The sequence below is a fragment of the Bradyrhizobium sp. UFLA05-109 genome, from assembly GCF_054185165.1.
Genome location: NZ_JBBIAR010000029.1, coordinates 1 through 56,979, shown reverse-complemented (window position 1 = coordinate 56,979; position 56,979 = coordinate 1). Strand labels below are relative to the sequence as shown.

Below are 56,979 nucleotides of genomic sequence, written 5' to 3'. Positions count from 1 at the left end.
AAGCTTCAAGGAAAGCTTCAAGGAAAGCTTCAAGGAAAGCTTCAAGGAAAGCTTCAAGGAAAGCTTCAAGGAAAGCTTCAAGGAAAGCTTGCAGGGAGTTTTGGAAGGAGCCTGATGACAGGACGTCTGGACCAGATGCGACGGAGATACGAATACCTGCTGCGGCGTGTCTTCCACTCCTACTTCCTGCTTGCCCGCGGCATGACGCTCGGCGTCCGCGCCGTGGTGCTCGATCGGGACAATCGCGTCTTCCTGGTCAGGCACAGCTATGTCAATGGCTGGTATCTGCCGGGCGGCGGTGTCGATCTCGGCGAAACAATGGAAGCTGCGATGCGGCGCGAATTGAAGGAGGAGGGCGATATCGACCTCACCGGAGAGCCGATGCTGCACGGCATTTTCCTCAACGGTCACGTCTCGCGCCGCGACCATGTCGCGGTCTATGTGGTCAGGGAGTTCAGGCAGGACCGCCTGCCGAAGCCCAACCGCGAGATCGTCGAATGCGGATTCTTCGCAAGCTCGGCCCTGCCCGAGGGCACCACGCCCGGCACGCGGCTGCGGATTGCGGAGGTGCTGGAGGGCCGTCCGCAGATTGCGACGTGGCGATGAGGTGCGGCTATGCTAGTAGGGCGGCGCGTCCCGCCAGGGCGCTGTTGCGTCCTTAAGCGCGTCATGGACAACGGATGAAGAGCCTCAAAATTACCTTCGGCCTGATCTGCCTTGCGATCCTCGCCAGCAACATCGTGACGATGTCGCGCTGGAACGAGGCGCGCGGTGTCTATGACGATGTCTGCTATCTGCGTCAGGCCCATCTGTTCCAGCGCTTCGGCATCGGTGGACTCAACACGAATGCTGCGCTGGACTACGATCATTATTTCCGGGGCAAGCTGCAGGAGATCGCCTACGCCGAATGGCAGGAGCCAGCGCGCTGGCCCTGCCATACGCCGATGCCGGGTGACAAATTCGTGCTGCAATATCCGCCCGGCACGGGCGCACTGCTGGCGCTGTTTCCGGAAGGACATCAGGTGGTGCCGCTCTATGTCAGCGCGAGTCTGATCGTCTGTGCCCTTGCGCTGCTCGGCATCTTCTCGGCGCGTACGCTGCCGTTGACTGCGGGTGCCGGCCTGTTCGGCGCGCTCGCCGTCTATCTCATGATAAACCCGGCCAAGGCGAGCTATTCGATCGCACCGACCATGGCGGTCTGCGCTGCCGCGGGATTCTTGACCGCATGGTGGCTGGTCAGGGCGCGGCAGAGCCTGTGGCCCGCCGTGCTGATCGGGCTCCTGTTAGGGCTCTCGGTCAATTTCCGCTTGCCCAATGCGCTACTTGCGGCCGGCTATTTCCTGTTCCTCGGTATTCCCTTCGTGTGGTCGCGCAAGTTCATCACCTTTGCACAGGGCCTCGGCTTCGGCATTGCTGTTCTGGCCGGTATGTCGCCGACCCTGGTGGCCCAGGCCGTCAACGCCGGCAGTCCGCTCGCCACCACCTATGGCAGCGCCGACGTCGTCGCGCCGGCCTTCAGCGTTGCTGTGCTCGGCCAGTATCTGCACGACATGCAGTTCGTTCTGATCGTGCTTGCGATCGGCGCGACCGCCTGGCTGCTGCGGACGGGCGAGGGCGGCGTACGCCAAGTCGCGCTCGTTGCTGCCGGCAATCTCCTGGTTAATCTCGTGTTCTTCCTGAGCCACCCGGTCTTCACGCCCTACTACGTCGTGCCGATCGCGATGCTGACGTTGTGGAGCACGTCCTTTGCCGCGTTGATGCAGCCGGTGGAAGCCTCTGAAGAGGTGCCGCTCCGTCATGGGGCCGCAAGCGCTGGAGCGCTGTCGCGATGACATCGACTGACCTTCGCATCGCCGTGCTGGTGCCCTGCTACAACGAGGAGGCGGCCGTGGCCACCGTCGTCGCCGATTTCCGCAAGGCGCTGCCCTCGGCCGAGATCTATGTCTACGACAACAATTCGCGCGACCGCACCGCAAGCGTCGCGCGCGACGCCGGTGCGATCGTGCGCAGCGAGCGGCGGCAGGGCAAGGGCCACGTGGTGCGCCGCATGTTCGCCGACGTCGAAGCCGACGTCTATGTGCTGGTCGACGGCGATGCGACCTATGATGCGCCGAGCTCATCGCGCATGATCGACAAGCTTCTCGACGAGCATCTCGACATGGTGGTCGGCCTTCGTATCGATCAGGCACAGGCCGCCTACCGGCTCGGCCATCGCACCGGTAACCGCATGCTGACCGGCTTCCTGTCGTCGACCTTCGGCCAGGCCTTCAAGGACATCCTGTCCGGCTACCGCGTGTTCTCGCGCCGCTTCGTCAAGTCCTTCCCCGTGCTCTCCGACGGCTTCGAGATCGAGACCGAGCTTGCGGTCTATGCGCTCGAGCTGTCGCTGCCGGTCGCCGAGGTCGAGACGCCCTATTACGCGCGCCCCGAAGGCTCGTTCTCGAAGCTCAACACCTGGCGCGACGGTTTTCGCATCCTCGGTACCATGCTCAAGCTCTACCGCTCCGAGCGGCCGCTGCGCTTCTTCACGATGATCGGAATCCTGCTGGCGCTGATGTCGATCATCCTGGCGATCCCGATTGTGATCACCTTCATCGAGACCGGCCTCGTGCCGCGCCTGCCGACCGCCGTGCTGTCGATGGGCCTGATGATCATGGCACTCTTGTCGGTGTCTTCGGGCCTCGTGCTGGACACGGTGACGCGGGGACGGCGGGAAATGAAGATGCTCGCTTACCTGTCCCGGCCGGCGCTGAAAAGGAACTGAAGTTGAGTGCCGCGCCGGTGGACCTCCGTGCTCCCAGATGCTAACCCGCTCCTTGTATTGACGCGTTTTCTTAACGCGAACCGGTGCCCACTTCGCTCGAAAACGCTGTGCTCAGATGAACGATCTCTCCGTCACCATCCTTCCCGAGGCCGTCGGCGATGCGCAGGCGATCGAGCGGCTGCACGAGCGCACCTTCGGACCCGGCCGCTTCGTGCTCAGCGCCTACCGCATCCGCGAGCATGTCGACCATTTGCTCGAGCTCTCCTTCACCGCCCGCATCGGCACGCTGATGGTGGGCTCGGTGCGCCAACTGCCGATCACGATCGGCGACACCAAGGCGCTGCTGCTCGGCCCGCTCACGGTCGAGCCGCCGTTCCGCGGCCGCGGCGTCGGCCGTCTCCTGCTCGAGCGCGCGCTGGAGGATGCGAAGGCGCACGGCCATGCCATCGTGCTGCTGATCGGCGACGAGCCCTATTACGAGCGCGTCGGCTTCAAGCCGGTGCCGAAGGGCCGCATCACCATGCCCGGCCCGGTCGACGCCAGCCGCATTCTCGTCTTCGAGCTCGTCGATGGCGCGTTCGAAGGCGTGTCGGGCCCGGTCGGCCCCGACTGGAGCAAGGCGCGGGGGTAGAGGAGGGCGTGAGCTCATCCAACGCCGATTGATCGATCCCGAATGCCGGACGCTATACTGTCGATGCGGTTTGTGCCAAAAGCCGCGGGCGCGAACGTGACGAAAGGACGTGTGAAGTTTGGCCGCATCCAAAAAGGGCGCCGAGCCCGCGGAACGCCAGAACGGGATTGATCGGACCATCGATCTCCTGGAAGCGCTGCTGCATTTGCGCGCGCCCTCCAGGCTCAGCGACCTCGCGAAGCAAATGGGCGCGCCGCGGTCGACGGTCTATGCCATCGCCAACCGCCTGATCGAGGCGGACTTGCTGGAGAGCGTTGGCGAGGGCGGTCAGGTCTATTTCGGCAAGGCGGTGCATCTCTACGGCCAGGCCTATGCGGAAGCCAATCCCCTGCATCGCCGGTGCCGCGAAGCCCTCGACCGGCTGGCGACCCAGCATAGCGCGACCGCGCAACTCTGCGCGCTACGTGGTCGCAAATACGTGGTGGTCGATACAAGGGACGGGTCGGGCCTGTTCCGGATCACGACGGATGTCGGCATCGAGGTGCCGCTGCCGTGGACCGCATCCGGCAGGTTGCTGCTGGATCACATGAGCCCTTCGGAGATTCGCGCGTTCGTTCCGAAAGAGGATTTTCGTCTTCCGGACGGACGCCTGCTCGATGTCGGTGATTTCATCAAGGATGTCGCGCGCGCGAGGCGCGAGGGCAGATGCGTGACGACGGCACTTTCCGATCGGTTTACGTCGTGTCTGGCCGCGCCCATCCGTGACAAGAAGGGGGTCGCGGTCGCGACGCTTTGCTTCGTCGTTCCCGCGGACTCGCTGAAGGAACGCAGGACTGCGCTGCTCGACGACCTGGTCGCCACCGCAACCGAACTCTCAGATCGCAACTGAGCCGAGTCGCCAGGCAGCACAACCCACGATGCATCCGCATCGTGTCGTGCACTGTCCTCGCGCGGTCATTGCCGCGTGCGCGACGCATTCAGGTGAGGCAGTCTGGAATGTCTGGACTTGACATCACGGCTCGGGAATATCTAGCATGACGCTATAAGGTAACGTTGTCCACTATAAGAGACAATGCAATAACTGGCGCGGCGAAAGCTCTTTCGGTCCCGTGTTTCGACGAGACGAAAGACAGGATTCGGCGGTCTAGAGAGGATTCAAAATGGCGAACGCAAGCCGACAGGTACCCGGGCGACGATGGCTGATCGGTTGTCTCCTCGGCGTCGGAATTCTCATCAACTACATCGATCGCGTCGGACTCTCCGCCGCGACGCCCGAGCTCACCAGGGAGCTTGGCCTCACCGCCACCGACATCGGCCTGCTCGGCAGCGCGTTCTTCTGGACCTATTCGCTGCTGCAGGTTCCCGGCGGCATGGTGCTCGACCGCTTTGGCGTCACCAAGGTCGGCCGGGCCTCGAGCTTCCTGTGGGCGGTCGCCGCCACCATCACCGCGCTCGCCAGCGGACTTTACGGTATCTTCGGCGCGCGCTTGTTGCTCGGGGTCGCCGAAGCGCCGGCGTTTCCGGCAAGTCAGAAGGCGACTGGCCACTGGTTTCCGCTCGACGAGCGCGCGCGTTCGACCGCGATCTTCGATTCCGCCGCCAAATTCTCCAACGTGATCGGCGTGCCGCTGGTTGCCTATGTGATCTTTCTCTACGGCTGGCGCTGGGGCTTCGGTGTCACGGCGCTGCTGAGCTTTTTGTATTTCGTCGCCTATTACGTCATCTATCGAAATCCGAGCGAGGATCCGAAACTCTCCAAGGCCGAGCATGACTATATCGTCGCCGGCGGCGGCACGCCGGAAGGCCCCGCGACGGCCGGGCAGAGCCGCATGCTCGGCTACCTCTTGCGCAACCGCAAGGTCTGGGGGCTGACCATCGGGTTCTCAGCCTATGGCTACACCTTCTATCTCTTCCTCACCTGGCTCCCGGGCTATCTCGCCCAGACCATGCATATGAACCTGATGTCGGCCGCGGGCTATTCGACGATCCCCTGGATCTTCGCGACGTTGTCGGACCTTCTGATCGGCGGGTTCCTGGTGGATCATTTGATCGCGCGTGGCTACGACAGCACGAGGGTGCGCCAGTCGGTGATCATCGTCGGCATGCTGATGGGGCTCGCCGTGATCGGCGCCGCGTTCACCGTGAAGCCGGGCTGGGCGCTGCTGTGGCTGTCGATCGCGATCTCGGGGCTGTCCGCCGCGGCGCCGGTCGGGTCCTCGATCGTGTCGCTGATCGCGCCCAAGGGCGGCGCGGGAACGGTCGGCGGCATTCTCAATTTCACCAACAACATGATGGGCGTGCTCGCGCCGATCGTGACCGGAATCGTGGTCGACTGGACTCAATCCTTTGCCGGCGCTTTCATGATCGCCGGCGTCGTGCTGCTGATCGGCATCTTCTTCTATGTCGTGGTGCTGGGACGGATCGAATCGATTCCCGATTTCGCCGAGGAAGTGCCGCGAGACGTCGTGGCCGTCCACTAAGGAGGGGAGCATGCCCCAAGGTTCGAACCAAGGTAGGGATACCCTGATCCGCAATGCCCGCCTGATCGACGGCACCGGCGCGCCGTGGTTCGAGGCCGACCTGCGCATCAGCGGCAGCCGCATCGCGGCGATCGGCGCTGCCTTGCCCGCGGACGGGGCCGAAGTCGTCGACGCGCGCGGATGCTACCTTGCGCCGGGCTTCATCGACGCCCACTGCCATGACGACCTGATCTGCCTGCGCGAGCCTGACAGGCCCGAGAAGGCGCTGCAAGGCGTGACCACGCTCGTAGTGGGCAATTGCTGCTTCTCGCTCTATCCGGCGACCGCAGGCTCCGCCGAGATGCTGCGTCTCCACTTCTCGGGGCTCGCGGGTGAAACCCGGGCGAACGAAGTTTTCGACAGTTTCGCCGGCTACCGGCTCGCCCTGGAAGGGCCGGGCGTGGCGCTCAACCTCGTCTCCCTGGTCGGGCATGCCGCGATCCGGCTCGCCGTGCTCGGTTACGAACGGCGGGCGGCCACGGACCAGGAGGTCGCGGCCATGCAGGCTTTACTCGCAGAGCAGCTCAGCCAGGGCGCGGCCGGCCTGTCTCTCGGCCTCGTCTATCCGCCGAGCGCCTATGCCGATACCAATGAACTGCGCGCGCTGGCAGCGACCGTGCGCGCTCATGGCAAGCTGCTTACCGCGCACATCCGCAGCTACGAAGCGGGCCTGCTGAAATCGATCGACGAATTCATCGCGATCCTGCGCGCCTCCGGCGCCGCGGGTCTGCTGTCGCATCTGCAGTCGGCAGGAAAGCCGAACTGGGGCGCCATCCCTAAGGCGCTCGACCGGCTCGAGGCCGCGCGAGCGGAGGGGATCGATATCTCCTTCGACATGTATCCGTATCCGGCTGGCAGTTCCTACATGCTGCAATTGCTGCCGCCGGCCGCGCTCGAGGGCGGCATCGACGCGCTGCGCGCGCGGCTGCGCGATCCAGGCAAGCGCGAGGCGCTTCGCGTGCTGGTGGAGGAAGGCGATCCCGATCCGCATGCCGCGCAGTCCAAGATCGTGCTGATCGGCTGGCACAATGTGCGCATTTCCGGCACTGGCAATCCCGCGCTGAAGCCGCTCGAGGGCAAGTCGATGGTCGACGCCGCGCGCGAACTCGGCATCTCGCCGTTCGATCTCATGGTTCGGTGTATCGAAGAAGACCAGGGCCAGACCGGCATCATCATGTTCCAGCTCGATGAGGCCGACCTGCGCGCGGCCTTCACCCACCGCCTGCACATGGTCGGCTCCGACGGCATTCCGCGCCCGGGCACCAAGCCGCACCCGCGCGCCTATGGCAGTTTCCCGCGCGTCGCCGGCCGGTTGACGCGCGAGCAAGGCTGGCTGACTTTGGAGGATGCCGTCCGGCGAATGACCGCGATGCCTGCCCAGCGCTTCGGCCTGTCCGACCGCGGCATTCTGCGGCCGGGCATGATCGCGGATCTGACCCTGTTCGACGACACCATCATGGACAAGGCGACATTCGAGACGCCGACGGAAATGCCCGCGGGCATCCGCTCGGTATTCGTCGCAGGCGAGGCCGTGGTCGCAGACGGACGCAGTACCTTCGCGCGTCCGGGCCGGGCCCTGGTCACCGGATGACGGCGTCGCCGCCAATGGCCCTCAATGCTGCGACAGAATCTCGCCCAGAAACTTCCTGGTGCGCTCATGCTGGGGAGTCCTGAAGAAGGTCTCCGGTTCCGCCTCCTCGACGATCCGTCCCTCCGCCATGAAGATCACGCGGTCGGCGACCTGCCGGGCGAATCCCATTTCATGGGTGACGCAGATCATGGTCATGCCGTCCGTTGCGAGGCCGATCATGGTGTCGAGCACCTCCTTGACCATTTCAGGGTCGAGCGCCGAGGTTGGCTCGTCGAACAGCATCACTTTCGGCTCCATGCAAAGCGCACGCGCGATCGCCGCGCGCTGCTGCTGGCCGCCGGACAATTGCGCCGGGTATTTGTCCGCCTGATTGAGGATTTTTACACGGTCGAGCAGCCGTCGCGCGGTCTCCTCGGCCTGGGAGCGCGGTATTCCGCGCGAGCGGATCGGCGCCAGCGTGCAGTTCTCCAGCACCGTCATGTGGGGAAACAGGTTGAATTGCTGGAACACCATGCCGACCTCGCGGCGCACGGCATCGATGGCCTTGCCCTGCCCGCCCAGATGGGCGCCGTCGACGACGATCTCGCCCTTCTGATAGGTCTCCAGCGCGTTGATGCAACGGATCAGGGTGGATTTGCCCGATCCGGACGGCCCGCACAGAACGATCTTCTCGCTCGCGCGGACCGCCAGATTGATGTCGGTGAGCACCTGGTACGTGCCATACCATTTGTTGACGCCGCGCATTGCGATCATCGGCTCCGCCGTGGTTGCGACCGACATGGCGCTCTCCGTCAGCTGGCGGTGAAGGGGATGCCGGGAATGCTGTCGGGAAAGGCCGGCAGCGGGTTGTTCATCCACTTCGGATAGATCTTGCCCCATTCGCCGCTGGCGATGATCTTGTCGATGAAGGCGTTCACAAAGGCGTTGATGTCCTTCTCGCCGAGCCGCGTGCAGGCGCCGTTATAGAGTTTTGTGAATTCGAGCTTGTTCTCGTAATAGCCGGGTTTCGATTCATTCAGGCGCGGAACGTAGAAGATGTTGCCGCCGACCGCCTGGACCTGACCGGACAACAGCGCCTGCATGGTCGGTGCATCGCCGTCGAAACGGCGGATGGTGGTGCCGGGAGGCGCCGCCTTGGTCACGTCGGTGTCCTGCACGCTGCCGCGCGCGACACCGATGACATATTTGCCCATATCCGCCGGCGATTTGATCTCCATCTCCTTCGGCGCGATGAAGGTGATGATGTTGGCGCCGTATGGCTTTGAGAATTGCACCGCCTTGGCCCGCTCCGGCAGCATCGCCATGGTCGCAAACAGGATATCGACGCGTCCGGAGGTCAGCGCCGGGATGCGATTGGCAACGGCCAATGGCGTAAATTCGACGGATACGCCGAGCTCCTTCGCAAACAGCTCGGAGAGGTCGGCGTCAAGACCTTCCTGCTTGCCTGACGAATTGACGAATCCCCAGGGCGGATTATCGCCCTGAATTCCGATCAGCACCTTGCCGCGGGCCTTGATCTCCGCCGGCGTCACGGCAAAGGCCGGCCGGGACAGCACGAATGGCGAAGCCATGGCGCCCGCTCCGAGCGCCAGGATTTGGCGGCGATTGAGTTGCGTTGTCCTGCTCCTGGTCATCATTCCCTCCTTGGTTTGTGTTGAATTGTTCACCGCGCCGCAGTGACGAGGCGCCGCTCGAGCCAGGTGCCGTAAATCGACAGCGGCCAGCACAGCGCGAAGTAGAGCGCGCAGACGAGACCCAGCACGAGCAGCGGCTTGAAGTTCTGGTTGGAGACGATGGTTCCGGCGCGCATCAGCTCGGTGAAGCCGATGATGGCGGCGAGCGAGGTGCCCTTGATCAGCTGCACCAGGAAACCGATCGTCGCCGGCAGCGAGATTCGGATCGCCTGCGGCAGCACGACATCCCGCGTCCGGTCGAAGTAATTGAGGCTGAGCGCCTTGGCGGCCTCGACCTGTCCGCGCGGTACAGCCTCGATCGAGCCCCGCCAGATTTCACCGAGGAAGGCGCTGGCATGCAGGGTGAAGCCGATCGAGACCGAGACCCAGGGATCGAGCTTCAGCCCGGCGAGGGCGAGCCCGTAATAGACCACGAAGAGCTGCATCAACAGCGGCGTGCCCTGGAACAGTGCGATGTAGCCGGCGGTGGCGCGCTCGAGCCAGCGAATGCCTGAGGTACGCGCGAGCGCAACGCCGAGGCCTGCGACCGAGCCGAGCACGAAGCCGATTGCGGACAGGGCGAGCGTCCATTTGAGGCCGCCGAGCAGGAACAGGAGCTGGTTATTGTCCATGGCCGCCCTCACTTCAGGGGATAGCTGAGGAAGCGCGCGTTGATCTGCGCGAACATCTGCATCAGCATCCACGACATCGCGAGATAGAGCAGCGTGACGACGCCATAGACCTCGAAGCTGCGGAACGTGTTGGTCTCGATCGCCTGTCCGACCGAGGTCAGCTCATAGGCCGAAATCGCGGATGCGATGCTCGTCGTCAGCGTCAGCATGATGAACTGGCTGGTCAGCGATGGAAAAATCGCGCGCAAGGCCGGCTTCAGGACGATCAGGCGGAAGATCAGGGGCCGGCTCAGGCCGAGCGCCAGTCCAGCCTCGATCTGCCCCTTGTTGATCGACTGTACGCCGCCGCGGATGATCTCGATCGCATAGGCGCCGCCGTTGACTCCGAGCGCGATGATCGCGGTCAGCGTAGGATCGAGGCGGATGCCCACCATCGGCAGCGCGAAGAAGACGAAGTAGATCTGGCCGAGGAACGGCGTGTTGCGGATCACCTCGACAAACGCGCTGACCAGCCAGCGCAGCGCCGCGAGGCGGGAATCGCGCAGCACCACGCCGCCGATCCCGATGATGAGCGCCAGCACCATGCCGGACAGCGCAAGGCCGAGAGTGCCGGCGCAGCCCCAGAGCAGGTCCGGCAGACCGTCGAGCACGGGCCCGAAATCGAACTGATAGTTCATCTTGCTCCTCCCTCCAGGCGGCCCTCTTGGCGTGGCTTCACCCGTTCCTGTCCGTCGGACGACGGCGAGAATCTCGCGCTATGAAGTCGAGAGCGCCCCGTAGCGCTCACGCAGATCAATCCGCCGTCCCGACGTCGCGGCTTCGGCGATGGCGAGCGTCACCAACAGGCTGCGCGCGCCGTCCTCGACCGGTTGCAGCGATGGCGTCACGTCGCGAATGACATCGCGGAAATGATCGAGCTGGGCGACGTAGGGATCGACTGAAGCCGCATGGTTGGCCTGAGCCTGGATCGGCTTGTTCCAGTCCTGCGCGTCGCCTTCCTGCGTCCATTGATCGAGGCTCGGAAACTCGATCGCCCCGCGACGGCCCATCACGCGGTAGCTGCTTTGCCCGCTGAACGGAAACTCCGGCGCCTCGCCGAGTCCCTGCTCCGTCGTCCAGGGGGTCGCCGCGCAGTCGCTGAGAAAGAATGTGCCGAGTGCGCCGCTCTCGAACTCGATCAGCGCGGCGGCGGTATCCTCGACCGCGAAGCCGCGCTGGCGGTTCGCCGTGATTGCCTCAACGGCGTTGATCTCGCCGATCGTAAACCGCAGGAAGTCGATCTCGTGGATGAGGTTGATCAGGATCGGCCCACCACCGGCCTGCGACCGCCAGGGCGCGATTTTGAAATACTCCGCCGGCTTGTGCGTCGCCCAGATCGCCGAGACGCCGACGACATCGCCGATACGGCCCTCGGCAAGCAGCGCCCTCAACGTCTTCACCTGCTCATGATGGCGGCGGTGATGGCCGACCAGCGACTTGATGCCGGCCTTCCGGACCTCGGCGGTCAGATCGGCAGAGGTTTGCAGCGTATCGGTGACCGGCTTCTCGATCAGGATGTGGATGCCGCGCCTCGCGCAAGCGATGCCGTTCTCGGCGTGAAGCTGATTGGGGGAGGCGATGATCACGGCTTGCGGCCGCGCCTCGTCGAGCAGCTCGCGATAATCGGCGAACACGCGTGCGCCGGGCTGCTCGGCTGCGACCTGCTTGGCATTCACGTCGGCGATGCCAACGAGCTCATAGTCGCTATGATCGGCGAGCTTGCGCAGATGCTTGCGCCCGATCAATCCGGCGCCGATCACGCCAATCCTGATTCTCGTCATGTCATGCGTTCCGTTGGTTAGGCCCAGCCGCAACAGCCGCGGCGTCGGGCGCCGCGGAGCCGGCCTTCGAGCAAGTGCCTGGTTGCGTTGAATGCCGTGGCGATCCGCTCCCTTGCGTCCAGCGCCGGCAACGGCATTTCGACGCTGAGGCTGGTGTCGGCGGGCAGGGCGTCCAGCAACGCGCCGAGCGGCAGGGCGCCTTCGCCCGGCGGTAGCCGTCCCTCGCGGGCCTCGGCGATGATTGCAGTATCCGTCTTCGGCATGGTCGCGCCGGCGTCGCAGAGCTGTGCGGCACGCAGCCACTGATCCGGAATCGAAATCAAATCTCCGGCCGCGCCGCCCGAGCGCGAAAGATGCAAGGCGTCGACCAGGATAGCGCCGTTTCGTTGGCCGGCCTCGCGCACGACCGCTTCGGCCTGCTTCAGATTGCCGATCACCCGCCAACGCATGAATTCGAGGTCGACGCGCAGGCCAAACGACGCGGCAAGCCGGCACAGCTCGGCGAAATGTGCGGTGAGACGAGAGCGATCGGGATCGTCGCCCGAGGCGGTGACCGCGGTGGCACCGAGATCGGCGCCGGCTTCGAGCACGCCGGCAAATGTGGCGACATCGATGTCGGGCGTGAGCTGAACGAACTCGATGTCGTTCAGCCGTACCCCCTCGTCCGCCAGCAGCTGCCTGAGGGCGCGGTGCGTCTCGGTGCCGACCCGCGTCGCATAGGCCGGTCCGTCCGGTGTCGCGGCGATGAAGCGCAGGCCGACGGAGGCAAAACCAGCGCGCGCGGCCTCGGTGACCAGGGCCGTCGGGGCGAGGTCCAGGGCCGTGAGATGGGCGAGGCCGAGGGCGGTCATGCGGACCATCCCTTCTCGGCCGAACTCTGCGGCTCATGCGAGCCCATCCGCCTCTCCCTTAATTAATCCATAGGTTAATTACTAATTAATCCATAGGATAATTAATGTCAAGAGGCGGCAATTGGGCTATTGATGAGCGGCGAACCCGCTTGCGGGTGGTTGAGGGATCGAACCGTCAGATGCCAAGTGTGAAGAAACAGCCCGCGCGGGCCGCAAAAGCAGCGCCGATCAAGCGGCGCGACCGCGAGCGGACGCGGCAGGAGATTCTCGACATCGCCTTCGAGGAGTTTGCCGAGAATGGCCTCTCCGGCGGCAACACCGACGCCATCGCCGCGCGCGCCGACGTGACCAAGCGGCTGATCTTCTACTATTTCAACTCCAAGGAAGAGCTGTTCATCGCGGTGCTCGAGATGGCGTATGCCGGGATGCGCGCCGCGGAGGAGGACCTTCACCTCGAAGCGCTGGCGCCGGAAGCTGCGATCCGCGCCCTCGCCGAATTCACCTTTGACTACCACCAGGCCCATCCGCAGTTCGTCCGCCTGGTGTCGATCGAGAACATCCACCGCGGACGGCACATCGCCGTCAGCCGCAAGCTCAAGGAGATGACGCAGCCGAGCATCAGCCAGATCGCCAAGCTGCTGGAGCGCGGCGTCGCTGGCGGCGTGATCCGCCCCGGCATCGATCCGATCGAGCTGCACATGACGCTGAACGCGCTGAGCTTCTTCGCGGTCGCCAACCGTCACACCTTCGAGGCGCAATTCGCCTGGGACATGTCGTCACCAAAAGCGAGAGCCCAGCGCCGCGTCGAGATCGCCGATCTGCTCTGGCGCTACGTCCGAAAGGATTGATGATCTCGGAAACGGAGGAGGCGGCATCGGTTGTCCTTTGCGCGATGATCGCATCTTGGCGCCGATCTGACCGACGCGTGATGGCTGGTGAGCCAGTTCACACTGGAACTCCCGTACAGGTAGTAATCTTCAAACGGGGTGGCCAGTGGAGCGGAGGGAGAGATGCCCAAGAAGGCCAGCCGATCAAAAAAATTGAGCGGGATCGTCGAGCGCGTACGTCCGCATAGCCAACCCAGAGCGGGCGATGAGCAGTTTTCCGCAGACTATACGGTGACCAGCACGACCGACGGCGGCGGGAACGTTCTCACGAATGTCGAGGTGATTCTGGTCTTCTGGGGCAGCTTCTGGACCACGACACCCGCTCCGTCTCCTTCCAGCGACGAGTACAAGCAAGCGATCATCGGCATTCTGACGGGCCCCTACATGGGCGGCCTGCGCCAGTATCGCGGCGTCGCGCAAGGCACGCTGATCTTCACCGATCTCAACGACACCACGAGCCCGGCAGATCAGTACACGGATGACGACGTCAAGACGATGCTCAAGGATCGACTCGACCATACGAGCATGCCGCCTCCGGCATCCGGCCACAATCGGTTCTATGCCGTGATCGTTCCACCGGGCATCAACAACAAGCTGACGACGACCAACGACTTCGTGGGGCAGCACCAGAGCTTCACCTACAAGGGCGTCACAGGATATTACGCGTGGGTTGACAATACGGGCTCGCTCACGGGGCACAATTGCGTCACGAAGGTCTTTTCCCACGAACTGATCGAGGCGTGCACCAACCCCGACGTCGATACCTCGAACAACAGCATCCTGGTCAACGGCACCAATGCCGACGGAACGCCGGTCACCAACGACGAGATCGGCGACACCTGCAACAACCAGTTCGCGACGATTGACGTCAACGGCGTCAATTGCTCCGTCCAGGCATACTGGAGCAAGGCGGACAACGCCTGCATCCTTCCAACCGGGACTGTGACATTCCTGGTGGACAAGGACACCTTCGGCAAGGATGAAGTGCAGGATGTGATCAACACGAGCGGCGGGATTTTCGAGCAGGCGTTCTGGCTCGTCGTCGACGGATTCAGCAAGAACACGTTCAGCTCTCTCAACGTCACGGTCCCGGTGCCGACCGGAGCGTTTGCCAACCTGAACGGCGTCACGATTGCCCAGAACCCGAACATCGATTTCGAGAACGGTGCAGATCCCGGAGCGCAGCAGAGAATTCGCGTTCCATTCGACATCACGTTCACGAATGCGGCGCTCGCGGACTTCCCGGCGTCCGGCAGCCAGACCTTTGAACTCGATGCCTTCCTTGCGACCGACGGCAACCAGGTGCCGGGTACGAACGCTTCGACGCTGTTTGAATTGGTGGCGGGCGCCGATCCCTACTTCACCAATGTCGATCCGACCCAGAACAATGTCTTCTATCTGAGCCAGGACCTCAGGGTCTTCACCGCGACGCCAGGTTTGTCCCGGCATCCGGTCGCCGGTGCGCCCGCGTTCGCGAGTGACAGCGTCAACGGCGCGTTCACCTATATCCAGGACCTGCTCACGTTCCTGAACAACAATTTCAGCGACCCGGCGGGAGTCGATCCCTTCAACTCGATTCTCCCGAGCCAGGGGGCGGCGTTGCAGGCCGATTCCTCCGTAACTCCATTCACGCTCCAGTTCACCACGTTTCCGCCGACGTTCAAGATCTTCAACAACTACAACTTCGCGGTGGCGCGAGTCCGCATGCGCGGCACCGCGGGACCGGCCGGCGAGGCCAGCAATGCACGCGTGTTCTTCAGGCTGTTCGTGACGCAGAGCCCGGATACGGATTATCAAACGGGCACGACCTACCCCTTCAATCCGGACGCGGCGGGCTTGCCTGGTTCACCCCAGGTCGGCGCCGGTCACGTCACGCTCCCCTTCTTCGCGACGGGAAATCTCGGCAGCAACACCGATTACGATAATGGCGGCGTCAACAACCGCGATATCGAGATCGCGAGCGGGAAGGACAGCATCTGGGCCTATTACGGGTGCTTCCTGAACCTCTATGACTCCGCCAACGTGATCGACGGGCAGCAGGCTCTGGCATGGCTTGCCGGAACTCACCACTGTCTGGTGGCACAGATCGCGTTCGATGATGCTCCGGTCTTCATCGGAGCGCGTCCCGAGGCGTCGGACAAGCTCGCCCAGCGCAATCTCCAGGTGACGGTCTCGGACAATCCCGGGCCCGCCTCGACGCACCGGATCCCGCAAACGTTCGATATCCGGCCGAGCACCATGGTCAGCCGAAAGACGCTCGTCGACGAGCTGATGATCGACTGGGGCAGGATTCCACACGGGAGCGTCGCCTCGATCTATTGGCCGCAGGCTCAGGCCTCCGACGTGCTTGCGCTTGCGTCGCAGCTTTATCCCGCGCACTCCCTGACGGCAGGAGACGCGAATACGATCCAGTGCAAGATCACGGGTGGCGTCACCTACGTGCCGATTCCGATGAATGCGGGTGAAAACTTCGCAGGTCTCCTTACGGTGGACCTTCCCTCCACCGTCGTCACCGGCGAGGAATTCAACGTGATCGTCAGGCGCGTGGGGCGGCAAGTCTCGAAACGCGATGTTTCGATCCAGAGGCCAACGCACGGGAGGAGTGCCAATCCGGACGTCGCTGTTCCGCGCCAACCGTTTTCCTGGCGATATGTCATCGGGACGTTTCAGATCAAGATTCCGGTCTCGACGTCCGCCGTGATGCTGCGCCCCGAGGAAGACACGCTGGCGATCATGAAATGGCGATTGCAGCAGACTGCGCCGTCAAACCGGTGGTTTGCCGTGCTGCAGCGGTATGTCGCATTCCTGGCGGATCGCGTCGCCGGGCTTGGGGGCGACCCCAATGCCATCCCGCCTTCACCCAACGGTGCGCCGGTTGAAGTCCCAAGTCCCTGCCTCGACGTCGTCGAATATACGGGCAAGGTTGCCGAGATCATCTTCGATTGCTTCGGCGAGCTCGAGGGCTTTGCGCTGGCCGACTGTTGCACGACGCATTCCTTCAAGACACGCGAGCGGCAGCTCGGCGAGCTGCTCATGAGGGCGTGCAGAGATCGGTTGCTTATATCCGTTTTCGCGCTGAAGCATGATCGTTCGAAGATTCATCGAATGGTCATTTGGGGCTGAACGATGCAGCAAACCAGCACCACAAGAGGGAGGGGAAGCGCCCCTCCCTCGCGACAACGCGGAACGCGTTTGCGCGGAGATCATGCTCAAACAACGACCTGATGCGCGATGACGATTCATCCCAATGCCACCCGCTCTATCGCAGGGAGGACATCGCCCCATCGAAGATGTCCAAGGCATGGTCGAGCTCGGCGCGGGAAATCGTGAGCGGTGGGCACAAGGTGACCACGTTGCCGCCTCCCAGCTTGAAGCTCAGGCCGTCCTCCAGGCAGCGATAGAGCAGGCGCTCGGCTAGCTCATCCGCCTCGTGCTCTCCGCGTCGACCGATCTCGACGCCGAGATAGAGACCCATGCCGCGCACCCCAGATATTCCGGGCTCCCGGCGTGCCATCAATTCCAGCCGTTCGAGCGCATGGGCGCCGAGTTCGCGGGCCGCGGCGAGCAACCCTTCATCCTCGATCACATCGAGCGTGGCAAGGGCCGCAGCGCAGCCGACCGAACTCTTCTCGTGCGTGTAATGGCCCAGCGCACCATCCGGCACCACGTCGAGATCGGCTCGCGCCACCATGGCCGCCATCGGCATGATGCCGCCGCCCAGTCCCTTGCCGAGGACGAGAATGTCGGGCGCAGCTCCGACCTGCTCGCATACGAACATGGTGCCGGTGCGGCCCAGACAGCTCGGCACCTCATCGAAGATCAGGAGGGTCCCGTGCCGGTCGCAACTTGCCCGCACCTTTGGCCAGAAGCTCGGCGGCGGCGGCTCGACCGTGGTCCATCGCATGGGCTCGGCGATTACGGCCGCGACGTCGCCCTGGATCTCGAGGACGTAGTCGATATAGTCCGCGAGCCGCTCATGCCCGCGACCGTCCTGCCCGAAGAAGCGCTCGGCCAGCCCGGGCGGCGGGACATGCTCGGTGCCCGGCAGCAGCGGCCCGACGTCGCGCCGGAAAAGGGCTTCGCCGCCGACCGAGATCGCATCGAGATTGGCGCCGTGAAACGCATCCCACATGGACAGCGTCTTGTGCCGACCGGTGGCGTAGCGGGCGAGTTTGAGCGCCATGCCGATTGCAGCCGAGCCGCTGGGGGCCAGAAGGACCTTCTCCAGATGACCCGGCGCCAGCTGGGCCAGACGGCGGGCGAGGTCGATGGCGCTCTTGTTGGTGTAGCGGCGCGGGCAAAAAGGCAAGGTGTCGAGTTGCGACTTGATCGCGGCCACCACGCGAGGGTGGCCGTAGCCGACCTGGTGCACGCTGTTGCCATGAAAATCGAGAATGCGCCGGTCTTGCAGGTCGACGATGTGGCAGCCCTCCGCGCGCGTTGCCACGTTGAGGCACGGCGTGGACAGCGATTGCCGCAGAAACCAGCGCTCATCCTCGTCGAGCAGTTCGCGTGTCATTGAATCGAGATGTCGCGCCCGCCAGGCCTGCCGTTCTCCCGAGAGGTTTCCATCGCCCTCTGCCTCGTTCACGGCCGCTCACCCCTGGTAAGGCGCTCTTCTATCGCTTCGATTACCGGGAAGATGTCAGCGACACTGTCAATCACGTAGTGAGCGCCGGCGCCCTCGAGGCGGTTCGCGGCCGCCGTACGCCGTGCGGCAAAGGCCTGCGATGACAATGCGGCGGTGTCGGCAAGTGACAGCCCGAACACGTTGCCAGTGACGGCCACGCCCACGGTCCAGCAGCCGCCATTGAGGCCTTCGGCGATCCCGACCTCTGTGTCGTCGACTTTGACACAGGCCCATGCCGGCCACACCGCGAGCTCAAGAAAGGCCTTGTAAAGCATGAACGGAGTCGGGCGCCCGTCGGGCGTGTCGCCGGTGCAGATGATACAGTCGGGCGAATAGCCCTGGGCGGCTGCAATCGGGATGACTTTGGCCATGATGTCGCGCGTGTAGCCGGTGCTCGAACCGATCTTCACGCCGCGCTGCCGCAGCTCTGCGACGGCCTCGGCCGCCCCCGGGATCACGTCGGCGTGGAGCCCCGCGACCTCGACGTTCATCGGGACGAACACCTCGTAGACTGCATCGATGTCGGCTTCGGTAGGCTCGCGCCCGTGCTTGTCGCGCCAGGCGGCGGCCACCCGTGGCAGCCGCATCAGCGTGGCGATGTGGGGGCGTTTCGCCATGCCCATAGGCGCGCGCGCCTCGTCGATCGTGATTTCGACTCCGAAGCGCGCGAATGCCGTCACAAACACACCCATGGGCGCCAGCGACCCGTGGTCCACGATCGTCCCGGCCCAGTCGAACACGACGGCCCGAACGCGCTCGAATTTCTCCGTCATGCGGGTTGGCTCCTTGTCGTCAGCTCGTCGATCACTTCCTCAGCGATTGCGAAAGCGGTGCTGGCACCGGTGCCGCTGGTGATCACCACGACACGCACGGCATCCAAGGGGCGATCGATCAGCATCAGGCGGTCGGACGCCGAAGCGTAGGTACCGATCCAGCGCTCGCGGATGACGGGCACAGGACAAGCCACCACCTGCCGGAACTCTTCCATGATCAGTTCGTCCACTGAATCCGGACCGAACGGGTCGGGCGTGGCGGCGTAGTGATGCGAGTCGCCTACGACGAGCGAGCCATCCTCGCTCTGGACGGCAATGAGATGCACGCCATTGGCCAGGTGCTCACCCTGCTCCGCCTCCAATCGCTTTTTCAAAGCAGCGGCTTCCGGGAGCTCCGAGTAGCCGAGATAACGGACGAGTCCGAGGTCCGACATCACTGCTGCGTTGAACCGCGGCGCTGCGGCAGCGAAGCCGACCCGCAGCATGTGAAGCTTGCAGCGTGTCAGACCGTAGGCGGCGAGCCGCTCGGGATAGAGGCTGAGGAAGTCATCGCCTGGGCATACCACGCTTAGCGTGGCCCTGACCGTTCCCCGTGTCGTCTCGATGACAGGTGGCGTCAGCGCCTTCGTAAGCGTCTGGTAGAGAAACGTGACGTTGTGTGCCTCGGCCAGCCACCGCGACAATGCCGGCACGGCCACTCGCGATTCCACACGCAGCTCATGTGGGCTCACCAGCACTGCCTGCAGTTCGTCGGTCCGCAGCATCGGGAAACGGGCGGCAGCCGCGTCCCGCGTCAAGAGTTCGCAAGCCGTGCCCATTTCGGTGTCCCGGAATGCCTCGATCACAGCGACCGCCTCGGGCCGCCGGGCCGCCACGGCGAGCCCACGGTGCTCGACGCGGATACCAGTCGCCGGCACCACTTCCGCCCAGATATCGCGCGATCGCATCGCGCGCCGCCAGCACTCGCCACGTTGCTGACCGGTGACTGTGACGAAGCCGAAATTGCGTATCGAGGCGCCGTTCGCCTGGGCATCGCGCTCGATCACCACGACCCGCATACCGCGACGCGCGCCCGCGAGCGCGTGGGCAAGGCCGCAAATGCCGCCGCCGACGACCGCGAGGTCGAACTCGCCCAGAAGCGCGCTCACCGCGTCCGCCATGCTTGCGAGTGGGCGAGGTAGCCCTGGGTGATCACCATGTAGGCTGCCCGGATCACAGCAGAGGTCACGAAGATGACCATCGCCATCGCTGCTGCCGGCGCGACGTCGCCTGCGTCGTCCATGTTCAGGACGGCGATCGCCGCCAACGTAGTGTTAGGCGAGTAGAGGAATACCACAGCCGAGACGGTCGTCATCGCGTTCACGAACAGGTACATCGCAATGTCCAGGACAGCCGGCAGGCAGACCGGCAGGGTCACGCGGGCGAATGTACGCCAGAACGGTATGCGCAGTGAGGCCGATACGGTCTCGAACTCCTGGTCGATCTGCTTGAGCGCCGTCACCGCAGTCAGATGCGACACCGAATAAAAGTGTGAGATCGTGCAGATCACCAGGATCGCCATCGTGCCGTAGAGAAAACGGAGCGGGTTGGTGGGGCTGTTGAAGAAAAAGATGTACCCGAGGCCCAGGACCAGGCCCGGCACCGCCAGTGGCAGGAGCGCCAGGAACTGGACGAAGCGACGGGGCTCGCGAAAACGCGGTGTCTTCTCGACGAGGTAAGCGCCGCTGAACACGATCGCGGTACCGAATAGCGCGGTGAGACCCGCCATGATCAGCGAGTTGTAGTAGCTGGCCCAACCACCACCATCCATCATGTCGAAATCATAGTTCTTGAAACTGGGCGTCAAATTGTAGGGCCAGAAGGTGGCGATCGACGCGAAGAACGCGACGCCGAGGATCACCAGGATCGCGAAGGCGATCAGCGTGCAGATGGCCAGCATCAGTCGATCGACCATGGGATCCGGCTTGGGCGCGTACGGCACCGCCCGCGCCGAGAGCAACGCCGACTGCCGACGCTGCATCATCTGGTCGACGAGGAACGCAATCACGGCCGGCAGCAGCAGGATGAGGCCGACCACGGCGCCCATCTGGAAGTTCTGCTGGCCGACCACCTGCTTGTAGATGTCGGTCGCCAGCACATTGAACTGGCCGCCGACCAGCTTGGGCACACCGAAATCCGTGATGACGAGCGTAAACACCACGAAGATCGCGCTGATCAGGCCGTAGCGCGCGCCCGGGATGGTGACAGTCCAGAAGGTGCGGTTCGGACTCGCGCGTAGCGCCTCGGCCGCCTCATAGAGCCGGGCGTCCGAGATCGCAAGCGCGGTCGAGATGATGATGAGCGCGTGCGGGAAGGTCCAGAACACCTCGCCCATGACGATCCCGATCGGGCCATAGACCGAGCCTCCGAACAGCAGCCACGGGGCAAGCCCCTGGTTGCCGAACAGGTAGACGAGGCTGATCGCTGGCAGGAGCGAGGGGGCAAGGATCGGGATCTGTGCGATGATCCGGAACAACCCGCGCGCCGGCATGCAGCTGCGGTTGAGCCCGTAAGCGTAAGCAAAGGCGAGGAGAACGCAAATCATGGTGCTCAGGACCGACACCCACACAGAGTGCCAGATCGAGATCGCGAGCCTCGGGTTGGCGAAGTAGGCGGCGAAGTTGGCGAGGCCAACAAAGCTGCCATCCGCTCCCTGGAAGCTCTTCGACAGGAGCGCCCATAGCGGCAGGAGCACGGTCAAGACCAGCCAGACGCCGAGCGCCACGAGGGCGCCGCGCATGATCCAGTCATCTCGCCCAAGTTGCTGTCTGAGTGGTGTCGCCGCGGCCTGCAACCCCAGTGTTGACGTCGCCATGGCCCGTCTCCCTCAGGTCGCGGCCGGCGGCTGTGCAAACACGCGCAGCCGGTTCGGTGGCAGGCGCACGTCGATCGTGCTTCCGGGCGTTATTCCGAGATCGCGCACGTCGTTGATCGAGAGATCGGCAGAGAAATTCAGACTGGTGCCGTTGGCGTGCAGCGTCGTTGCAAAATGGTTGCCGATGAACTCCATGACGCCGACTTGCACCGACAGGCGATTGTCCCCCGTGACATTCCGTACCACCACGTCCTCGGGCCGCAAGCACACGATCACCGGCGCCCCCTGACCGAGCGACACCTCTTCTGAGAATGTGAGCACCGCACCTGTTACATCGGCGCGGTTCCCGGATAGGAGTAGCCCCTGGAGGAAGTTCATCTTGCCGACGAAGTCGGCGACGAAAGCAGTGGCTGGGCGGCTGTAGATCTCGCCCGGGGTGCCGACCTGCTCGATCTTGCCTTTGCTCATTACCACGATCCTGTCGGACATGGTGAGTGCCTCCTCCTGATCGTGCGTGACCATGATCGTAGTCACGTTGAGCCGACGCTGGAGGTCACGGATCTCGCCGCGCAGTCGAGCGCGGACCCGCGCGTCCAAGGCTGAGAGCGGCTCGTCGAGCAGCAGAAGCCCTGGCGATAGCGCCAAGGCGCGGGCAAGTGCAACGCGCTGCTGCTGACCGCCCGAGAGCTGGGCCGGATATTTGTTCGCCTGGTCGGATAGGCCCACGAGCGCGAGGAGCTCGCTGACCTTCTTGTCGATCTCGCCCCGCGACTTGCCGGTCGAGACGAGACCGTAGCCGACATTGTCCTTGATCGTCAGATTGGGAAATAGGGCGTAGGACTGGAATACGATGCCGAAGTCTCGCTGGGCGACGGGGAGGGTCGAAATGTCGCGCCCGCCCTGGTGAATCGAGCCACTGGTCTGGACATCCAAGCCCGAGATCGCGCGCAGAAGTGTGGTCTTGCCGCAGCCGGACGGTCCAAGGAAGGACACGAACTCGCCCGGCATAATGTCGAGGTCGATAGCGTACAGCGCGGCGAATGAACCGAACGTCTTGGTGACGTTGCGTATGCGCAGATAAGGCTCGATGTTTGATGCGGTGTCCATGAACCCTGTCCCCCGCGCTTCCCGGCGACGGCCCGCCGTCGCCGGCCGGATCAATCCGAACCGTGATCAGCCCTTGGGCTCGGATTTGCCATCGTAGCGCTTGATCCACTCCGCAAGAATGCGCTCGCGGTTCTCGGCAGCCCAGGCGAAGTCGTTCTTGATCAGCATCTTCTGGATGTCACCCTCGACAAACTCCAGCGGGCTCGCAATGCCCTCGAGCGCTACGATCGCGTAGCTCTCGGCGTAGAGCTTGTTTGCCTCGGGGGTCACGGCCCAGTCGGCAAGCTTTTTCGCGGCCTCGGGCTGCTTCGTCGTGCTCATGATCGCCGTCGCCTCCATGTCCCAGCCGAGCCCTTCCTTGGGCAGGACGATGGTGATCGGGGCACCGTCCTTCTTGGTCTTGTTGGCGCGGTACTCAAACGAGAGGCCGATCGCGTACTCACCCGCTCCAGCCTGACGGCAGGGCTTGGAGCCCGAGTGCATGTAGGAAGCGACGTTCTTGTGGAGTTCGTCCATGTATTTCCAGCCGCCGTCCCAGCCGAACATCTGCAGCCAGGCGGACACCATCAGAAAGCCCGTCCCCGAGGAGGCGGGATTCGGCATCACAACCTGGCCCTTGTAGACGGGGTCGGTCAGATCGGCCCACGATTTCGGAATCGGGAGCTTTTTCTTGTCGGACTCGACCGTGTTCACGCAGAACGCCGACGCCCAGACGTCCATGCCGACCCACACCGGCGGATTAGCCGGATCGCGCATGGTCGGAGTGACCTTGTCGAGGTTGGCCGGGGCGTAGGGCATGAGCATTCCCTGCTTCTGCAGCAGCATCAGTGAGGTCGCGGCGAGGCCGATGACCACGTCGGCCTTCGGGTTGGCCTTCTCGGCAAGGAGCTTCGCGGTAATGATGCCGGTGGAGTCGCGCACCCAGAGGATGTTGACTCCCGGGTTGCTCTTCTCGAAAGCAGCCTTGTAGGCTTTGAGCTGGTCGGCCTCCAGCGCGGTATAGACGGTGATGTCGGTCGCGTAGACTTGAGAGCTGAAGCCGAGAATGGCGGCGAGCGACAGAAGAGCGAAGCGGAGGGCGCGCATCAGGTGCATGTCGGTCTCCATCGGTCCTGGCCGGCGGACTTGGCGGACCGCTCGGCCACCTGCTAGATCGGACCATCGTTCGATGACAAAACTGCGACAAGCGCGTAGGGCGGTTAGTTCGCCCTGTCGAAGCAAGCGACATTCGCACGACGCCTGTGGCATGAAGCGGTGTGTCATTACCTCACGAAGCGCCGCGCAAGCACGAGAGGGAGTGCACCTCCTCGCGCCCTGTGAGCGAAACCTGATCTCATCATGTCCTAGAACTTGAAGTTCGCGAACGCGCGCGCCGTTCTCGAATTCCACCAACGCCGCCGCGGTGTCCTCCACTGCAAAGCTGCGCTGGCCCTTTGTGGCGATCGCAGCGAGCGTCGGGGCCGGTCGGCCCCGACGGGAGCAGGGCGCACGCCTAGAACCTCTGCGAAAGGCCGGCATAGAAGCCGCGACGCGGCCCGTACTGCGGCGCGAACACGCCGATGCCGGAGCCGTCGCGGATCTGGTAGATCGTGTCGAACAGGTTGACCACGTCGAACCGCAGCGTCGTCGGCTTGTTCGGCGCCACGATGTTGAAGTCGTGCGACAGGCCGAGATTGACCTGTGTATAGCCCGGCAGATGATCGGTGTTGGCGAAACCGGAGCGCAGGCCGCTGCCATAGATCATCGACACGCTGTAGCGCGTGCCGTCCCACAGATAGGAGGCGCCGGCCGACGCCGTCCACATCTGCGCATGATCGGTGTAGACGTAGTGGTTCGAGATATAGTTGAGCTCGTCCTGACCGAACAGATACTGGTTCGAGACGATGTTGGTCGCGATCTGCCGGGCCCAGGCAAGGTTGGCATAGGCGCTGAGATTGCCGTTCTTGTAGGTCGACTTGAGTTCGACGCCGACGTTCTCGCCGCGATCATAGTTGAAGCCGTTCAGCACATAGGCCGCGCCGAACTGGCCATCGTCGAGCAGATCGCGCGCGATCTTGTAGTAGCCGTCGACGCCAACCTCGAGGCCCGGGATCGGATAGATCTTCTGCACCACGCCGACGTCGAACACGTGTGACCGTTCCGGCAATACCGGACTGTTGAGCGGCACCTCCGGCGTCTGCGTGTTCGCCGGCGCGTTGGGCGGCGTCACCAATGCAAGATTGGTGGGCGACGCGATCACCTGCGACGGCGGAGTGAAGTTGCGCGCATAGCCGGCATGGAACGTGGTGCCGTCGAACGGCTTCCATGTCAGGCTGACGCGAGGGCTGAGCTGGTTGGCGTTCACATACTGGTACATCTGATCGAAACGCAATCCGGCGTTCAGGGTCAGATTGTTGGTGATCCGCCACTCGTCCTGGAGATAGGTCCCGATCAACCAGCCGGTCTTGGCATTGGAATCGAAGATCGAGAACGGCGCATCGATCGTGCCTGCGCTGGGATCGGTCGGGTCGGCCAGCGGCAGCACGGTCGTGCCGTTGTTGACCAATGTCCGCTCCGCGCTGACGCTGAAGCCGAAGCGCAGCGTGTGGGCATAGCCGACGCGCCAGGCGGTGTCCTGCTGGATGCCGTTGACGAGGCTCTGCCGGTAGACGTCCGAGGATACGCCGTTGAAGACGAGATCGCCGATCGGGTCGGGGTAGAAGTGCAACTGGCTGTAACGGTTGAAATACGCGATCTGGGTGTCCCATTCGCCGACGGACTTCTGGTAGGCAACGACGTTGAACTGGTTGAACTCGTTCTGGTGCTCGTTGAGCTTCGACGAGTCGAAATTGGACACGCCGAACGCCGTGAAGCTCGGCGTCTGTCCGGGATTGTTCGGGATCTGGAACGTCGCGTTCGACACGCCGCTCATGAAGGTCAGACGGCTGGTGGGATCGAGCACCGTCGACAGATAGAGAAATCCCTTCTCCTGATTGGTGCGGTCATGGATCGCGTTCACCGATGCGGTCGGATTCTCGATGCCGAGATTGTTCTGGAGGAAGCGACCCGAGACGAAATACTGCGTCTGTCCGGCGGTCCCGCCATATTCGACGTTCGTCGAGATCGTGCCGTTGCTGCCGCCATAGACGCCGACGACGCCGGAATTGTTGAAGGCGTCCGCCTTGGTCTGGATGTCGAGCACGCCGGCGGTGCGGAAGCCGTACTGCGCGGGCAATGCGCCGGTGAGAAGGCTCATGCTGCCGACAATCCCCGTATCGAGGATCTGCCCGAATGCGCCGACGCCGTCGGGGAGCATGATGCCGTTGATGCGGTACTGCAAATTGGCGTGCTCGTTGCGCACGTGCAGCTCGCCGCTGGCCGCCGAATCCTGGGTCACGCCGGGGAATTGCAGCAGCACCTTGTCCAGCGTCGCATTGTTGCCCTGGGGCAGCGCCTCGATCGCCTGGCGATTCATCGTGTGCGATGTGGCGCCGATGGGGGCGACGAGGTTGTCGCGGGTCTGGTCGAACGTCGCATTCTGGCGGGCTACGGTCTGCGCCTCGGTCGGCGGCGGCGTTTCGGGCGCCTGGAGACGCTTACGTACGGTGCGAACCTTTGGTGGATGCGACGGATGCGCGCGCGGCGGGGCGGTGACCTCGACGCTGGGCAGGGTGGTGGCGGCGCTCGGCGCGTCCGTCTGCGCCGCGGCGGTGCTGTTGAGATAGAAAAGCGTGAGCGTGGCCACGCCTGCGCCCGCGAAGCGGGGTCCTGAAGATACCAACATTGTCCTGATTCCGATGAGGCGCGGCCGAAATCCGGCTTCGACTACGAGCGCCTGCCGCCGACATGCGGCGGATCAATCCTCGAAAGCCCGACGGAGGCTTGCGCGCGCGACGGCGGCAACCCGTAGGGCGGTTCAATCGACGGAGATCAGGAAGCGGGAGGGGCGCGCGGCTGGAACGCGTGGCCGGCCGATTTCAGATGGATGAATTCGGCGTCGGTGGTGCGGTAGAGGAATTCGACCGCCTGCGGCAGATGCAGCAGCGGCGGCGTCGCGAACACGACGGTGCTCGCCATCGAGACCACGGCGCAGATCGCGCAATTGTCGTCGCCCTGCTGGTCGTGGTCGGGCTTGGCCGGTGCCTGCTTCTGGAGCGCTGCACGATCAACGGACGCGATGCCGCTCGCCTGTTGCGACGACTGGAGCAGCGGCGCGGCTTTCGCGAACGAGTGGCTGTGGCCGAAGGTCAGCGCGAACTGCACCAGCATCGCGAAGATCGCGAGCCGGGCGCCGTGCCTGATGTTCGACCGGAACCACTTCATTCGAAAAACGCACCCCGCATCGCGGCGGCCAGTCCCCCCGGCCATCACGATGTTACAATGTAACATCGAGGATCGCAGTGCGCGTGTCAACCGCGGGAGGCGCGACGGCTGTGGCCGGCCTCCCGCTGTGATCTTCATGCAACGGTATGCGTGCGCTCTAGCGCCCTTCGCGCACCCAGGTCGCGGCGAACGCGCCGAGCAGGAGCAGCAGCCCGATCAGCCCGGCGAAGATCGGCAGCACGCCGACGCCCTTCACCACACTGGCATCGCGCATCCTGACCCCCATCCAGCCGTCGCCGTGGAAGACGCTAGCCGAGCGCACCGGCACGACGCGCGGCAGCTCGACGCTCGATCCGTCGACGACGCGCACGGCGTCGCCCCCGGTCGCCTGCGTCAGGGGTTTCAGCGTCTCGGCGGTCGAGGTGACTTCCGAAAATTCCTTCGGATTGGTCGGGCCGACATTGATCAGCGCCTTCAGCGTGCCGTCGGTGGCCTGCCAGAGACCAAGCTCGCTGGCCGGCAGGCTCGCGCGCCATTCGCCAGGGTCGCCGGCGTTCAGCGTCAGGTCGCGCGTCACGCCGGAGGGCGAGGTCACCGTCACCGGCTGCACGCTGTCGGACATCGTCTGGCGCACCACGACGAGATCCTTGCCCTGCACCTGAAGGCGCAGCGCTTCCTCGTCGAGATCCGGCTGCTTCATCAGCCAGTGCGACATTCGCCGCAGCAGGTCGAGATGCGGGCCGCCGCCTTCATAGCCGCGCGCCCATAGCCAGATGTGGTCGGAGAGGAGAAGTGCGACGCGTCCCTCGCCGAAGCGCGAAAGGAACAACAGCGGCTTGCCGTCGGCGCCGGTCATCACCGGCGAGCCCGTCGCATTCCTGGTGTCGACGGTGCGGAAGAAGCGGCTCCAATGCGGCGGCTCCGAGTTAGAGCCTTCGAGGCCGCGCGTCACCGGATGGCGCTTACCGGTGTCGGAGAGATGCGCATAGAACGGCTTCTCGGTGACGCCGACCGGCTCGGCCGGCAGCACGGAGTCCAGCGGCGTGCGCCAGATACTGGTGTTCGAGGCATAGTCGGGCCCGGCCGAGACCAGCACCGCGCCACCCGAGCGGACGTAGCGTGCGATGTTGTCGAAATAGGCGATCGGCAGCACGCCCTGGCGGGCATAGCGGTCGAAAATGATCAACTGGAATTCGTTGATCTTCTGCTGGAACAGTTCGCGGGTTGGAAACGCGATCAGCGACAATTCGTTGATCGGCGTGCCGTCCTGCTTCTCCGGCGGACGCAAAATCGTGAAATGCACGAGATCGACGCTGGCGTCGGACTTCAGCAGGTTGCGCCAGGTGCGCTCGCCAGAATGCGGCTCACCGGAGACCAGCAGCACGCGCAGCTTGTCGCGCACGCCGTCAATCGCCACCACGGCGCGGTTGTTGACCGGCGTCAGCTCGTTATCGAGCGGCGAGGCCTCGATCTCGACGATGTTCGGGCCGGCATGCTTGATGTCGACGTCGACGCTTGCGGTCTGGCCGCTCGACAGCGTGCGCTCGTTGATCGTCTCGCCGTCGCGGCGCACCGTGACCTTGGCGCGATCGCCAGTCACGCCCTGGTCGTCGAGCCGGTAGGTGATGGTCTGGGTCTGGCCGACGATGCCGAAGCGCGGCGCGGCTGTGATCGCGATCCGGCGGTCGCGCTCGTTCTTCTGGCCGGTGATCAGCGCGTGCACCGGCGCCTGGAAGCCGAGCGCCGCGGCGTTCGCGGGGATGTCGTGCACGCGGCCGTCGGTGATCAGGAATGCGCCGGCGACGCGGTCGACCGGCACGTCCGACAACGCCGAGGCGAGGGCACCGAACAGTTTCGTGCCGTCGGTCTCGCCGTCGGCCTGTCCGGCCTCGACGACTCGCACCTCGAGGCCTTTGATCCGCTTCAGGCTGTCGACCAGCGCCTCCTGCGCCTGAGCGGCCTCCTTGGTGCGGTTGCCAAAGTTCTGGCTAGGGCTCTTGTCGACGACGACGGCAGCGACCGAGGTGAGGGGATCGCGGTCCTCGCGGGTGAAGGAGGGATTGGCGAGCGCAAGCAGGAACAGCGCGAGTGCGGCGACACGCACCGCCGCGCCACGCGCGCGGGCCAGCAGCAAGAGGACTGCGATGACCACGATCGCGGCGAGCGCGATCCACAGGACGATCGCAGGGACAAGCGGCGTGAACGCGATGCCGTAATTCATGTCGCTCCTATTGCCCGAGCCGCTCGATCAGCGCCGGCGCGTGCACCTGGTCGGCCTTGTAGTTGCCGGTCAGCGTGTACATCACGATATTGACGCCGGCGCGGAAGGCGAATTCGCGCTGACGCGGCTCGCCCGGCGCCATCGGCAGCATCGGCTGGCCATCGGGACGGATCGCCCAGGCTCCCGCGAGATCGTTCGAGGTGATGATGATCGGCGAGACGCCGTCGCCGCCACGCGCCGGGCGCTGTGCGCTGTCGTCCTCTTCCTCGCGCGGCAGGGTCTCGACCCAGGTCTGCCCGGTGTTGAAGCGGCCGGGGAAGTCGCGCAGCAGATAGAAGGTCTTGGTCAGCACGTGCTCGCGCGGCACCGGCTCGAGCTCGGGCACGTCGAGTGAGGACAGGATCTCGCGCAGTGCCTGCATGCCGGGTGTCTGCGAGGCGCCGTTCTCGCCGGGCGAGGCTTCGACGGCGTCGCGGGTGTCGAAGATCACCGTGCCGCCCTGCTTCATGTAGGCGTCGATCTTGTTGATGGCGTCCTGCGGTGGCTTCGGCGCGCCGGGAACGATCGGCCAGTAGATCAGCGGGAAGAAGGCGAGCTCGTCACGCGCCGGATCGACGCCGACGGGATCGCCGGCCTCGAGCGCGGTGCGCTGCGCCAGGAACAGCGTCAGCCCGGACAAGCCGGCTTTCACGATGGAGTCGACGTCGGCATTGCCCGTGACGACGTAGGCAAGGCGTGTCTGCGACACCGCTTTCATCGCAAAATCGTCGGTAGCGCTGTCGGCCCGCGATGGTGCGGGCGACGTGAGGCTGGCGAGCACCAGTCCGATCGCGAGCACGGCGGGCGCCGCGCGCCGGCGCAGGAGCGCGGCGAGGCCGCCGCCGAGCAGGGCGACGATGATGGCGTCGATCAGGAACAGCGCGAGCGAGCTCGAGAGCAGCCAGCCGCGCAGGTCGCGCGGCTCGGCGTTGGTATAGGTCGCGTGCCGGGCACGCAGGCTCGCGGTGTTGAGCGGGGCGATGCGGTCGGCGGCGGCGAGCGTGTTCACGGCCAGTGGTCCCTCGGCCGGGCCGTAGAAGCCGGGCGGATGATCTGATGTGGCGCGGTCGCGGTAATCGGCCGACAACGGCTTGGCGGTCGCCGGTGGCGGACCGAAGGCACCAAAGCCGTCGAGGATGTGCAGCGGCGCCACCGTCTCGGTGCTGGCTTCACCGGCAACGCCGGCGCCTGGCTTGGAGGTGTAGCCGGACATGTCGACGATCCGCCTCAGCATTTCGACAAATGTGCCCGACATCGGCAGATCGGACCAGCGCATGTCGGCGCTGACGTGGAACAGGCTTACGATTCCCTTGCCGCGATGCTCGCCCGTGACGAGCGGCGTGCCGTCTTCGAGCGAGGCCCAGCTCTTGGTCGCAAGCACTGCGTCCGGCTCCGCGAGCACCTGACGGCTCACGGTGACGTCCTTCGGCACAGGTACGCCGGCGAACGGTCCGTCCGCGGTGAAGGCCGCGAGATGCTGCGGCTTCTCCCAGGTCAGGCTGCCGCCGAGCGTGCGGCCGCCCTTGCGCAGCTTCACCGGCACGAGGTCGTCCTCGGCCTGCGCGAGGCGGGGACCTGCGAAGCGCACCAGCACGCCACCCTGATCGACCCAGGCGTTGAGGCGCTCGCGGATTTCGGGTGCGATGGTGCCGACATCGGCCAGGATGATCATCGGCAGCTTCTGGTCGAGAAATTGCGTGATGCCCTGCTGCGGCGCGCCCTTGTCGGCGAGACGCACATCGGCGAACGGCGCCAGCGCGCGGGTGAGATAGAAGGTCGGCGCCAACAATGGCTGCGCAGTCTCGCTGGTTGCGCCGGAGACGATGCCGATGGCGCGGCGGCGCCAGCGCTTGTCGAGCAGTTGCACGGCGCCCGCGGAATGCTCGCCGGAGATCTCGAGCCGGGTGATGTCGTTGCGCAGCTCGACCGGAAGGTCGAACGACGCCTCAGTCTCTTTGTCCTGCGGGGCGAAGGTGTAGCGGGCTTCGCCGATCGGCGATCCCTTCTGGTCCAGCGCGCGCACGGAGCCGGCGGCAATGCCGCTGTCGGTACGTAGCACCTTCACGACCATCTTGGCGGCTGCGTTCTCGGCTGCGACCAGCGCCAGCGGCGAGGGCGTGCCGCCTTCAAACACCGTCAAGCTGCGGTCTCCAATCGTCTTGGTCAGGCCTTGCAGGAATTCCTCGCCGCGTCCGGTATCGACACCGTCCGAGAGCCAGGCGATCTCGCAATCGCCGGTTGCCTTGAGGAAACGATCGATCGCGGTGAGAATTTCAACGCGCTCGATGGAATAGGGTTTTGGTGTGAGTTGCCGCAGCGCAACGCGCGCTGCGCCTGCCTGCATCAGCGTGATGTCGCGGTTCGGCTCTGAGAGCGGCACCAGCGCGATGGCGCGGCGGTCGCTGTCGGCATTCGCGATCAGCTCGTCGGCGGCCTTGATCCGCGCATCCCAGTTCGAGGCCGCGCTCCAGCCGTCGTCGAACATGATCATCAGCGGCGCCTTGCTGCCGGCAAGGCCGGTCTGCGGATTCCAGATCGGGCCGGCGGCGGCGAAGATCACCAGCGCCGCGGCGAGCAGACGCAGCGCAGTGAGCCACCAGGGCGTGCGCGAGGGCGTCTCCTCCTTCGGCGCGATGTCGAACAACAGGCGTGTCGGCGGGAATTCGACGCGGCGCGGCCGCGGCGGCATCACGCGCAGCAGCCACCACAGCACCGGCAGGCTGACGAGCCCGATCAGGAGCAGCGGTTCGGTGAAGGCGAGCGGCAGGCTTCCGATCATGCGGCGGGCCCCGCTTTGACGGTGGTGGAGCGCGCGCCCGATTTGCTGACCTGCATGCCGGCATGCAGGAACAACAGCAGTTCGGCGGCGGAGCGATCGGTGACGTGGGTGGCGAACAGCCAGTCGAGCTTGTTGGTCTCGTCGCGGATCTGGTCGCGATGCAGCGCGAGCCGCGCGGTGTAGTCCTGGGCCCAGCTTTCGGCGCGCCCTGCCGTGATCGCGCCAAAACCCTCGGGCTCGACGAATTCGACGCGGCCGGAATAGGGGAACGTCTCCTCGGCCGGATCGACGATCTGCACCAGCGTGCCATGGGCGCCGGAGCCGGAGAGCCCTGCAAGCATGCTCCTGATCTCCGCGATCGGCGACCAGAAATCGGACAGCACCACCGTCTCGGCAAGCGCCGAGGGCACGAAGGGCGGCGGCAGGCTCGGCCGTTCGGAATCGTCATGCAGCATCGCCTGCGCCATCTTGTCGATGATACTGCGGCTCGCGGTCGGCGCCATCAGGCCGGGGATGCCGACGCGCTCGCCGCCGGAGACGAGCAGTTCGGCCAGCGCGAATGCCACGATCAGCGTGCGCTCGAGCTTGGAGTCGCGCGCCTGTCTGGATGCGAACGCCATCGAGGGCGAACGGTCGGGCCAGATCCACACGGTGTGCGCGGCTTCCCATTCCTGCTCGCGGACATAGAGATGGTCGTCACGCGCCGAGCGGCGCCAGTCGACGTTCTGCGACGGCTCGCCGGAAACGAAGCGGCGATACTGCCAAAAACTTTCGCCCGAGCCGGCGCGACGGCGGCCATGCAGGCCGTGGATGACGTTGGCGGCAATGCGGCGGGCCTCGAGCACCAGGCGCGGCAGCGAAGCGGCGAGCGTACGGCTTTCGCCATCGGCACGTCGGATCGCAATGATCTCCTTCGCTGTGTGCCCGTTGTCTGCGGCCATCAACCGATCCGTGTCTTCAATTGCCGGATCACGTCCGGAATCGTGCGGCCTTCGGCGCGCGCCTGGAACGTCAGCGCCATGCGGTGCTTCAGCACCGGCTCGGCGAGGTCGAGCACATCGTCGATCGACGGCGCGAGGCGGCCGTCGAGCAGCGCGCGTGCGCGCACCGCCAGCATCAGCGACTGGCTGGCGCGAGGACCCGGTCCCCAGGCAATCAGCTTGCCGGTGTCGCCACCGTCGGGGCCGGGACGCGCCGAGCGCACCAGCGACAGAATCGCCTCTACCACGGAATCGCCGACCGGCAGGCGCCGCACCAGCCGCTGGGCCGCGATCAGCGCATCCGCCGCCATCGATCCCTTTGCCAGCGTTTCTTCGGCGCCGGTGGTCTCGAACAGGATGCGCCGCTCGGCGTCGCGATCGGGATAGTCGACGTCGATCTCCATCAGGAAGCGGTCGAGCTGTGCTTCCGGCAGCGGATAGGTACCTTCCTGCTCCAGCGGGTTTTGCGTGGCGAGCACGTGGAAGGGCTTCGGCAGGTCATGACGCGCGCCGGCGACGGTGATGTGCTGCTCCTGCATCGCTTGCAGGAGCGCGGACTGCGTGCGCGGGCTGGCGCGGTTGATTTCGTCGGCCATCAGGAGCTGCGCGAAGACCGGACCGGCGATGAAGCGGAAGGAGCGTTTTCCGGCAGTGCTCTCGTCGAGCACTTCGGCGCCGAGAATGTCCGACGGCATCAGGTCGGGCGTGAACTGGATGCGCTTGGCATCGAGACCGAGCGTGACGCCGAGCGTCTCGACCAGCTTGGTCTTGGCAAGACCGGGCACGCCGATCAGCAGCGCATGACCGCCGGAGAGGATCGTCACCAGCGTATTCTCGATCACGCGATCCTGGCCGAAGATGACGGTTGCGATCGCGTCCTTGGCGGCGCGAATCTGTCCCGACACCTGCTCCGCCGAGCGGACGATCACGTCTTCGAGTTTTTCGACACTTTCCGCCATCCGTCAGCTCCTTAAGCCGTTCACGCGGCTTGCCTGCGTCGTCATCTCATGCATGTCAGCTCGTGACATGATAGCTCACGACATGTCACGTCTCGGGCCCCATGCTAGACTTGCAGGAAGGCCCTGTATTCGCTGAATTAACCTATCCCCACCTTATCGGCTTCGGGATATGTACGGCATCACGAAGTGGCGACCTTGCACACCGGATGATTCCGGTGTGGAACCGCTCACCGAGGTACAACGTAGACCTGCACCAATCGTGCCAAAGACAAAGTCAGGGCAAACCATGGCGAAGCAAGGGCAGAGCAGCAATCGGGGTCTTGACGGGCTGACTGCCGCCGCCAAGAACGCCGGCGCTGCCCAAAAAGGGTTACCGCCGGTTCATCTGTGGAATCCGCCATTCTGCGGCGATCTCGACATTCGAATCGCCTCCGATGGTACGTGGTTCTACATGGGGACGCCCATCGGTCGCCCGGCGCTGGTGCGCCTGTTCTCGACTATCCTAAAACGCGAAGGGGACAAGCACTTTCTCGTCACGCCCGTGGAGAAGGTCGGGATTCGCGTCGATGACGCGCCGTTCATGGCGGTCGAGATGCAGAAGGAGGGCGAAGGCGACCATCGCGTGCTGAGCTTCCGCACCAATGTCGACGACTGGGTGAGGTGCGATGCTGCGCATCGCTTGCGCTTCGAGCAAGCAGCCGATGGCGGGCTGACACCCTATCTGCACGTGCGCTCTGACCTTTGGGCCAAGGTGACACGCGCGCTCTATTACGATCTGGTTGACATGGGCGAGGAGCGGATGATCGATGGCCAGCCAATGTTCGGTGTCGAGTCGGCCGGCGAATTCTTCGCCATGGCGGATGCTGAGCAGGTGAGGGCCGCGCTTTGACCAAGCCGTTTCTGAAGGACGAACCCGTCCGGTTGGGCGCGGCGGATTTTTTCGCCCGCTCCAAGGCGCGGCTGACCTTCGACGTGCCGTCCGCCCTCTATGATCCCAACATCGTGCCGATGTCGGGTGATCCCGGCACCGACAAGATGCTCGAGATCGTTGCGCGCGAGCAGCCGGTGCGCCCCGCGGCGGTCCTGATCCCGGTCATCGATAGGCCCGAGCCGACCGTGCTGCTGACGCAGCGCTCGGCGCATCTGAACGACCATGCCGGGCAGATCGCGTTTCCCGGCGGCAAGATCGACGCAATTGACGCCTCGCCGCGCGATGCGGCGCTGCGCGAGGCCGAGGAAGAGGTCGGCCTGCCGCGCGACTTCGTCGAGCCGGTCGGCTATCTCGATCTCTACGGTACCGCCTTCGGCTTCCGTATCCTGCCGACGGTCGCAAGGGTGCGGCCGGGATTTGAGCTTGTGATCAACCATTCCGAGGTTGATGACGCCTTCGAGGTGCCGCTATCCTTCCTGATGAATCCGGCGAACCACCAGGTGCACAGCAAGGAATTCCGGGGCATGGAGCGCTTCTATTACGCGATGCCGTTTGCCGAGCGGTACATCTGGGGGGCGACCGCCGGGATATTGCGTGTGCTGTATGAGCGGATCTATTTGCCATGATCCGGCCGGCGCTGACCGAGATCGGAATCTTCCTCGTTCCCTTCGCGGTCTATGCCTTGTTCCTGGTCGCGAGCCGCTCGGGCCTATTGGTGCAGTCGTCCTGGCCGGTCTACACCATCGCCCGCCTCGGGCTGGTTGCGCTGGTGCTGGTGATCGCAAGCCTGGTCGGGCTTGCACATTTCACCGGCGCATCGCCGAACTCGACCTATGTCCCCGCGCATGTCGAGAACGGCCGGCTCGTGCCGGGCGTCGAGAAATAGGGGCTGGCAGATGAGCGCGGAGCCCCTGCTTGCCGATGCCCGATGGCTGACCTCCGGCGGGACCGCGCGCGTCCTGAAGCTCCTGAACGCGGACGGCGAGGAGGCGCGCGTGGTCGGCGGCGCCGTGCGCAACGCACTGCTCGGCTTGCGGCCGGGGGACATGGACATCGCGACCACCGCATTGCCGGAGGAAGTGATGCGGCGGGCAAAGAGCGCCGGCATCAAGAGCGTGCCGACCGGCATCGACCACGGCACCATCACGCTCGTGATCGACGGGCACCCGTACGAGGTCACGACGCTGCGTGAGGACACCGAGACCTTCGGCCGCAAGGCCAAGGTCGCGTTCGGCCGCGACTGGGTGAGGGACGCCGAGCGGCGCGACTTCACCATGAACGGGCTGTCGGTCGACGCGAAGGGCGTCGTGCACGACTATGTCGGCGGGCTTGCCGACGTTGCGCTGCGGCGCGTGCGTTTCATCGGCGATCCCGACCAGCGCATCGCCGAAGATTACCTGCGCATCCTGCGCTTCTTCCGCATCCACGCCGCCTTCGGCGCCGGTGAGCCGGATCGCGACGGCTATCTCGCCTGTATTCGCGGCCGCGCCGGGCTGGCCGGTCTCTCGGCCGAGCGGGTGCGCATGGAAATGCTCAAGCTGCTCGTCGCAGGCGGCGCTGCAGCTGCGACGTTCGCCATGGCCGACGGCGGCCTGCTCCAATCGTTGGTCGGCGGCGTCGCCTATACCGGCCCGCTGGCGAGCATGATCGCGATCGAGCACGAACTCGGCCTACCGGCGAGCGCGACCCGGCGTCTCGCGGCGCTGACCGTCGCCGTCACCGAGGATGCCAAGCGCGTCGCGTCGCGGTTGAGGCTCAGCAATGCGGAGGCCAAGGCGCTGGATTCGATGGGACACCGCTGGTGGCGGTTCGCCAACAAGGACGAGACCAATGCGCGGCGGCTGCTCTATCGGTTAGGCGTCGAGCGCTATCACGATCGTGTGTTGCTGGCCTGGGCGAGGGACGGTGGCGATTCGAATTCCGCACGCTGGCGTGAGCTTGCCGAGCTGCCGCAACGCTGGATGCCGCCGAAATTCCCGCTGAAAGCCGCCGACTTCATCGCGCGCGGCATGGCGGAAGGGCCCGCGCTCGGGCATGTGTTGACGCTCGCCGAGGATGCTTGGCTTGCCGCGGATTTTCCCCTAGAGGAGGCGGCGCTCGCTTCCATCGCCGATCAAGCTGCGGCACGCGTCAGCCGCGATCAGAGAACGTGACGATCGTCTCAGCCTTCGCCGATATCTCGATTTTGCAGCTCCTGCTGGTCGCGTTGATGGCATTGTTTGCTTCGATCATCGGCGGGCTCGCAGGCTACGGCACCGGCGCCCTGATGCCTCTGGTGCTGGTGCCGATGGTCGGCGCCGAGCCCGTGGTGCCCATCATCGCGATCTCGGCGATCTTCACCAATCTCAGCCGCGCGATTGCCTATGTCAGCTATGCCGATCGCCGCCGCGCGCTCGTCGTGCTCGCCTGCGCGGCGCTGACGACGGCGCTCGGCGCCTACGGCTACACGCGCCTCACCAATGCCGGCGCGGCGCTGGTGATCGGCACCATGCTGATCCTGAGCGTGCCGCTGCGCCGCGTGCTGCGCCGCCGCCAGGTCAAGATCGGCAATACAGGTCTTGCGGCGGGCTCGGTCGGTTATGGCGTGCTGGTCGGCGGCACCTCGGGCTCGGGCGTCATCCTGCTCTCGCTGCTGATGGCCGCCGGCCTCGAAGGCGCGGCGGTGATCGCGACCGACGCGATGATCTCGCTCGGCACCGGCCTCATCAAGATCTCGGTGTTTGGTCTCGCCGGCGCGGTGACCGCGCAGGTGCTGGCGTTCGCGCTCCTGATCGGCGGGATGGCGGTGCCTGGCGCGTTCCTGGCAAAGGCCTTTGTCGAGCGGATGCCGGTGCATATCCACGCCGCGATCCTCGATGTCGCGGTGATCACGGGCGGGCTCGTGATGATCTCGGCTGCGGTGAAGCAACTCGTCAGCTAAGGCATGACGAGATCGGGGGCGGTCATCCCAAATGTCGCGATGATGGCATCATGCATGTGATTTGCCCGACGCGTCAAGTTATTTCGTAAAATCCGCAAGGCGTCGCGTCGACAGTCGCCGGCTACTTTGCATGGGGTTGTTTTCGAGGTTTTTGGAGGTCCCAAAGTCTGGGCGACCCCGATCTGATCGCGCTTTCCGGAACGTCGCGGTCCAGGTGATATTCTCCTGGACCGCGATCGAGCTTGGCCGCGCCTATTCCTCGTCCTCGTCGTCTTCCTCTTCGTCCTCTTCCTCATCCTCGTCGTCTTCGTCCTCTTCGGGGTCGGCCTGCTCGAGCACGGCGAGCGGCAGCGTCTCGCGAAACAGGCTGCCCTCCATGCCCATCCAGAGGCAGAGCACGTCCTCCTCCTTGACCTCGACGACGGTCAGCGGATGGCCGCCGGATTTCAGCATCACGACATCGCCGGCTTTCAGTTCCATGGATTTGTCCTCCGTGTTGATCCACACGGCTCAACGCTAGCAAGCCGTCATGACATGCCGATCACGGATCGGGAGAGGGACTTCGTTCCTGTGGATGACCTCAGCCGCGCTCGTTCACCGCGGTCCGGATCGGCGTGCACTGGTCGCTGAACAAACCGATGGCATCGCGCGCCAGCGGAACGTGGCAGAGGAAACCGGATGGACGGTATTTCACCCTGATACGCTCGAGCTGGGCCATCGTCAGCGTCATGTATGCATCGATGCGTCGGGCCTGCGTGTTAAGGCGCTCCTTGTAGTCTTCCTGCTGCTTTGGAAGTGCCTGTTTCCCGCTCTGGTTCATATCGACTGCGGCGCCAGGCCTGCCCCGCAGCGCCTCGAAGCAATGATGCATGATCAGCACGTGGTGCTTGGCGCTCCACCAGTTGATGTTGACCACCTTCCGCAAAGGATCGACCGCGCCGCTGCCCGGCTGCCTGGCACAAAGATCGACGTAGGCCTTCGGTCCATTGGCCGTGGGGTCCGTGCACAACTCCTCGTTCGGCGGCCCGTGTTCGCTGCCGTCGTAGATGGCTCCCTTGAAGTGCGGGAGGTTGGCTTCTGCGTCGCAGTCGAAATTGTACTCGGTCAGCAGCGTGTCCGTGAGCGGGTCCTGGTCGAGGGTGCGCGGGGCGGCCGGATCGCGGCTGAGATCGCTCGGCCAATCGATATAGATCTCCGCTTTGCGCGCAAAGACGAGCCCGTTCTGTCGCAGCGTGGTCCGCGCCTTGGAATAGTCCGAAGCGAGGTCGGACGCAGCCTTCGCGTCCACTTGCACGACGGCAGCGTCTGCCTTGGCCGTTCGAGCCTCGGCATAGTCGGCGAGGATGCTCTCCTGAAGCATCTGGACCTCGGCGAAGGCGTTCGAGATCTCGATGAAGGTCGAGGTCGCTGCCGCCATGTCCGCCTTGGCCTGCTCGCCGACCTTCTCCTCGTAGGAATTGAGGTACTGGAAGTAGCCGCCGAAGAATCCGGTGAGCAGGGTGACGATGGTCAGTCCCTTGGTGACCGAGAGGCGACTGTCCCAGGACTGGATGCTGTCCCACAGGCCCGGCTTCTTGGCAGGCGCCTGCGCGCGCTTCGTCTCCTTTGGAACGTCCTGCATCGCTGCCTCCGTCCGCGCCTCGACCTCGTCGCGCCCGAGCGCGATCGTACCGCAATCCCGGATTGCGATCTGTGAAGAATTTCACTTGAGGAAGCGGTTAGGGTTCGTGGGGCAACAGCTCGGCCAGAGAGCGGATGATGCGGTCGGGCTTCACCGGCGATCCCTGGGGTAGGCCCTCGCCATGCACGTCCATCCAGATGGCGTAGATGCCGAGCCGCTGCGGCGTCACGACCTCCCATTCGAGATTGTCGCCGACCATCCAGGTATCATCGGGGGTGACACCGAGCGCATCCATCGCGTGCAGATAGGCGCGCTCCTCGGGCTTGCCGAAACCGTGCTCGCCCTCGATCTGGATGTGGTCGAAGCGGTGGGTCAGCTCGAAACGCTCGACCTTGGCGCGCTGCATGTCGGCAGCGCCATTGGTCACCAGCGCGAGCTTGACCCCAAGCGCCTTCAGCCGGTCGATCGCTTCGTGCGCGCCGGGGAAGACGAACATCTCCTCTTCGCGATAAGTGGTGAAGCGGTCGGCGAGGCGGACCGCGAGATCGTCGGGCAGGGCGCGGTGCCCGCTTGCGGCGAGCGCTGCGAAACCGCCTTTCACCGTCAGCCGCCGCGCCTCGCCGAGCTTGAGCCGCCAGGCGGCTTCCGCATTGGCCCAAAAATTCCGCGCAAACGTCAGAACGGCTGCTGCGACCTGCTCCGGTGGCAACGGTGCGAGCTCGGCCGCGAACTCGGTTGCGATCGTGTTCCAGGCGATCTCGGGACGCCCATAGGCCGACAGGATGGTGTCATCCATGTCGATCAGCATGGCGCGGGGGAGGGGCTTTGCGGTCTTCATCGATGTCATGGCCATTTCACTTCCGGCGGCAGCGAGGACAGGATCGAATCCACGTTGCCGCCGGTCTTGAGCCCGAAGATCGTGCCGCGGTCGTAGAGCAGGTTGAACTCGACATAGCGTCCGCGCCGGACCAACTGCTCCTCGCGATCGGCAGGCGTCCAGGCGGTCGCGAAATTGCGCTGCACGAGTTCCGGATAGATCTTCAGGAAGGCACGGCCGACGTCCTTTGTGAAGGCGAGATCGGCTTCCCAATCGCCGCTGTCATGCCAGTCGTAGAAGATGCCGCCGATGCCGCGGGCCTCTTTCCGGTGCGGCAGATAGAAATACTCGTCGCACCATTTCTTGTACTTGTCGTAGTCGGCGACGCCGTTCGGCCCGCCACAGGCTTCCTGCATCGCGGTGTGGAAGGCGATCGCGTCGGCATCCTCCTGCGTGCGCCGCCGGTCGAGCACGGGCGTCAGATCGGCGCCGCCGCCGAACCAGGCTTTCGTCGTGACGACGAACCGCGTGTTCATATGCACCGCCGGCACGTTCGGATTACGCATGTGCGCGATCAGCGAGATGCCCGACGCCCAGAACCGCGGATCCTCCGCCGCGCCGGGGATCTGCGCGCGAAACTCGGGCGCGAACTCGCCGTGCACGGTCGAGCAGTGCACGCCGACCTTCTCGAACAGGCGGCCGTACATCATCGACATCACGCCGCCGCCGCCGGGCGCGCCAGAGTGGTCGGTGCGCTGCCACGGCGTGCGCACGAAGCGCCCCGCCGCACCGGGATAGAGACCTTGCGGCGCGTCGTCCTCCAGCCGCTCGAAGCTTGCGCAGATGTCGTCGCGCAGGGATTCGAACCAGCTCCGTACCCGCGTCTTGCGCTCCTCGATCATCGAAACGTCCATATGCAATTCCCGTCGCTAGCCAAGCGGAGTGTCGCGTAGGGTGGGCAAAGGCGCTCTTGCGCCGTGCCCGCCACTTCTGCAACCGTCATCGCGGTTGCCAAAGAGGTGGGCTCGCTTTCGCTTTGCCCACCCTACGAAATCTACGAATCTAGCCTTGCGGACCGTAATAGGTGCAGCTCTCGTTGCAACTGTCGCGATGGATGCTGACGCGGGTCAGCCCGCCGAGATGCGCAAGGCGCTCCCAGACGAAGCGCGAGAGGTTTTCCAGCGTCGGATTACCCAGCGCCTCGATCTTGTTGAGGAACTTGTGGTCCAGCGTCAGGCGCACATCCTCGATCGCGCGCTGAAGGAGGCCGAGATCGATCACCATGCCGGTCACCGGATCCGGTGTGCCGCGCAAGCTCACCTCGGCGCGGAAGGAGTGGCCGTGAATCTCTTCGCTCGCTGCGCCAAAGGTCGTGCCCGACAGCGAGTGCGCCGCCTCGAAGCGGAACGATTTGGTCAATTCCCACATCTTGTGAACGTCAGTCCTGTCTGATGCCAGCTACCTGATGCCAAGCGTCTTGTGTGTTTGCACGCTGAGCCGCCATTGCGGGTGGCGCAGGCAATAGTCGATGGCGCGCGCGGTGTTCTCGGCCACGTCTGGCCCGTCCATTGGTTGCAGCGAGAACCGCTCGAAGGCGAGGCCTTCGAACGCTTCCGGCAGCGCCTGCGCTTGCGGATAGACCAGCTTCAGCTCGTGACCGCGCCGCACGACGAGATCGCTTCCCGCTTTCGGACTGACGCAGATCCAGTCGAGGCCATCAGGCGGGAGGATCGTACCGTTGGTTTCGACCCCGATCTCGAAGCCGTTCGCGTGTAGCGCATCGACCAGCGGGGCGTCTACCTGCAAGAGCGGCTCGCCACCGGTCAGCACGACATAACGGTTCCCTCGATGCCTTTCTTGGGTTCCCGTCCATTGCGCGGCGATCGTCGCAGCAAGGTCTTCCGCGGCCGCGTAGCGTCCGCCCAGCGTGCCATCGGTACCGACGAAGTCGGTGTCGCAGAACTGGCAGACGGCGCCGGCGCGGTCGGCCTCGCGGCCGCTCCAGAGGTTGCAGCCGGCAAAGCGGCAGAACACCGCCGCGCGCCCGGCATGGGCGCCTTCACCTTGCAGCGTCAGGAAGATCTCCTTGACCGCGTAACTCACCATCCACTCCTTGAAACGCTAAGCTTGAACATAGCGGGTCTGCCGCAGCGCTTCGCCTGCGGCCATCGCCGCGGTCATCGCCACATTGAGCGAGCGCAGCCCCGGCTTGATCGGGATGACGAGCCGCGCATCCGCACCCGCCACCACCTCGTCGGTGACCCCTGCGCTCTCACGCCCGAGCAGCAGGATGTCCGACGGCTGGTAGCGAAAATCAAGATAGTTGGTCGCGCCCTTCGTGGTGAACAGCAGCAGCCGGTGTCCTTGTTCCCTGCGCCATGCCTCGAATTTCGACCAGGAGTCGTGACGGGTCACGCTGACCTGGTCCAGATAGTCCATTCCCGCCCGGCGGAACAAGCGGTCGGAGACGGGAAAGCCTGCCGGCTCGATGATATGGGCGGCCATGTCCAGACAGGCACAGAGCCTGAGAATCGTGCCGGTGTTCTGGGGGATGTCGGGCTGGAAAAGCGCTATCTGCATGGGCATGACGGGGGCTGGTTGCGGGCCGGAAATGTCTCAATAAAACATCGCTAGCCGCGGAATTCGTGCATTGCACGCTTCCGCGCCGATAGCGGGCTTGCGCTTGCCCGGCAAGGGTGCCAATAGAACGATTCTGGACTGCTGTTTCGCTCGTTTTCGCGCGGATCAAGCAAAGTTCTGCCGCCGCGGGGGGCCGCGGGCGCCGGCAGCCTGTTCTGGGGACCTTTGGGCGCCCCCTGGGGCGGTTCCGCCGGTCGCATAAGAAGAAAGGGTTGGAATCGTGACGACAGCGTCTTCGGCGGACCATCCGACACGCCGTGATTTCCTTTTCGTTGCAACGGGGGCAGCAGCGGCCGTGGGGGGCGTTGCGACGCTCTGGCCGTTCATTTCCCAAATGAATCCGGACGCCTCGACGATCGCCGCCGGCGCGCCGATCGAGGTCGATCTGACCCCGGTCGCCGAGGGCCAGGACATCAAGGTGTTCTGGCGCGGCAAGCCGATCTACATCAGCCACCGCACCAAGAAGCAGATCGAAGAGGCGCGCGCGGTGAACGTCGCGAGCCTGCCAGATCCGCAACCCGACGATGCCCGGGTCAAATCCGGCCACGAGCAGTGGCTCGTCGTGATCGGCATCTGCACCCATCTCGGCTGCATCCCGATCGCCCATGAGGGCAATTACGACGGATTCTTCTGCCCCTGCCACGGCTCGCAGTACGACTCTTCGGGCCGCATCCGTCAGGGGCCGGCGCCCGCGAACCTGACGGTGCCGCCGTATCAGTTCGTCTCCGACACCAAAATCCAGATCGGCTGAGCTTCGGACCCCGCGCCCGAAGCTTCGAGCCGTCGCGTCGTTTATTTCCTCAGGATCGCATCATGAGCGGACCCTCCGACTACCAGCCGAGCAATCCAGCCCTGAAATGGATCGAGCGGCGGCTGCCGATCTTTGGTCTTATGCACTCCTCGTTCGTCGCCTATCCGACGCCGCGTAACCTGAACTACTGGTGGACCTTCGGCGCCATCCTGTCCTTCATGCTCGGGATTCAGATCCTGACCGGCGTCATCCTGGCGATGCACTACACGCCGCATGCCGATCTCGCCTTCAAGTCGGTCGAGCTGATCGTGCGCGACGTCAATTACGGCTGGCTGCTGCGCAATATGCACGCGGTTGGCGCGTCGATGTTCTTCTTCGCCGTCTATGTCCATATGCTGCGCGGCCTGTACTACGGCTCCTACAAGGAGCCGCGCGAGGTGCTGTGGATCCTCGGCGTCATCATCTATCTCCTGATGATGGCGACCGGCTTCATGGGCTACGTGCTGCCGTGGGGCCAGATGAGCTTCTGGGGCGCCACCGTCATCACCAACCTGTTCTCCGCTTTTCCCTATGTCGGCGAGAGCATCGTGACGCTCTTGTGGGGCGGCTATTCGGTCGGCAACCCGACGCTGAACCGCTTCTTCTCGCTGCACTACCTGCTGCCGTTCATCATCGCGGGCGTCGTCGTGCTGCACGTCTGGGCGCTGCACGTCGCGGGCCAGAACAATCCGGACGGCGTCGAAGCCAAGACCGAAAAGGACACGGTACCGTTCACGCCGCACGCTACGATCAAGGACCTCTTCGGCGTGTCCTGCTTCCTGCTCCTCTATTCCTGGTTCATCTTCTACATGCCGAACTATCTCGGCGACGCCGACAACTACATCCCGGCGAACCCGGGCGTGACGCCGCCGCACATCGTGCCGGAATGGTACTACCTGCCGTTCTACGCGATCCTGCGCTCGATTCCGAACAAGCTCGCGGGCGTCATCGCGATGTTCTCGGCGATCATCGTGCTGGCCTTCCTGCCCTGGCTCGACAGCGCCAAGACGAGGTCCTCGAAGTATCGTCCGCTCGCCAAGCAGTTCTTCTGGATCTTCGTCGTGGTCTGCGTGCTGCTCGGCTATCTCGGCGCGCAGCCGCCGGAGGGCATCTACGTGATCGCCGGCCGCATCCTGACGGTCTGCTACTTCGCGTATTTCCTGATCGTGCTGCCGCTGCTCTCCCGTATCGAGACCCCGCGGCCGGTGCCGAACTCGATCTCCGAGTCAGTCCTGGCGAACGGTCGAAAGGTTGCGGCCTCCGTCGTCGTCGCACTTATCGCGGCCGGCGCGCTGTTTGCGGGTACATTGCAGGATGCCCGCGCCGCCGAAGGCACGGACAAGCCGCCGGCGCAGAAATGGTCGTTTTCAGGCCCTTTCGGCAAGTTTGACCGCGGCGCGTTGCAGCGCGGCTTGAAGGTCTACAAGGAGGTCTGCTCCAACTGCCACGGCCTGTCCTACATCGCCTTCCGCAACCTCGCGGAAGCCGGCGGACCCGGCTATTCGCCGGCGCAGGCGGCGGCGTTTGCCTCGGACTACAAGGTCAAGGACGGCCCGAACGACCAGGGCGAGATGTTCGAGCGCCCGGGCCGCCCGGCGGATTACTTCCCCTCGCCCTTCCCGAACGAGCAGGCGGCTCGCGCGGCGAACGGCGGTGCTGCACCGCCGGATCTGTCGCTGATCACCAAGGCGCGGTCCTATGAGCGCGGCTTCCCGTGGTTCATCTTCGACTTCTTCACTCAGTACCAGGAGCAGGGCCCCGACTACGTCGCGGCGATCCTGCAGGGTTTCGAGGACAAGGTGCCGGAGGGCGTGACCATTCCGGAGGGCTCCTACTACAACAAGTACTTCCCGGGCCACGCCATCAAGATGCCGAAGCCGCTCAGCGATGGCCAGGTCACCTTTGACGACGGCTCGCCGGCCACGGTCGCGCAATACGCCAAGGACGTCACCACCTTCCTGATGTGGGCCGCGGAGCCGCACATGGAAGCGCGCAAGCAGCTCGGTTTCCAGGTGTTCGTCTTCCTGATCATCTTCGCGGGATTGATGTACTTCACCAAGAAGAAGGTCTGGGCCGACGCGCATTGAGCGGTTTAATAGCCATAGAAATAGGAAAGCCCCCGCAAGGGGGCTTTTTTGTTAGGGCGTTCACGTCGCGGACGCGCTGCAGCGTTCCTGGCGATGCGAAGCATCGTCCAGTACGCTGCTGCGCAGAGCCGCGTATCCACGGCTGGGCCCGGATCAGCAATGCACCACGCCGCGAGGGGCGGCGCACTGCATTGCATCCGGGGCACGAGAGTGTGTTGTTTGAAGCGATTGCCTATCGTGCTCGCACCCGCCAAAATGCCTCCAACAGCCCCCCAGGAACTCGTCGGAGGAAAGCATGGGCACCGTCATCACCTTCAAGCGTCCGGACGGCAAGGATGCGTCGGGCTATCTCGCCAATGCCGCGCGTGGCAACGCGCCAGGCGTGGTCGTGATCCAGGAATGGTGGGGCCTGCAGGACCAGATCAAGGGCCTGTGCGACCGCTTCGCGCTTGCGGGTTTCGATGCGCTGGCGCCTGACCTCTACAAGGGCACGGTGGTGCCCTATCACGACACCGACGCTGCCGGCCGCGAGATGAACTCGCTCGATTTCATGGACGCCACCACGCAGACCGTGCGCGGCGCCGCGCAATTCCTCGCGCGCAACGGCGCCAAGGTCGGCCTGACCGGCTTCTGCCTCGGCGGTGCCGTGACCATCATCGGCGCCACCAAGATTCCGGAGCTTGCGGCCGGCGTGGTCTTCTACGGCATTCCGCCGGAGCAGGCGGCCAAGCCGGCCGACGTCAAGATCCCACTCCAGGCGCATTTCGCCAGCAAGGACGATTGGTGCACGCCGCAAGTGGTCGACGCGTTCGAGAAGGCCATGAAGGCCGCCGGCAAGTCGCTCGAGCTGTTCCGCTATGACGCCGAGCACGCCTTCGTCAACGAACAGCGCCAGGCCGTGCACGACCGCGAGGCCGCCGAGCTCGCCTGGGGCCGCGCGACGGAGTTCTTTAGGAAGCATTTGGGATGAACGCAGCGGCACGCTGATGCGACACAAGGCAAGCCGCCCGGTATTGGGCGGCTGCTTTGGCGCGGTCACGCACTTTGCCGCGTCGGAGCCAACACACATTGGCGCCGAGCATCCCATATGAAAGCCTTCCTGATCGCATCATTGTTCGTGACCGGCCTTGCGGCCCCGTGTTGGGCCAAGGATCCCGCATGCAACGGGCCGGAATTTCAGGCCTTCCGGACTGACTTTGAGAGCGCGGCCAATGCGAACGACAAGAACCGTATCGTCAAGCTGATCGCTTTTCCGGTCGAGTATTGGTCGGGGGAAGGCAAGCACGATGTCCAGAGCGGGCCGGTCAAGAGCGAGGCCGAATTCCTGCAACGCTACAACACGCTGTTCACGCCCTTCATGGGCAAGCATCTGCACACTGCAAAATTGCTATCGTTGCCCGACGGCCGCTGCGCCCTGACCTGGCATGACACCAATTCCGAGTTCACCTTCGAATTCCGCTATGTCCCCGACACCGGATACCGGGCGATCGGATATGAGGTGGGGGCGTATTGATCCGTAGCCCGGATGGAGCGAAGCGAAATCCGGGCTGTCTCGAAATGTGGCGCTGGTCCCGGATTGCGCTGCGCGCCATCCGGGCTACTGCGCCGGCAACCATCTTGACGCCGCCGCCGTGCCATGGTGTGTAGTTCCCCATGAGCACCGTCATCCGCCCATCCCGTCGTTGGTGGCGCACCTCCTAAGAGGTGGCCGGTGCGATTTCTTTTTCCCAAATCGTCGAAGGTCGCCAACGCAGTGCGGCGGCCTGATCGTTTGTCCTGTGTGGCGTTCCCTCGGCAAGTCTCGTAAGAGGAGCCCAAGAGGATCACATGAACAGGACTGTCTTTGCCCTTCCGGCCAGAAGCGACTATGTGACCCGCGCGGGTCTCGCGATCACGCGCGTGGCGGAGCAGTTCAGCGGTGGCGCCAGCAGGCTCGACGACCTCGTCAACCTGCTCGACCGCCGCCGCGGCGTGGTGCTGTCGTCGGGCACGACCGTGCCCGGCCGCTACGAGAGCTTTGACCTCGGCTTCTCCGATCCGCCGCTCAAGCTCGAAACCGTCGGCGTCAATTTCAAGCTCGAAGCGCTGAACCAGCGCGGGCAGGTGCTGATCGCCTTCCTCGCCGACGTCCTGCGCGAGCCTTGCGTGGTGATCTCCGAGAAGACGGCCTCGCGGCTTACAGGCCACATCATCCGCGGCGATGCGCCGGTCGAGGAGGACCAGCGCACGCGGCGCGCCAGCGTGATGTCGCTGGTGCGCGATCTCGTCAGCGCCTTCTCCGCCAATGACGACGGCCTGCTCGGCCTGTTCGGTGCGTTTGCCTACGACCTCGTCTTCCAGATCGAGGATCTCGTGCAGAAGCGCGCGCGCGAAAAGGACCAGCGCGACATCGTGCTCTATGTGCCCGATCGCCTGCTCGCCTATGACCGCGCCACCGGCCGCGGCGTGGTGCTGAGCTACGACTTCAGCTGGAAGGGCCGGTCGACCGAGGGCCTGCCACGCGAGACCGCTGATAGCCCATATCTCAAGACGCCGCGGCAGGGCTTTGCCGATCACGCGCCCGGCGAATACCAGGCAACGGTCGAGACCGCGCGCGCGGCCTTTGCCCGCGGTGATCTCTTCGAAGCCGTGCCGGGACAGCTCTTCGCCGAGCCGTGCGAGCGTTCGCCTGCAGAAGTGTTCCAGCGCCTTTGCGTCATCAACCCGTCGCCCTACGGCGCGCTGATGAATCTCGGTGAAGGCGAATTCCTGGTGTCCGCCTCGCCCGAGATGTTCGTGCGCTCCGACGGCCGTCGTGTCGAGACCTGCCCGATCTCGGGCACCATCGCACGCGGCACGGATGCGATCGGCGATGCCGAGCAGATCCGCCAGCTCCTGAACTCGGAGAAGGATGAGTTCGAGCTCAACATGTGCACCGACGTCGATCGCAACGACAAGGCGCGCGTCTGCGTGCCCGGCACCATCAAGGTGCTGGCACGGCGCCAGATCGAGACCTACTCAAAACTCTTCCACACCGTCGACCATGTCGAAGGCATGCTGCGTCCCGGCTTCGATGCGCTCGATGCGTTCCTCACCCATGCCTGGGCCGTGACCGTCACCGGCGCGCCAAAGCTCTGGGCAATGCAATTCGTCGAGGATCACGAGCGTTCGCCACGCCGCTGGTATGCGGGTGCGATCGGCGCGGTGAATTTCGATGGCAGCATCAACACCGGCCTGACCATCCGCACCATCCGGATGAAGGATGGGCTTGCCGAGGTGCGCGTCGGCGCCACCTGCCTGTTCGACTCCGATCCCGCTGCGGAAGACCGCGAGTGCCAGGTAAAGGCGGCGGCGCTGTTCCAGGCGTTGCGCGGCGATCCGCCGAAGCCGCTGTCGACCTTCGCACCCGATGCGACCGGCTCGGGCAAGCAGGTGCTGCTGATCGATCATGACGACAGTTTCGTGCACATGCTCGCCGATTACTTCCGCCAGGTTGGCGCCAGCGTCAGCGTGGTCCGCCATGTGCATGCGCTCGACATGCTCAAGCAGAAGACATGGGATTTGCTGGTGCTGTCGCCTGGACCGGGCAGGCCCGAGGATTTCGGGATCAAGAAGACCATCGATGCGGCGCTTCAGAACAAGCTGCCGGTGTTCGGCGTCTGCCTTGGGGTGCAGGCGATTGGCGAATATTTTGGCGGCGAGCTCGGGCAACTGACGCATCCCGCTCACGGCCGGCCGTCGCGGGTGCAGGTGCGGGGTGGGCGCCTGATGCGCAACCTACCGAACGAGATCGTGATCGGCCGCTACCATTCGCTGTATGTTGAACGCGACAGCATGCCGGATGTTCTATCCGTGACGGCGAGCACCGAGGACGGCGTCGCCATGGCGCTCGAGCACAAGACGCTGCCGGTCGCCGGTGTGCAGTTCCATCCGGAATCGCTGATGTCGCTCGGCGGCGAGGTGGGTTTACGAATTGTCGAGAACGCGTTCCGGCTGAATGCGGGCGTCGATTGAGAGGCACCTATGACCTTTGACTACGATCTGAAGGCGAGCGTCCGCACCATTCCGGACTATCCCAAGCCCGGGATCAAGTTCCGCGACATCACCACGCTGCTGGCCGATGCGCGCGCCTTCCGCCGCGCGGTCGACGAGCTCGTGCATCCCTGGGCCGGCAACAAGATCGACAAGGTTGCCGGCATGGAGGCGCGCGGCTTCATCCTCGGCGGTGCCGTGGCGCATCAGCTCTCGGCCGGCTTCGTGCCGATCCGCAAGAAAGGCAAGCTGCCGCACACCACGGTGCGCATCGCCTATTCGCTGGAGTACGGCATCGACGAGATGGAGATGCATGTGGATGCGGTCGCGCCCGGCGAGCGCGTGATTCTGGTCGATGACCTCATTGCCACCGGCGGCACCGCCGAGGGCGCGGTGAAGCTGCTCAGGCAGATCGGCGCCAACGTGGTCGCGGCCTGCTTCATCGTCGATCTGCCGGAGCTCGGCGGCGCCGCCAAGCTGCGCGCCATGGACGTGCCGGTGCGCACGCTGATGACGTTCGAAGGGCATTGAATAGAGCCGCGTAGGAGGTGCGCTCCCTCTCCCGCCTGCGGGAGAGGGCTGTGGTGAGGGTGGCTCCGCAATCGATAGCCGCTACGCGGAGAGAGCCCCCACCCGGCGCTTCGCGCCGACCTCTCCCGCTAGCGGGAGAGGTGAAGCGGAGGCGGCGGCCAGATCGCACCCAAGCCACAAAACGCTAGATCGCCTCGGCTTTCAGCTCCGACAGCCAATGCAGCATGCGCTCTTTCAGAAGCGCATCGCGGACATAGCTCATCTCCTCCTCGTCCAGCCGCTCGCATTCGGCGAAGCCGAGGCCTGCGTCGCCATGCGCGTTCCACGCCGCCTGAAGGGTGCGGCAGGGGTGTCCGCCTTGGCGTAGCGTGAACCAGATCCGGTTGGGGACCTTCTCCAGATCGAGCGCTTGGCCGACCCAGGCTTCGCCCGTAGCCGCGCAGCGAACGACGTAGATGCCAACGGCGGTCTTGCGCTCCTTGTAGGCGGCAATCGCGGCCTTGCGGTCGATGCTCATGGGCTGGTCTCGGCGGGGGGGGGGAGTGGTCGTCGCGAGGTCTCATACAAGCCGTCGGGCAGCCGGTAAATATTATCCGGGTAAAATACTCAGGGCCGTTGGAGGATCAGGCTCAGCTCGAGCTCGCGGAAGGCGAGGTAGTTCCGCCGGATCCACTGGTGCAACTCGGTGGACGTATCCTTCTCTTGCCGCAGATAACCGGTGAAAGAGAAGTTGAGCCGGTCGATATAGGTCTTCAGGAAACCCGGCAGCGCCGGAAGGCGGAACAGCCTGCCGCCAGCCATGGCGGGCGGCAGCTCGCCTCGGACGACATATTCGTTGTCCACGGTGATCAGATTGATCCGCGGGATCTGTCCGCGCAGTGTCTCGTACGAGCGGCCCGAGACGCGGTCGGTGTCGGCGACGAACAGGATCATGGGCGCCACGTGGCGGCGCTCGGCTTCCTTCAACAGGCCGATCTCGTCGGTCATCTTGAAGAATTCGTCGAAGGCGTGGAAACCAAGGTCGATCACCTTGGCGAGGCCGTCATCGACGATGACGCGGTCCATGAGCTGCATCTTGCCGTAGGTGTCGATGACGTCGGCCGTCTCGGTGACCTTCGGCAGATAATCGAGCAGCGACGGCTCCTTCAGATTGACGTCGAACCCCGCGACATCACCGTTCTTGAGCAGCAGAAATTCAGTCAGCAAGCGCGCGAGCAACGTCTTGCCGACCTGCGGTCGGGGCGAGCAGATGATGTAGACGGGCGTGGCGGCCATTGGCAGCTATATCAGACGAGTTGCTCGCCCAATCCAGCCGTATCCGCCTTTCGCCTGCAACTATTTTTCGCTGCTGCGGGCCGCGGGCTTGGAGCCGACGATGTCGGTCAGCCGGATGCGGTCATACTCGCTCCAGACGTTCGCCAGCCAGTGCCGGACGTAGCCACGTAGCACGAAGGAGTAGTTCGCGGCCTCGTCGTGGATGCCCTTGTTGGCGACGAATTTCAGGAACGGAACGGACGAAACCTCGACCTGCTCATAGGCCATTTCGTTGAGCTTGGGGATGGTCAGCTCGGTCGCGTCCTTGATGCGGTGGAAGTAGGAATTGTAGGTCGCCTGGTCCCACTGGAAGAACTGGGTGTCGTTGATGAAGTTCTTCACCAGGAAATATTTCGCGCCGGTCATGAAGCCTGCGGTCTCTGCGATCTCCTCCAGCGAGGCGATCGAGGGTCCCAGGATGTGGAACACGGCGAAGGTGATCTGGCCGGCCTTGGCGGCGTCGAGGAAGCCGATGTCGCGCAGCGAAGCCAGCGCCGGCGAAAGCAGGCCCGCGCGGACGTCGATCACGGTCACCGACGGGCTCACCGCATTGAGCGTGTCGAAGATCTTCATCTGATCGGCCGTCGTCGTCATATCGACGATCTCGGTGATTTCGGGGTGGAAGCGCTTCAGGGTTCCGCGCGGCGATTCCGTGTCGAACGCGCGGGTCGGCACGTTGTTGGCGGAAAAATAATCGAGCAAGGTGCGCGAAACCGTGGTCTTGCCAACCCCGCCCTTGTCCGCACCCACCACAACCACTGCCGGCTTTGCCATTGCTGTCCCCTAACGCGCGCCCGCCGATCGCTGGTTGCGATCGGCCGGGTCGCAAATCGATGTCCCGAGTCTGCTGTTGGGCGCGAACATGGCAGAAACAAGGGAGAATTCAATTCTTTGCAGGCTGGTTCTGGCAATTCTCGAGGTTTTTCCCAATCGTCATGAGATCCCTGCGCGATCTGCCTCGTGCGGCGGCAAATCGCACGCTCAATGATGGCCCCAGGGACCCATTGGATTGTCAACTGGTGTTCCGGAGGGGCTGGACGCGGGGCCATGCGGCACAGCGGCGGGTTTTCCGGAATCGTTCCACGGGCCGCCGGGCAGCGGCGGCGGGCTGTCCTGCTGCCCGGTCTGCGTTTCGGGCTCTTCGGCTTCGTCCGCGGGCGGCGGCAGCGGACCCGGATCATGGCCGCCGGCAAAATTGACCAGCGCCTCGATCCGCGAGTCCACCGAGGGGTGGGTCGCGAACAGATCCGCGAAGCCCTCGCGGGGATTGTCGACGCAGAGCTCCATCACGGCAGAGGTCGCGCCGGGCAGCTCGCCGCGGCCGTCGATCTTGCGCAGCGCCGAGATCATCGCGTCGGGGTTCTTGGTGAGCTCGACCGAACCGGCATCGGCCAAGAATTCGCGCGAACGCGACAGCGCGAGCTTGACGACCTGCGACACCAGCCAGGCCACCACGATCAGCACGACCGCGATGATGATGACCACCACCGCGCCGCCGCCGGAGCTCTTGCTGTCGCTTGACGAGGAGCGGGAGGACGACGACGAGGACGAACCCGACGACCACGAGCCGCCGGAGCCGGAACTCCAGCGGAAGCTGGTGAACAGGCGGAAGAACAACTCGCCGAAGAAGCCGACCACACCGGCGATGATGACGGCGACCACCATCAGCTGCACGTCGCCGTTCCTGATGTGGGTCAGCTCGTGGCCGAGCACCGCCTCGATCTCCTGGTCGTTCAGCGCTTTCAGGAGGCCGGTGGTGACGGTGATCGCGTATTGCCGCGGATTGAGGCCGGTCGCGAACGCGTTCAGCGCCGGGCTCTCCATGATCTTCAGCTTCGGCATGGTGATGCCGCGCGAGATGCAGAGATTTTCGAGGAGATTGTAGAGCCGCGGTTGTTCCTGCCGGGTCACGTCGTGGCCGCCGGTGACGGCGTCGATCATCGACTGGTGGAAGAAATAGGCGATTATGATCCAGGCGATCACGGCGGCGGTCGCGAAAGGGGAGGCCTTGATCAGGTCGGAGAGGGCGCGGGTCAGGTAATAAGCGACCGACTGATTGCCGTTGATGACGACTTCGGCGATCAGCGCGCCGGCATAGACCAGCACGTAGATCAGCAGGAACAGGCCCGCGAGCAGCACCATCGAACGAAACTTGTTCGAGGCGATATGCGTGTAGAGACCATACGCGGCCATGGCGCGCTGTCCTGCCGGTCTATCGTTTCAGATCAGAACTTGACCTGTGGCGCTGCCTCGACCTCGGTGCGGCTCGCGCCGAGATCGAAGAACTCCTTGCGCGTGAAGCCGAACATGCCGGCGAACAAGGCGGCAGGCATCTGCTGGATGCCCGTGTTGTATTCCTGGACCGCGTTGTTGAAGAAACGGCGGCTCGCGGCGATCTTGTTTTCGAGGTCCGAGAGTTCGCTCGCGAGCTGCTGGAAGTTCGCATTGGCCTTGAGGTCGGGATAGGCCTCCGACAGCGCGATCAGCCGGCCGAGCGCGCCGGAGAGCTGGTTCTCGGCCGCGGACACCTGCGCCGGCCCCTGCGCCGACATCGCCGAATTGCGCGCCTTGATGACGTCGTCGAGCGTGCCGCGCTCATGCGCAGCGTAGCCCTTCACGGTCTCGACCAGGTTCGGGATCAGGTCATGCCGCTGCTTGAGCTGCACGTCGATATCGGCAAAGGCCTGGCCGACGCGCTGGCTCAGCGCCACCAGGCGGTTGTAGGCGCCGAAGGCGAACAGCACGAGGACGACGATGACGCCGAGAACGATCCAGCCGGTCGACATGGAGAAACTCCTGAGGGGGAAGAAGGCGGATAGCGTAGACCAAAATGATGCCGGGCGGCAGCCGGTGCGCGAGGCGGGCAAAAGGCAAGTAAGCCTTGGTCGGGCGCGAGGCCATTCCAGTTCAAGGGAAAAGCACTGATAGAGGTCAACTTTCGGCCATGACGGCATCGCCCCAGCGCCAGCGGCGGGCAACTGCATAGGCCGCCTTGTCCCGGCGCGGGACCTTTGCGACCTCGACGCTCCCTTCAGTACAAAGTTTTGCGGTGATCTCGACCTTGCCGATATCTGGCTCTGCCAGCACGCGCGAAAAGCGCGCGCCGACAGGGGCCCGGGTCAGCGCCACATAGATGAACTTCTCATCCTCGAAGGGGACCTCGGCCCCCTTGAGCTGCCGATGTGCTTGCGAGCGCGGCAGGCGTTGGGCGAAATGGCACCAGTCGGGCGCTGTGAGCGGGCAGGGCTTGTCGTGCGGGCAGGGCGCCGCGACATGCGCGCCTGATGCAATCAACTGCTGACGCAGCGCCATGATGCGTGCGTAGCCGGCCGGCGTGCCGGGCTCGATCACGACGAGCGCGTGCCGGGCTTTTGCCCACATGGCCGCGCCGAGCGCTCGCTGGTCGTGCTCACTGATCTCACCGATCATGTAGCTCGCGACGACGAGATCGGCGGGCGCGGCCTCCGCGAGGTTCGCAGCAGCGTCGCCCGGCAAATAGCGGCAGTCGGCCAGTCGCGTGCTGTCCTGCGCCAGCTCGAGCGCCAGGCTGCTCAACGTGCGGTTCGCGTCGAGCAGGGTGAAGGATTGCAGCGAGGCAAAGGCTTCCGCGGCCGCCCAACTCGCGGTGCCCGGACCGGCGCCGACATCGAGCAGGGATTCCGGAGCAAGCTCTGGCGCGATCTCGGTCAGTGCATTCAGGCTGGCCGCAACGGCGGCGTAAGTCGCCGGCATGCGCGCGAGCGCATAAGCCAATGCATCGGCCTCCGACTTGATCGTGCCGGAGCCGCCGCCTGCGCGATAGGTGGTCGAGATTTTCTGCGACCGCTGTGCCGCGTCGGTGCGCGAAAAGCCTTGGAGCTTTGCGTCGAGGGCGGCTTTCAGTTCGGCGGGGAGGGTGGGTGAGATCATCACCAACTCCCGTCATTCCGGGGCGCGACGCAGTCGCGAACCCGGAATCTGGAGATTATGGCGCGAGATTCCGGTTTCTCGCTTCGCGAGCCCTGGAATGACGCGGAAATCGTCACGCCACGTTCTGGTCGAGAATGTCCACCGCCTCTGCCAGGCTCACCGACACGAGCTGCGAGACGCCGCGCTCGGCCATGGTGACGCCGAACAGCCGATTCATCCGCGCCATGGTGATCGGGTTGTGCGTGATGATGATGAAGCGCGTGTCGGTCGAGCCGGTCATTTCGTGCAGCAGATTGCAGTACCGTTCGACGTTGTGGTCGTCGAGCGGCGCGTCGACTTCGTCCAGCACGCAGATCGGCGAGGGGTTAGTGAGGAACACTGCGAAGATCAGCGCCATGGCAGTGAGCGCCTGCTCACCGCCCGAGAGCAGCGACAGCGTCTGCGGCTTCTTGCCCGGGGGTTTTGCGATGATCTCGAGACCGGCTTCCAGCGGATCGTCGCTCTCGATCAGGTGCAGCGCCGCCTCGCCACCGCCGAACAACTCGACGAACAGGCGCTTGAAGTGGTTGTTGACGACCTCGAAGGAGGTCAGCAGCCGCTCGCGCGCTTCCTTGTTGAGGCTCTGGATGCCCTGGCGCAGCCGCTTGATGGCTTCGACGAGGTCGTCGCGCTCAGTGGTCAGGCCGGTGTGCTGGGTCTCGACCTCCTTGAGCTCTTCCTCGGCGCGCAGGTTCACAGCGCCGAGACGCTCGCGGTCGCGGCGCATCTTTTCGAGGTCCTCCTCGATCTCGTGCAGCGGCGGCAGCTCCGCGCCGGGCTCGATCTCGGCGAGGCCGGCGACGGCCTGCGGCTCGACCTCAAGCATGTCGCGGATTTCGCGCTCGATGTCTTCCAGCCGGCGCCGCGCGCCTTCCATGCGCTCCTCGGCACGCGCTGTCGCTTCGCGGGCGCTCGACAGGGCTTCGAGCGTCAGCTTTGCAACGCGATCGGTCTCTGCCATGGCCGTTTCGGCCTCGGCGAGCGCGTCGGCGGCAACGCGGCGATCGTTCTCGGCGTATTCGATCTCGTTGATCAGCGCGCTGCGCTTCTCGGCGAACACGGCCGGCGCGTTTTCGAGGTCGCTGCGCTCGATCGAGACCTCAGTGATGCGGGCCTGGATGGTGTCGATATGGGAGGCCGCACTCTCCTTGCGGTTCTGCCATTCGGTGCGCTCGGCGAGGATTGCCTGCACGCGACGGTCGGCAAGCTCGGCCTCGCGCGCCAGCGCCTGTGCCTCGGCACGGACTTGAGCGGCCATGCGGCGATGGCCCTCGATGTCGCTGCGTACGGCGGCGAGCCGGACTTCGGTGTCTTCGCTCGACGGCAGCTCCGAGATCGCAGCCGCTGCGTATTCGTG

General features: G+C 64.6%; 52 protein-coding genes. 20 read left to right on the top strand and 32 right to left on the bottom strand.

The window, feature by feature from the left end:
• Positions 1–114: 114 nt before the first annotated feature.
• The 7 genes from Q3C01_RS21895 to Q3C01_RS21865 all read left to right on the top strand — a co-directional run bounded on the left by Q3C01_RS21895 (position 115) and on the right by Q3C01_RS21865 (position 7,505).
• Positions 115–606, top strand: coding sequence for an NUDIX domain-containing protein (locus Q3C01_RS21895; protein ID WP_458147375.1), 492 nt, complete (start codon positions 115–117; stop codon positions 604–606).
• Positions 607–680: 74 nt separating this feature from the next.
• Positions 681–1,832, top strand: a complete 1,152-nt coding sequence (locus tag Q3C01_RS21890; protein WP_458147374.1) for a hypothetical protein — start codon at positions 681–683, stop codon at positions 1,830–1,832.
• Positions 1,829–2,764 carry a glycosyltransferase family 2 protein gene (locus Q3C01_RS21885; protein ID WP_458147373.1) on the top strand — a complete coding sequence of 312 codons (936 nt, stop codon included), beginning with the start codon at positions 1,829–1,831 and terminating at the stop codon, positions 2,762–2,764. Before Q3C01_RS21890 ends, Q3C01_RS21885 begins: the two co-directional genes overlap by 4 nt.
• 115 nt (positions 2,765–2,879) lie before the next feature.
• On the top strand, positions 2,880–3,395 hold the full coding sequence (locus Q3C01_RS21880; RefSeq protein ID WP_458147372.1) for a GNAT family N-acetyltransferase: 516 nt from the start codon (positions 2,880–2,882) through the stop codon (positions 3,393–3,395).
• Between the two features lie 118 nt (positions 3,396–3,513).
• The gene (locus Q3C01_RS21875) at positions 3,514–4,284 is read left to right on the top strand and encodes an IclR family transcriptional regulator (RefSeq protein ID WP_458147371.1); all 771 of its coding nucleotides are present in this window, start codon (positions 3,514–3,516) and stop codon (positions 4,282–4,284) included.
• Between the two features lie 271 nt (positions 4,285–4,555).
• A complete protein-coding gene (locus Q3C01_RS21870; protein ID WP_458147370.1) occupies positions 4,556–5,875 on the top strand; it encodes an MFS transporter in 1,320 nt (439 codons plus the stop codon).
• Positions 5,876–5,885: 10 nt separating this feature from the next.
• Positions 5,886–7,505, top strand: coding sequence for an N-acyl-D-amino-acid deacylase family protein (locus tag Q3C01_RS21865; protein WP_458147369.1), 1,620 nt, complete (start codon positions 5,886–5,888; stop codon positions 7,503–7,505).
• A gap of 21 nt (positions 7,506–7,526) precedes the next feature.
• Here the strand turns inward: Q3C01_RS21865 and Q3C01_RS21860 are convergent, their stop codons facing one another.
• The 6 genes from Q3C01_RS21860 to Q3C01_RS21835 form a co-directional block, all read right to left on the bottom strand.
• A complete protein-coding gene (locus Q3C01_RS21860; RefSeq protein ID WP_458147368.1) occupies positions 7,527–8,285 on the bottom strand; it encodes an amino acid ABC transporter ATP-binding protein in 759 nt (252 codons plus the stop codon).
• Positions 8,286–8,296: 11 nt separating this feature from the next.
• On the bottom strand, positions 8,297–9,142 hold the full coding sequence (locus tag Q3C01_RS21855) for a transporter substrate-binding domain-containing protein (protein WP_458147367.1): 846 nt from the start codon (positions 9,140–9,142) through the stop codon (positions 8,297–8,299).
• A 26-nt stretch (positions 9,143–9,168) separates the two neighbouring features.
• Positions 9,169–9,810, bottom strand: coding sequence for an amino acid ABC transporter permease (locus Q3C01_RS21850; RefSeq protein ID WP_458147366.1), 642 nt, complete (start codon positions 9,808–9,810; stop codon positions 9,169–9,171).
• Positions 9,811–9,818: 8 nt separating this feature from the next.
• Positions 9,819–10,487, bottom strand: coding sequence for an amino acid ABC transporter permease (locus Q3C01_RS21845; protein ID WP_458147365.1), 669 nt, complete (start codon positions 10,485–10,487; stop codon positions 9,819–9,821).
• 78 nt (positions 10,488–10,565) lie between these two features.
• Positions 10,566–11,630 (bottom strand): Gfo/Idh/MocA family protein, encoded by a 1,065-nt coding sequence (locus Q3C01_RS21840; RefSeq protein ID WP_458147364.1) that lies wholly within the window; start codon positions 11,628–11,630, stop codon positions 10,566–10,568.
• Between the two features lie 17 nt (positions 11,631–11,647).
• Positions 11,648–12,481 carry a sugar phosphate isomerase/epimerase family protein gene (locus tag Q3C01_RS21835; RefSeq protein ID WP_458147363.1) on the bottom strand — a complete coding sequence of 278 codons (834 nt, stop codon included), beginning with the start codon at positions 12,479–12,481 and terminating at the stop codon, positions 11,648–11,650.
• 179 nt (positions 12,482–12,660) lie between these two features.
• On the opposite strand from Q3C01_RS21835, the gene Q3C01_RS21830 reads away from it, so the two are divergent.
• Complete coding sequence (locus Q3C01_RS21830; protein ID WP_458147362.1) at positions 12,661–13,329, top strand: TetR/AcrR family transcriptional regulator; 669 nt, start codon at positions 12,661–12,663, stop codon at positions 13,327–13,329.
• A gap of 162 nt (positions 13,330–13,491) precedes the next feature.
• Positions 13,492–16,491: a hypothetical protein gene (locus Q3C01_RS21825; RefSeq protein ID WP_458147361.1), complete on the top strand. Its 3,000-nt coding sequence runs from the start codon at positions 13,492–13,494 to the stop codon at positions 16,489–16,491.
• Between the two features lie 136 nt (positions 16,492–16,627).
• On the opposite strand, the gene pbfA is transcribed toward Q3C01_RS21825, so the two are convergent.
• The 12 genes from pbfA to Q3C01_RS21765 all read right to left on the bottom strand — a co-directional run bounded on the left by pbfA (position 16,628) and on the right by Q3C01_RS21765 (position 34,012).
• Positions 16,628–17,959: a (R)-1-hydroxy-2-aminoethylphosphonate ammonia-lyase gene (gene pbfA, locus Q3C01_RS21820; protein ID WP_458147360.1), complete on the bottom strand. Its 1,332-nt coding sequence runs from the start codon at positions 17,957–17,959 to the stop codon at positions 16,628–16,630.
• Positions 17,956–18,771, bottom strand: coding sequence for a phosphonoacetaldehyde hydrolase (phnX, locus tag Q3C01_RS21815; protein ID WP_458147359.1), 816 nt, complete (start codon positions 18,769–18,771; stop codon positions 17,956–17,958). The genes pbfA and phnX overlap by 4 nt, the downstream gene beginning before the upstream one ends.
• On the bottom strand, positions 18,768–19,919 hold the full coding sequence (locus Q3C01_RS21810) for a TIGR03364 family FAD-dependent oxidoreductase (RefSeq protein WP_458147358.1): 1,152 nt from the start codon (positions 19,917–19,919) through the stop codon (positions 18,768–18,770). The genes phnX and Q3C01_RS21810 overlap by 4 nt, the downstream gene beginning before the upstream one ends.
• A complete protein-coding gene (locus Q3C01_RS21805) occupies positions 19,916–21,625 on the bottom strand; it encodes a putative 2-aminoethylphosphonate ABC transporter permease subunit (RefSeq protein ID WP_458147357.1) in 1,710 nt (569 codons plus the stop codon). Before Q3C01_RS21805 ends, Q3C01_RS21810 begins: the two co-directional genes overlap by 4 nt.
• A 12-nt stretch (positions 21,626–21,637) precedes the next feature.
• The gene (locus tag Q3C01_RS21800; protein ID WP_458147356.1) at positions 21,638–22,732 is read right to left on the bottom strand and encodes a putative 2-aminoethylphosphonate ABC transporter ATP-binding protein; all 1,095 of its coding nucleotides are present in this window, start codon (positions 22,730–22,732) and stop codon (positions 21,638–21,640) included.
• A 66-nt stretch (positions 22,733–22,798) separates the two neighbouring features.
• Entirely contained in the window at positions 22,799–23,818 is a 1,020-nt protein-coding gene (locus tag Q3C01_RS21795) for a putative 2-aminoethylphosphonate ABC transporter substrate-binding protein (protein ID WP_458147428.1), read from the bottom strand.
• Between the two features lie 406 nt (positions 23,819–24,224).
• Positions 24,225–26,456, bottom strand: coding sequence for a TonB-dependent receptor (locus tag Q3C01_RS21790; RefSeq protein WP_458147355.1), 2,232 nt, complete (start codon positions 26,454–26,456; stop codon positions 24,225–24,227).
• A 185-nt stretch (positions 26,457–26,641) separates the two neighbouring features.
• Entirely contained in the window at positions 26,642–27,034 is a 393-nt protein-coding gene (locus Q3C01_RS21785; RefSeq protein ID WP_458147354.1) for a DUF2946 domain-containing protein, read from the bottom strand.
• 157 nt (positions 27,035–27,191) lie between these two features.
• A complete protein-coding gene (locus tag Q3C01_RS21780; protein ID WP_458147353.1) occupies positions 27,192–29,255 on the bottom strand; it encodes a hypothetical protein in 2,064 nt (687 codons plus the stop codon).
• Positions 29,256–29,262: 7 nt separating this feature from the next.
• Entirely contained in the window at positions 29,263–32,073 is a 2,811-nt protein-coding gene (locus Q3C01_RS21775; RefSeq protein WP_458147352.1) for a DUF4159 domain-containing protein, read from the bottom strand.
• Positions 32,070–33,014, bottom strand: a complete 945-nt coding sequence (locus tag Q3C01_RS21770; RefSeq protein WP_458147351.1) for a DUF58 domain-containing protein — start codon at positions 33,012–33,014, stop codon at positions 32,070–32,072. The genes Q3C01_RS21775 and Q3C01_RS21770 overlap by 4 nt, the downstream gene beginning before the upstream one ends.
• Positions 33,014–34,012 (bottom strand): AAA family ATPase, encoded by a 999-nt coding sequence (locus tag Q3C01_RS21765; RefSeq protein WP_458147350.1) that lies wholly within the window; start codon positions 34,010–34,012, stop codon positions 33,014–33,016. Before Q3C01_RS21765 ends, Q3C01_RS21770 begins: the two co-directional genes overlap by 1 nt.
• 286 nt (positions 34,013–34,298) lie before the next feature.
• On the opposite strand from Q3C01_RS21765, the gene Q3C01_RS21760 reads away from it, so the two are divergent.
• The 5 genes from Q3C01_RS21760 to Q3C01_RS21740 are packed head-to-tail and all read left to right on the top strand — an operon-like array spanning position 34,299 to position 37,863.
• The gene (locus Q3C01_RS21760; protein ID WP_458147427.1) at positions 34,299–34,901 is read left to right on the top strand and encodes a DUF1285 domain-containing protein; all 603 of its coding nucleotides are present in this window, start codon (positions 34,299–34,301) and stop codon (positions 34,899–34,901) included.
• Positions 34,898–35,569 (top strand): CoA pyrophosphatase, encoded by a 672-nt coding sequence (locus tag Q3C01_RS21755; protein ID WP_458147349.1) that lies wholly within the window; start codon positions 34,898–34,900, stop codon positions 35,567–35,569. The genes Q3C01_RS21760 and Q3C01_RS21755 overlap by 4 nt, the downstream gene beginning before the upstream one ends.
• Positions 35,566–35,829, top strand: a complete 264-nt coding sequence (locus tag Q3C01_RS21750) for a DUF6111 family protein (RefSeq protein ID WP_458147348.1) — start codon at positions 35,566–35,568, stop codon at positions 35,827–35,829. The genes Q3C01_RS21755 and Q3C01_RS21750 overlap by 4 nt, the downstream gene beginning before the upstream one ends.
• Before the next feature lie 10 nt (positions 35,830–35,839).
• On the top strand, positions 35,840–37,096 hold the full coding sequence (locus tag Q3C01_RS21745; protein WP_458147347.1) for a CCA tRNA nucleotidyltransferase: 1,257 nt from the start codon (positions 35,840–35,842) through the stop codon (positions 37,094–37,096).
• Positions 37,093–37,863, top strand: coding sequence for a TSUP family transporter (locus Q3C01_RS21740; RefSeq protein WP_458147346.1), 771 nt, complete (start codon positions 37,093–37,095; stop codon positions 37,861–37,863). The genes Q3C01_RS21745 and Q3C01_RS21740 overlap by 4 nt, the downstream gene beginning before the upstream one ends.
• Positions 37,864–38,115: 252 nt before the next feature.
• Here Q3C01_RS21740 and Q3C01_RS21735 read toward each other — a convergent pair whose 3' ends face one another.
• From Q3C01_RS21735 to Q3C01_RS21705, 7 genes are all read right to left on the bottom strand, one after another.
• Positions 38,116–38,343 (bottom strand): DUF2158 domain-containing protein, encoded by a 228-nt coding sequence (locus tag Q3C01_RS21735; protein WP_458147345.1) that lies wholly within the window; start codon positions 38,341–38,343, stop codon positions 38,116–38,118.
• Positions 38,344–38,443: 100 nt separating this feature from the next.
• Entirely contained in the window at positions 38,444–39,484 is a 1,041-nt protein-coding gene (locus tag Q3C01_RS21730) for a hypothetical protein (RefSeq protein WP_458147344.1), read from the bottom strand.
• A gap of 97 nt (positions 39,485–39,581) precedes the next feature.
• Positions 39,582–40,337 (bottom strand): HAD family hydrolase, encoded by a 756-nt coding sequence (locus Q3C01_RS21725; RefSeq protein ID WP_458147343.1) that lies wholly within the window; start codon positions 40,335–40,337, stop codon positions 39,582–39,584.
• Positions 40,328–41,215, bottom strand: coding sequence for an oxygen-dependent coproporphyrinogen oxidase (hemF, locus tag Q3C01_RS21720; protein WP_458147342.1), 888 nt, complete (start codon positions 41,213–41,215; stop codon positions 40,328–40,330). The genes Q3C01_RS21725 and hemF overlap by 10 nt, the downstream gene beginning before the upstream one ends.
• Positions 41,216–41,363: 148 nt before the next feature.
• Entirely contained in the window at positions 41,364–41,729 is a 366-nt protein-coding gene (locus Q3C01_RS21715) for a 6-pyruvoyl trahydropterin synthase family protein (RefSeq protein ID WP_458147341.1), read from the bottom strand.
• 30 nt (positions 41,730–41,759) lie between these two features.
• Positions 41,760–42,404, bottom strand: coding sequence for a 7-carboxy-7-deazaguanine synthase (gene queE, locus Q3C01_RS21710; protein ID WP_458147340.1), 645 nt, complete (start codon positions 42,402–42,404; stop codon positions 41,760–41,762).
• Positions 42,405–42,422: 18 nt separating this feature from the next.
• A complete protein-coding gene (locus tag Q3C01_RS21705; protein ID WP_458147426.1) occupies positions 42,423–42,881 on the bottom strand; it encodes a tRNA (cytidine(34)-2'-O)-methyltransferase in 459 nt (152 codons plus the stop codon).
• A gap of 280 nt (positions 42,882–43,161) precedes the next feature.
• Between Q3C01_RS21705 and petA the strand changes: the two genes are divergently transcribed.
• The 6 genes from petA (at position 43,162) to Q3C01_RS21675 (ending at position 50,360) form a co-directional block, all read left to right on the top strand.
• Positions 43,162–43,692 (top strand): ubiquinol-cytochrome c reductase iron-sulfur subunit, encoded by a 531-nt coding sequence (gene petA / locus Q3C01_RS21700; protein ID WP_458147339.1) that lies wholly within the window; start codon positions 43,162–43,164, stop codon positions 43,690–43,692.
• Positions 43,693–43,754: 62 nt separating this feature from the next.
• The gene (gene fbcH, locus Q3C01_RS21695; RefSeq protein WP_458147338.1) at positions 43,755–45,818 is read left to right on the top strand and encodes a cytochrome b/c1; all 2,064 of its coding nucleotides are present in this window, start codon (positions 43,755–43,757) and stop codon (positions 45,816–45,818) included.
• Between the two features lie 295 nt (positions 45,819–46,113).
• Entirely contained in the window at positions 46,114–46,788 is a 675-nt protein-coding gene (locus Q3C01_RS21690) for a dienelactone hydrolase family protein (RefSeq protein WP_458147337.1), read from the top strand.
• A 117-nt stretch (positions 46,789–46,905) separates the two neighbouring features.
• Positions 46,906–47,331: a hypothetical protein gene (locus Q3C01_RS21685; protein WP_458147336.1), complete on the top strand. Its 426-nt coding sequence runs from the start codon at positions 46,906–46,908 to the stop codon at positions 47,329–47,331.
• A gap of 314 nt (positions 47,332–47,645) precedes the next feature.
• On the top strand, positions 47,646–49,811 hold the full coding sequence (locus tag Q3C01_RS21680; protein WP_458147335.1) for an anthranilate synthase component I: 2,166 nt from the start codon (positions 47,646–47,648) through the stop codon (positions 49,809–49,811).
• 9 nt (positions 49,812–49,820) lie between these two features.
• Positions 49,821–50,360: an adenine phosphoribosyltransferase gene (locus tag Q3C01_RS21675; protein WP_458147334.1), complete on the top strand. Its 540-nt coding sequence runs from the start codon at positions 49,821–49,823 to the stop codon at positions 50,358–50,360.
• 184 nt (positions 50,361–50,544) lie between these two features.
• On the opposite strand, the gene Q3C01_RS21670 is transcribed toward Q3C01_RS21675, so the two are convergent.
• The 7 genes from Q3C01_RS21670 to Q3C01_RS21640 form a co-directional block, all read right to left on the bottom strand.
• A complete protein-coding gene (locus Q3C01_RS21670) occupies positions 50,545–50,877 on the bottom strand; it encodes a GIY-YIG nuclease family protein (protein WP_458147333.1) in 333 nt (110 codons plus the stop codon).
• Positions 50,878–50,966: 89 nt separating this feature from the next.
• Positions 50,967–51,635: a hypothetical protein gene (locus Q3C01_RS21665; RefSeq protein ID WP_458147332.1), complete on the bottom strand. Its 669-nt coding sequence runs from the start codon at positions 51,633–51,635 to the stop codon at positions 50,967–50,969.
• Between the two features lie 60 nt (positions 51,636–51,695).
• Entirely contained in the window at positions 51,696–52,448 is a 753-nt protein-coding gene (locus Q3C01_RS21660; RefSeq protein ID WP_284276320.1) for a P-loop NTPase family protein, read from the bottom strand.
• Positions 52,449–52,655: 207 nt separating this feature from the next.
• Entirely contained in the window at positions 52,656–53,867 is a 1,212-nt protein-coding gene (locus Q3C01_RS21655) for a M48 family metallopeptidase (protein ID WP_458147331.1), read from the bottom strand.
• 32 nt (positions 53,868–53,899) lie between these two features.
• A complete protein-coding gene (locus Q3C01_RS21650; RefSeq protein ID WP_027524255.1) occupies positions 53,900–54,460 on the bottom strand; it encodes a LemA family protein in 561 nt (186 codons plus the stop codon).
• A gap of 145 nt (positions 54,461–54,605) precedes the next feature.
• Positions 54,606–55,583 carry a small ribosomal subunit Rsm22 family protein gene (locus Q3C01_RS21645; RefSeq protein WP_458147330.1) on the bottom strand — a complete coding sequence of 326 codons (978 nt, stop codon included), beginning with the start codon at positions 55,581–55,583 and terminating at the stop codon, positions 54,606–54,608.
• Positions 55,584–55,695: 112 nt separating this feature from the next.
• Positions 55,696–56,979 (bottom strand): chromosome segregation SMC family protein (locus Q3C01_RS21640; protein WP_458147329.1); only part of this gene is annotated, 1,284 nt, incomplete at its 5' end.

Coding starts and splice junctions, on each gene's coding strand:
- hemF (WP_458147342.1), bottom strand. CDS start 41,215: ATGGACGTTTCGATGATCGAGGAGCGCAAGACGCGGGTACGGAGCTGG.
- Q3C01_RS21750 (WP_458147348.1), top strand. CDS start 35,566: ATGATCCGGCCGGCGCTGACCGAGATCGGAATCTTCCTCGTTCCCTTC.
- Q3C01_RS21685 (WP_458147336.1), top strand. CDS start 46,906: ATGAAAGCCTTCCTGATCGCATCATTGTTCGTGACCGGCCTTGCGGCC.
- Q3C01_RS21665 (WP_458147332.1), bottom strand. CDS start 51,635: ATGGCCGCCACGCCCGTCTACATCATCTGCTCGCCCCGACCGCAGGTC.
- Q3C01_RS21890 (WP_458147374.1), top strand. CDS start 681: ATGAAGAGCCTCAAAATTACCTTCGGCCTGATCTGCCTTGCGATCCTC.
- Q3C01_RS21795 (WP_458147428.1), bottom strand. CDS start 23,818: ATGCGCGCCCTCCGCTTCGCTCTTCTGTCGCTCGCCGCCATTCTCGGC.
- Q3C01_RS21660 (WP_284276320.1), bottom strand. CDS start 52,448: ATGGCAAAGCCGGCAGTGGTTGTGGTGGGTGCGGACAAGGGCGGGGTT.
- Q3C01_RS21645 (WP_458147330.1), bottom strand. CDS start 55,583: ATGATCTCACCCACCCTCCCCGCCGAACTGAAAGCCGCCCTCGACGCA.
- Q3C01_RS21715 (WP_458147341.1), bottom strand. CDS start 41,729: ATGTGGGAATTGACCAAATCGTTCCGCTTCGAGGCGGCGCACTCGCTG.
- fbcH (WP_458147338.1), top strand. CDS start 43,755: ATGAGCGGACCCTCCGACTACCAGCCGAGCAATCCAGCCCTGAAATGG.
- Q3C01_RS21805 (WP_458147357.1), bottom strand. CDS start 21,625: ATGGCGACGTCAACACTGGGGTTGCAGGCCGCGGCGACACCACTCAGA.
- Q3C01_RS21770 (WP_458147351.1), bottom strand. CDS start 33,014: ATGGCCGCAGACAACGGGCACACAGCGAAGGAGATCATTGCGATCCGA.
- Q3C01_RS21745 (WP_458147347.1), top strand. CDS start 35,840: ATGAGCGCGGAGCCCCTGCTTGCCGATGCCCGATGGCTGACCTCCGGC.
- Q3C01_RS21855 (WP_458147367.1), bottom strand. CDS start 9,142: ATGATGACCAGGAGCAGGACAACGCAACTCAATCGCCGCCAAATCCTG.
- Q3C01_RS21690 (WP_458147337.1), top strand. CDS start 46,114: ATGGGCACCGTCATCACCTTCAAGCGTCCGGACGGCAAGGATGCGTCG.
- Q3C01_RS21785 (WP_458147354.1), bottom strand. CDS start 27,034: ATGAAGTGGTTCCGGTCGAACATCAGGCACGGCGCCCGGCTCGCGATC.
- Q3C01_RS21670 (WP_458147333.1), bottom strand. CDS start 50,877: ATGAGCATCGACCGCAAGGCCGCGATTGCCGCCTACAAGGAGCGCAAG.
- Q3C01_RS21895 (WP_458147375.1), top strand. CDS start 115: ATGACAGGACGTCTGGACCAGATGCGACGGAGATACGAATACCTGCTG.
- Q3C01_RS21735 (WP_458147345.1), bottom strand. CDS start 38,343: ATGGAACTGAAAGCCGGCGATGTCGTGATGCTGAAATCCGGCGGCCAT.
- Q3C01_RS21860 (WP_458147368.1), bottom strand. CDS start 8,285: ATGTCGGTCGCAACCACGGCGGAGCCGATGATCGCAATGCGCGGCGTC.
- Q3C01_RS21880 (WP_458147372.1), top strand. CDS start 2,880: ATGAACGATCTCTCCGTCACCATCCTTCCCGAGGCCGTCGGCGATGCG.
- Q3C01_RS21765 (WP_458147350.1), bottom strand. CDS start 34,012: ATGGCGGAAAGTGTCGAAAAACTCGAAGACGTGATCGTCCGCTCGGCG.
- Q3C01_RS21865 (WP_458147369.1), top strand. CDS start 5,886: ATGCCCCAAGGTTCGAACCAAGGTAGGGATACCCTGATCCGCAATGCC.
- phnX (WP_458147359.1), bottom strand. CDS start 18,771: ATGACGGAGAAATTCGAGCGCGTTCGGGCCGTCGTGTTCGACTGGGCC.
- Q3C01_RS21725 (WP_458147343.1), bottom strand. CDS start 40,337: ATGGCCATGACATCGATGAAGACCGCAAAGCCCCTCCCCCGCGCCATG.
- Q3C01_RS21705 (WP_458147426.1), bottom strand. CDS start 42,881: ATGCAGATAGCGCTTTTCCAGCCCGACATCCCCCAGAACACCGGCACG.
- Q3C01_RS21800 (WP_458147356.1), bottom strand. CDS start 22,732: ATGGACACCGCATCAAACATCGAGCCTTATCTGCGCATACGCAACGTC.
- Q3C01_RS21835 (WP_458147363.1), bottom strand. CDS start 12,481: ATGACCGCCCTCGGCCTCGCCCATCTCACGGCCCTGGACCTCGCCCCG.
- Q3C01_RS21825 (WP_458147361.1), top strand. CDS start 13,492: ATGCCCAAGAAGGCCAGCCGATCAAAAAAATTGAGCGGGATCGTCGAG.
- Q3C01_RS21840 (WP_458147364.1), bottom strand. CDS start 11,630: ATGACGAGAATCAGGATTGGCGTGATCGGCGCCGGATTGATCGGGCGC.
- Q3C01_RS21780 (WP_458147353.1), bottom strand. CDS start 29,255: ATGAATTACGGCATCGCGTTCACGCCGCTTGTCCCTGCGATCGTCCTG.
- Q3C01_RS21775 (WP_458147352.1), bottom strand. CDS start 32,073: ATGATCGGAAGCCTGCCGCTCGCCTTCACCGAACCGCTGCTCCTGATC.
- Q3C01_RS21675 (WP_458147334.1), top strand. CDS start 49,821: ATGACCTTTGACTACGATCTGAAGGCGAGCGTCCGCACCATTCCGGAC.
- Q3C01_RS21830 (WP_458147362.1), top strand. CDS start 12,661: ATGCCAAGTGTGAAGAAACAGCCCGCGCGGGCCGCAAAAGCAGCGCCG.
- Q3C01_RS21680 (WP_458147335.1), top strand. CDS start 47,646: ATGAACAGGACTGTCTTTGCCCTTCCGGCCAGAAGCGACTATGTGACC.
- Q3C01_RS21730 (WP_458147344.1), bottom strand. CDS start 39,484: ATGCAGGACGTTCCAAAGGAGACGAAGCGCGCGCAGGCGCCTGCCAAG.
- Q3C01_RS21655 (WP_458147331.1), bottom strand. CDS start 53,867: ATGGCCGCGTATGGTCTCTACACGCATATCGCCTCGAACAAGTTTCGT.
- Q3C01_RS21760 (WP_458147427.1), top strand. CDS start 34,299: ATGGCGAAGCAAGGGCAGAGCAGCAATCGGGGTCTTGACGGGCTGACT.
- Q3C01_RS21850 (WP_458147366.1), bottom strand. CDS start 9,810: ATGGACAATAACCAGCTCCTGTTCCTGCTCGGCGGCCTCAAATGGACG.
- Q3C01_RS21845 (WP_458147365.1), bottom strand. CDS start 10,487: ATGAACTATCAGTTCGATTTCGGGCCCGTGCTCGACGGTCTGCCGGAC.
- Q3C01_RS21885 (WP_458147373.1), top strand. CDS start 1,829: ATGACATCGACTGACCTTCGCATCGCCGTGCTGGTGCCCTGCTACAAC.
- Q3C01_RS21870 (WP_458147370.1), top strand. CDS start 4,556: ATGGCGAACGCAAGCCGACAGGTACCCGGGCGACGATGGCTGATCGGT.
- Q3C01_RS21650 (WP_027524255.1), bottom strand. CDS start 54,460: ATGTCGACCGGCTGGATCGTTCTCGGCGTCATCGTCGTCCTCGTGCTG.